The 53,834-nt window shown below is 63.6% G+C and carries 60 protein-coding genes and 3 pseudogenes (1 of these 63 running past the window's edge); 29 read left to right on the top strand and 34 right to left on the bottom strand.

Features of this window, described 5'->3' with window-relative positions:
* A pseudogene (locus tag NKI72_RS14035) lies at positions 1 to 31 on the bottom strand (pseudouridine synthase) (its annotated part extends 167 nt beyond the left edge of the window); the annotation flags it as partial.
* Between the two features lie 133 nt (positions 32 to 164).
* Here NKI72_RS14035 and NKI72_RS14030 point away from each other — a divergent pair.
* From NKI72_RS14030 to NKI72_RS14020, 3 genes are read left to right on the top strand one after another with little or no spacing between them, the layout of a single operon-like run.
* Entirely contained in the window at positions 165 to 674 is a 510-nt protein-coding gene (locus tag NKI72_RS14030) for a hypothetical protein (RefSeq protein WP_352834098.1), read from the top strand.
* Positions 664 to 1,992, top strand: a complete 1,329-nt coding sequence (locus NKI72_RS14025) for a tetratricopeptide repeat protein (protein ID WP_352834100.1) — start codon at positions 664 to 666, stop codon at positions 1,990 to 1,992. The genes NKI72_RS14030 and NKI72_RS14025 overlap by 11 nt, the downstream gene beginning before the upstream one ends.
* Before the next feature lie 10 nt (positions 1,993 to 2,002).
* Positions 2,003 to 2,722, top strand: a complete 720-nt coding sequence (locus tag NKI72_RS14020; RefSeq protein WP_352834103.1) for a hypothetical protein — start codon at positions 2,003 to 2,005, stop codon at positions 2,720 to 2,722.
* 154 nt (positions 2,723 to 2,876) lie between these two features.
* On the opposite strand, the gene NKI72_RS14015 is transcribed toward NKI72_RS14020, so the two are convergent.
* Positions 2,877 to 3,641, bottom strand: coding sequence for a pseudouridine synthase (locus NKI72_RS14015; RefSeq protein ID WP_352834106.1), 765 nt, complete (start codon positions 3,639 to 3,641; stop codon positions 2,877 to 2,879).
* Between the two features lie 115 nt (positions 3,642 to 3,756).
* Between NKI72_RS14015 and NKI72_RS14010 the strand changes: the two genes are divergently transcribed.
* Positions 3,757 to 4,347: a DUF922 domain-containing Zn-dependent protease gene (locus NKI72_RS14010; RefSeq protein WP_352834109.1), complete on the top strand. Its 591-nt coding sequence runs from the start codon at positions 3,757 to 3,759 to the stop codon at positions 4,345 to 4,347.
* A 46-nt stretch (positions 4,348 to 4,393) separates the two neighbouring features.
* Here NKI72_RS14010 and NKI72_RS14005 read toward each other — a convergent pair whose 3' ends face one another.
* A complete protein-coding gene (locus tag NKI72_RS14005) occupies positions 4,394 to 5,137 on the bottom strand; it encodes an SDR family oxidoreductase (RefSeq protein WP_352834112.1) in 744 nt (247 codons plus the stop codon).
* A 283-nt stretch (positions 5,138 to 5,420) separates the two neighbouring features.
* Between NKI72_RS14005 and NKI72_RS14000 the strand changes: the two genes are divergently transcribed.
* The 8 genes and pseudogenes from NKI72_RS14000 (at position 5,421) to NKI72_RS13965 (ending at position 12,722) form a co-directional block, all read left to right on the top strand.
* A complete protein-coding gene (locus tag NKI72_RS14000) occupies positions 5,421 to 6,044 on the top strand; it encodes an NAD(P)H-dependent oxidoreductase (protein ID WP_352472165.1) in 624 nt (207 codons plus the stop codon).
* A 134-nt stretch (positions 6,045 to 6,178) separates the two neighbouring features.
* On the top strand, positions 6,179 to 8,188 hold the full coding sequence (locus NKI72_RS13995) for a tetratricopeptide repeat protein (protein WP_352850230.1): 2,010 nt from the start codon (positions 6,179 to 6,181) through the stop codon (positions 8,186 to 8,188).
* A 99-nt stretch (positions 8,189 to 8,287) separates the two neighbouring features.
* Positions 8,288 to 8,620, top strand: a complete 333-nt coding sequence (locus NKI72_RS13990) for an ArsR/SmtB family transcription factor (RefSeq protein ID WP_352457336.1) — start codon at positions 8,288 to 8,290, stop codon at positions 8,618 to 8,620.
* Positions 8,621 to 8,624: 4 nt separating this feature from the next.
* A pseudogene (locus NKI72_RS13985) lies at positions 8,625 to 9,255 on the top strand (aquaporin).
* Positions 9,252 to 9,674 carry an arsenate reductase (glutaredoxin) gene (gene arsC / locus NKI72_RS13980; protein WP_352834119.1) on the top strand — a complete coding sequence of 141 codons (423 nt, stop codon included), beginning with the start codon at positions 9,252 to 9,254 and terminating at the stop codon, positions 9,672 to 9,674. Before NKI72_RS13985 ends, arsC begins: the two are co-directional and overlap by 4 nt.
* Positions 9,675 to 9,743: 69 nt before the next feature.
* On the top strand, positions 9,744 to 10,076 hold the full coding sequence (locus NKI72_RS13975) for an ArsR/SmtB family transcription factor (protein ID WP_352490030.1): 333 nt from the start codon (positions 9,744 to 9,746) through the stop codon (positions 10,074 to 10,076).
* A 50-nt stretch (positions 10,077 to 10,126) separates the two neighbouring features.
* Positions 10,127 to 11,503: an NAD(P)-binding domain-containing protein gene (locus tag NKI72_RS13970; RefSeq protein ID WP_502898588.1), complete on the top strand. Its 1,377-nt coding sequence runs from the start codon at positions 10,127 to 10,129 to the stop codon at positions 11,501 to 11,503.
* Positions 11,500 to 12,722, top strand: a pseudogene (locus NKI72_RS13965) (MFS transporter). Before NKI72_RS13970 ends, NKI72_RS13965 begins: the two are co-directional and overlap by 4 nt.
* A 24-nt stretch (positions 12,723 to 12,746) precedes the next feature.
* On the opposite strand, the gene NKI72_RS13960 reads toward NKI72_RS13965, so the two are convergent.
* Both NKI72_RS13960 and NKI72_RS13955 read right to left on the bottom strand, forming a co-directional pair.
* A complete protein-coding gene (locus NKI72_RS13960) occupies positions 12,747 to 12,971 on the bottom strand; it encodes a hypothetical protein (protein WP_031213090.1) in 225 nt (74 codons plus the stop codon).
* Positions 12,972 to 13,201: 230 nt separating this feature from the next.
* On the bottom strand, positions 13,202 to 13,567 hold the full coding sequence (locus tag NKI72_RS13955) for a VOC family protein (protein ID WP_352472157.1): 366 nt from the start codon (positions 13,565 to 13,567) through the stop codon (positions 13,202 to 13,204).
* A 144-nt stretch (positions 13,568 to 13,711) separates the two neighbouring features.
* Between NKI72_RS13955 and NKI72_RS13950 the strand changes: the two genes are divergently transcribed.
* Positions 13,712 to 14,023 carry a hypothetical protein gene (locus NKI72_RS13950; protein WP_352834127.1) on the top strand — a complete coding sequence of 104 codons (312 nt, stop codon included), beginning with the start codon at positions 13,712 to 13,714 and terminating at the stop codon, positions 14,021 to 14,023.
* A 44-nt stretch (positions 14,024 to 14,067) separates the two neighbouring features.
* A complete protein-coding gene (locus NKI72_RS13945) occupies positions 14,068 to 14,943 on the top strand; it encodes a sigma-70 family RNA polymerase sigma factor (RefSeq protein WP_352834129.1) in 876 nt (291 codons plus the stop codon).
* A 188-nt stretch (positions 14,944 to 15,131) separates the two neighbouring features.
* Here the strand turns inward: NKI72_RS13945 and NKI72_RS13940 are convergent, their stop codons facing one another.
* The 6 genes from NKI72_RS13940 to NKI72_RS13915 all read right to left on the bottom strand — a co-directional run bounded on the left by NKI72_RS13940 (position 15,132) and on the right by NKI72_RS13915 (position 20,603).
* Positions 15,132 to 16,289, bottom strand: coding sequence for a sulfite oxidase (locus NKI72_RS13940; RefSeq protein WP_352472151.1), 1,158 nt, complete (start codon positions 16,287 to 16,289; stop codon positions 15,132 to 15,134).
* A gap of 591 nt (positions 16,290 to 16,880) precedes the next feature.
* Positions 16,881 to 17,525 carry a hypothetical protein gene (locus NKI72_RS13935; protein WP_352453494.1) on the bottom strand — a complete coding sequence of 215 codons (645 nt, stop codon included), beginning with the start codon at positions 17,523 to 17,525 and terminating at the stop codon, positions 16,881 to 16,883.
* 168 nt (positions 17,526 to 17,693) lie between these two features.
* Complete coding sequence (dinB, locus tag NKI72_RS13930) at positions 17,694 to 18,935, bottom strand: DNA polymerase IV (RefSeq protein ID WP_352834132.1); 1,242 nt, start codon at positions 18,933 to 18,935, stop codon at positions 17,694 to 17,696.
* A 131-nt stretch (positions 18,936 to 19,066) separates the two neighbouring features.
* Positions 19,067 to 19,615, bottom strand: coding sequence for a riboflavin biosynthesis intermediates N-glycosidase (gene ybiA / locus NKI72_RS13925; protein ID WP_352834135.1), 549 nt, complete (start codon positions 19,613 to 19,615; stop codon positions 19,067 to 19,069).
* Positions 19,616 to 19,713: 98 nt separating this feature from the next.
* Positions 19,714 to 20,172, bottom strand: a complete 459-nt coding sequence (locus NKI72_RS13920; RefSeq protein ID WP_352472143.1) for a GNAT family N-acetyltransferase — start codon at positions 20,170 to 20,172, stop codon at positions 19,714 to 19,716.
* A gap of 68 nt (positions 20,173 to 20,240) precedes the next feature.
* Positions 20,241 to 20,603, bottom strand: a complete 363-nt coding sequence (locus NKI72_RS13915) for a hypothetical protein (protein ID WP_352834138.1) — start codon at positions 20,601 to 20,603, stop codon at positions 20,241 to 20,243.
* 194 nt (positions 20,604 to 20,797) lie between these two features.
* On the opposite strand from NKI72_RS13915, the gene NKI72_RS13910 reads away from it, so the two are divergent.
* Complete coding sequence (locus tag NKI72_RS13910) at positions 20,798 to 21,097, top strand: hypothetical protein (protein WP_352638087.1); 300 nt, start codon at positions 20,798 to 20,800, stop codon at positions 21,095 to 21,097.
* Positions 21,098 to 21,318: 221 nt separating this feature from the next.
* Here the strand turns inward: NKI72_RS13910 and NKI72_RS13905 are convergent, their stop codons facing one another.
* Positions 21,319 to 22,014 carry an XRE family transcriptional regulator gene (locus NKI72_RS13905; RefSeq protein ID WP_352457320.1) on the bottom strand — a complete coding sequence of 232 codons (696 nt, stop codon included), beginning with the start codon at positions 22,012 to 22,014 and terminating at the stop codon, positions 21,319 to 21,321.
* Positions 22,015 to 22,251: 237 nt separating this feature from the next.
* Between NKI72_RS13905 and NKI72_RS13900 the strand changes: the two genes are divergently transcribed.
* On the top strand, positions 22,252 to 22,512 hold the full coding sequence (locus NKI72_RS13900) for a hypothetical protein (RefSeq protein WP_352834141.1): 261 nt from the start codon (positions 22,252 to 22,254) through the stop codon (positions 22,510 to 22,512).
* Between the two features lie 63 nt (positions 22,513 to 22,575).
* On the opposite strand, the gene NKI72_RS13895 is transcribed toward NKI72_RS13900, so the two are convergent.
* Positions 22,576 to 22,731, bottom strand: coding sequence for a hypothetical protein (locus NKI72_RS13895; protein ID WP_352850228.1), 156 nt, complete (start codon positions 22,729 to 22,731; stop codon positions 22,576 to 22,578).
* A gap of 87 nt (positions 22,732 to 22,818) precedes the next feature.
* Complete coding sequence (locus NKI72_RS13890) at positions 22,819 to 23,106, bottom strand: hypothetical protein (RefSeq protein ID WP_352850227.1); 288 nt, start codon at positions 23,104 to 23,106, stop codon at positions 22,819 to 22,821.
* Between the two features lie 158 nt (positions 23,107 to 23,264).
* Between NKI72_RS13890 and NKI72_RS13885 the strand changes: the two genes are divergently transcribed.
* Complete coding sequence (locus NKI72_RS13885) at positions 23,265 to 23,870, top strand: DUF6456 domain-containing protein (RefSeq protein ID WP_352834145.1); 606 nt, start codon at positions 23,265 to 23,267, stop codon at positions 23,868 to 23,870.
* 44 nt (positions 23,871 to 23,914) lie between these two features.
* Here NKI72_RS13885 and NKI72_RS13880 read toward each other — a convergent pair whose 3' ends face one another.
* Positions 23,915 to 24,226 (bottom strand): hypothetical protein, encoded by a 312-nt coding sequence (locus NKI72_RS13880; RefSeq protein WP_352467934.1) that lies wholly within the window; start codon positions 24,224 to 24,226, stop codon positions 23,915 to 23,917.
* Positions 24,227 to 24,449: 223 nt separating this feature from the next.
* Entirely contained in the window at positions 24,450 to 24,767 is a 318-nt protein-coding gene (locus NKI72_RS13875) for a hypothetical protein (protein ID WP_352501222.1), read from the bottom strand.
* A 220-nt stretch (positions 24,768 to 24,987) separates the two neighbouring features.
* On the opposite strand from NKI72_RS13875, the gene NKI72_RS13870 reads away from it, so the two are divergent.
* Entirely contained in the window at positions 24,988 to 25,266 is a 279-nt protein-coding gene (locus NKI72_RS13870) for a hypothetical protein (protein WP_352457314.1), read from the top strand.
* Positions 25,267 to 25,493: 227 nt separating this feature from the next.
* On the opposite strand, the gene NKI72_RS13865 is transcribed toward NKI72_RS13870, so the two are convergent.
* The 3 genes from NKI72_RS13865 to NKI72_RS13855 form a co-directional block, all read right to left on the bottom strand.
* Complete coding sequence (locus NKI72_RS13865; RefSeq protein ID WP_352501221.1) at positions 25,494 to 27,464, bottom strand: acyltransferase family protein; 1,971 nt, start codon at positions 27,462 to 27,464, stop codon at positions 25,494 to 25,496.
* Between the two features lie 192 nt (positions 27,465 to 27,656).
* A complete protein-coding gene (locus NKI72_RS13860; protein ID WP_023675660.1) occupies positions 27,657 to 27,878 on the bottom strand; it encodes an alkylphosphonate utilization protein in 222 nt (73 codons plus the stop codon).
* A 317-nt stretch (positions 27,879 to 28,195) separates the two neighbouring features.
* Complete coding sequence (locus NKI72_RS13855) at positions 28,196 to 28,483, bottom strand: hypothetical protein (RefSeq protein WP_352501220.1); 288 nt, start codon at positions 28,481 to 28,483, stop codon at positions 28,196 to 28,198.
* A gap of 260 nt (positions 28,484 to 28,743) precedes the next feature.
* Between NKI72_RS13855 and NKI72_RS13850 the strand changes: the two genes are divergently transcribed.
* Entirely contained in the window at positions 28,744 to 30,741 is a 1,998-nt protein-coding gene (locus NKI72_RS13850) for an AI-2E family transporter (RefSeq protein WP_352834148.1), read from the top strand.
* A gap of 124 nt (positions 30,742 to 30,865) precedes the next feature.
* On the opposite strand, the gene NKI72_RS13845 is transcribed toward NKI72_RS13850, so the two are convergent.
* The 9 genes from NKI72_RS13845 to NKI72_RS13805 form a co-directional block, all read right to left on the bottom strand.
* On the bottom strand, positions 30,866 to 31,801 hold the full coding sequence (locus NKI72_RS13845; RefSeq protein ID WP_023675663.1) for a phosphatidate cytidylyltransferase: 936 nt from the start codon (positions 31,799 to 31,801) through the stop codon (positions 30,866 to 30,868).
* Positions 31,802 to 31,823: 22 nt separating this feature from the next.
* Positions 31,824 to 32,486 carry a lysophospholipid acyltransferase family protein gene (locus NKI72_RS13840; protein WP_352775642.1) on the bottom strand — a complete coding sequence of 221 codons (663 nt, stop codon included), beginning with the start codon at positions 32,484 to 32,486 and terminating at the stop codon, positions 31,824 to 31,826.
* A gap of 8 nt (positions 32,487 to 32,494) precedes the next feature.
* On the bottom strand, positions 32,495 to 32,923 hold the full coding sequence (locus tag NKI72_RS13835) for a hypothetical protein (protein ID WP_352541170.1): 429 nt from the start codon (positions 32,921 to 32,923) through the stop codon (positions 32,495 to 32,497).
* Positions 32,920 to 34,263, bottom strand: a complete 1,344-nt coding sequence (locus NKI72_RS13830; RefSeq protein WP_352834151.1) for a phosphatase PAP2/dual specificity phosphatase family protein — start codon at positions 34,261 to 34,263, stop codon at positions 32,920 to 32,922. Before NKI72_RS13830 ends, NKI72_RS13835 begins: the two co-directional genes overlap by 4 nt.
* Positions 34,264 to 34,265: 2 nt before the next feature.
* Positions 34,266 to 36,053, bottom strand: coding sequence for a bifunctional alpha/beta hydrolase/class I SAM-dependent methyltransferase (locus NKI72_RS13825; protein WP_352850224.1), 1,788 nt, complete (start codon positions 36,051 to 36,053; stop codon positions 34,266 to 34,268).
* 26 nt (positions 36,054 to 36,079) lie between these two features.
* A complete protein-coding gene (locus NKI72_RS13820; protein WP_352850222.1) occupies positions 36,080 to 36,682 on the bottom strand; it encodes a CDP-alcohol phosphatidyltransferase family protein in 603 nt (200 codons plus the stop codon).
* 109 nt (positions 36,683 to 36,791) lie between these two features.
* A complete protein-coding gene (locus NKI72_RS13815; protein ID WP_352775650.1) occupies positions 36,792 to 37,469 on the bottom strand; it encodes a hypothetical protein in 678 nt (225 codons plus the stop codon).
* Positions 37,470 to 37,532: 63 nt separating this feature from the next.
* Positions 37,533 to 38,054 (bottom strand): Hsp20/alpha crystallin family protein, encoded by a 522-nt coding sequence (locus NKI72_RS13810; protein ID WP_352541166.1) that lies wholly within the window; start codon positions 38,052 to 38,054, stop codon positions 37,533 to 37,535.
* A gap of 29 nt (positions 38,055 to 38,083) precedes the next feature.
* Complete coding sequence (locus NKI72_RS13805; RefSeq protein ID WP_352834163.1) at positions 38,084 to 38,560, bottom strand: Hsp20 family protein; 477 nt, start codon at positions 38,558 to 38,560, stop codon at positions 38,084 to 38,086.
* Between the two features lie 345 nt (positions 38,561 to 38,905).
* Between NKI72_RS13805 and NKI72_RS13800 the strand changes: the two genes are divergently transcribed.
* Together NKI72_RS13800 and NKI72_RS13795 are read left to right on the top strand one after the other, a co-directional pair.
* Positions 38,906 to 39,118, top strand: a complete 213-nt coding sequence (locus NKI72_RS13800; RefSeq protein ID WP_245274651.1) for a hypothetical protein — start codon at positions 38,906 to 38,908, stop codon at positions 39,116 to 39,118.
* A gap of 137 nt (positions 39,119 to 39,255) precedes the next feature.
* Entirely contained in the window at positions 39,256 to 39,519 is a 264-nt protein-coding gene (locus NKI72_RS13795) for a DUF982 domain-containing protein (RefSeq protein ID WP_352501214.1), read from the top strand.
* A 114-nt stretch (positions 39,520 to 39,633) separates the two neighbouring features.
* On the opposite strand, the gene NKI72_RS13790 is transcribed toward NKI72_RS13795, so the two are convergent.
* Positions 39,634 to 39,903 carry an usg protein gene (locus tag NKI72_RS13790; protein ID WP_352457304.1) on the bottom strand — a complete coding sequence of 90 codons (270 nt, stop codon included), beginning with the start codon at positions 39,901 to 39,903 and terminating at the stop codon, positions 39,634 to 39,636.
* Between the two features lie 339 nt (positions 39,904 to 40,242).
* On the opposite strand from NKI72_RS13790, the gene NKI72_RS13785 reads away from it, so the two are divergent.
* The 4 genes from NKI72_RS13785 (at position 40,243) to NKI72_RS35455 (ending at position 43,191) form a co-directional block, all read left to right on the top strand.
* On the top strand, positions 40,243 to 40,557 hold the full coding sequence (locus NKI72_RS13785; RefSeq protein WP_352457303.1) for a co-chaperone GroES: 315 nt from the start codon (positions 40,243 to 40,245) through the stop codon (positions 40,555 to 40,557).
* Positions 40,558 to 40,614: 57 nt separating this feature from the next.
* A complete protein-coding gene (groL, locus tag NKI72_RS13780; protein WP_352472117.1) occupies positions 40,615 to 42,246 on the top strand; it encodes a chaperonin GroEL in 1,632 nt (543 codons plus the stop codon).
* A gap of 103 nt (positions 42,247 to 42,349) precedes the next feature.
* Positions 42,350 to 42,565 (top strand): hypothetical protein, encoded by a 216-nt coding sequence (locus NKI72_RS13775; RefSeq protein WP_254819654.1) that lies wholly within the window; start codon positions 42,350 to 42,352, stop codon positions 42,563 to 42,565.
* Positions 42,562 to 43,191 carry a DUF982 domain-containing protein gene (locus NKI72_RS35455; RefSeq protein ID WP_502898586.1) on the top strand — a complete coding sequence of 210 codons (630 nt, stop codon included), beginning with the start codon at positions 42,562 to 42,564 and terminating at the stop codon, positions 43,189 to 43,191. Before NKI72_RS13775 ends, NKI72_RS35455 begins: the two co-directional genes overlap by 4 nt.
* A gap of 207 nt (positions 43,192 to 43,398) precedes the next feature.
* Here the strand turns inward: NKI72_RS35455 and NKI72_RS13765 are convergent, their stop codons facing one another.
* The 5 genes from NKI72_RS13765 to NKI72_RS13745 all read right to left on the bottom strand — a co-directional run bounded on the left by NKI72_RS13765 (position 43,399) and on the right by NKI72_RS13745 (position 48,359).
* The gene (locus tag NKI72_RS13765; protein WP_352834166.1) at positions 43,399 to 43,896 is read right to left on the bottom strand and encodes a GNAT family N-acetyltransferase; all 498 of its coding nucleotides are present in this window, start codon (positions 43,894 to 43,896) and stop codon (positions 43,399 to 43,401) included.
* A gap of 90 nt (positions 43,897 to 43,986) precedes the next feature.
* On the bottom strand, positions 43,987 to 44,355 hold the full coding sequence (locus tag NKI72_RS13760; protein WP_352834169.1) for an endonuclease domain-containing protein: 369 nt from the start codon (positions 44,353 to 44,355) through the stop codon (positions 43,987 to 43,989).
* A gap of 241 nt (positions 44,356 to 44,596) precedes the next feature.
* Complete coding sequence (locus NKI72_RS13755) at positions 44,597 to 45,613, bottom strand: ABC transporter permease (RefSeq protein ID WP_352834172.1); 1,017 nt, start codon at positions 45,611 to 45,613, stop codon at positions 44,597 to 44,599.
* Positions 45,610 to 47,178 carry a sugar ABC transporter ATP-binding protein gene (locus NKI72_RS13750; protein WP_352850220.1) on the bottom strand — a complete coding sequence of 523 codons (1,569 nt, stop codon included), beginning with the start codon at positions 47,176 to 47,178 and terminating at the stop codon, positions 45,610 to 45,612. Before NKI72_RS13750 ends, NKI72_RS13755 begins: the two co-directional genes overlap by 4 nt.
* A gap of 230 nt (positions 47,179 to 47,408) precedes the next feature.
* Positions 47,409 to 48,359, bottom strand: coding sequence for a substrate-binding domain-containing protein (locus tag NKI72_RS13745; protein WP_352472200.1), 951 nt, complete (start codon positions 48,357 to 48,359; stop codon positions 47,409 to 47,411).
* A gap of 317 nt (positions 48,360 to 48,676) precedes the next feature.
* On the opposite strand from NKI72_RS13745, the gene NKI72_RS13740 reads away from it, so the two are divergent.
* The 4 genes from NKI72_RS13740 (at position 48,677) to NKI72_RS13725 (ending at position 53,710) form a co-directional block, all read left to right on the top strand.
* Complete coding sequence (locus tag NKI72_RS13740; protein ID WP_352472112.1) at positions 48,677 to 48,901, top strand: hypothetical protein; 225 nt, start codon at positions 48,677 to 48,679, stop codon at positions 48,899 to 48,901.
* Positions 48,902 to 48,988: 87 nt separating this feature from the next.
* Positions 48,989 to 51,487, top strand: a complete 2,499-nt coding sequence (gene ligD, locus NKI72_RS13735; protein ID WP_352834178.1) for a DNA ligase D — start codon at positions 48,989 to 48,991, stop codon at positions 51,485 to 51,487.
* 217 nt (positions 51,488 to 51,704) lie between these two features.
* Positions 51,705 to 52,619, top strand: a complete 915-nt coding sequence (gene ku / locus NKI72_RS13730) for a non-homologous end joining protein Ku (protein WP_352834181.1) — start codon at positions 51,705 to 51,707, stop codon at positions 52,617 to 52,619.
* Entirely contained in the window at positions 52,616 to 53,710 is a 1,095-nt protein-coding gene (locus tag NKI72_RS13725; RefSeq protein WP_352820026.1) for a tetratricopeptide repeat protein, read from the top strand. Before ku ends, NKI72_RS13725 begins: the two co-directional genes overlap by 4 nt.
* The last annotated feature ends 124 nt before the right edge of the window (positions 53,711 to 53,834 follow it).

The raw sequence follows: 53,834 nt of genomic DNA, 5'->3' as shown, positions 1-53,834 counted from the left end.
CGATCTCCAGCCAGGCGGTGCTGGTGCCGCTTCCACTCGATCGAAAATCAATCGCCTGAATTGCTACAGCGCCCTGTCGCCGGTAATGCCACGGGACAATTTGTTTTGTATAGTCCTGATGCCACGTGGCCGACGATGGTTCGATGACTTGGGAAGGGAAGATCATGCGAAGCGGATTGGCGAAATTCGTCGTGGCGGGTTGCGTCGCCGCTCAGGTCGTCCTGCAAGCGGCGCAGCCGGCGTTTGCCGCGCCGTGCGGCTGGACGGCGAAACTGGAGGAAGAGGAGGGCGGCAAAGTGCTGATGGCGTCGGTCTGCGGCGGATCGAATGGCGGCGCCCAGCTGACGCTGGCCTGTTTCGGCAAGCCGACGCTGAGCTATGATTTGGGCGACAGCGGTCCGCAACTGGAACCCGGCATCGCTTCGTTCGCGTTCAAGGCCGGCGGCAAGGCGGTGACCAAGACGCTTCAACTCGAAGAAATGTACAACACCTTCACCGTGGAATTGAGCAGCACCGACCCGCTGTTGGCCCTGCTGCGCTCCAAGGGCGAGGTCACGGTCGCCTCGGGCAAATATGGCGAGAACAGCTTTCCGCTTGCCGGCTCATCCGCCGCCATCGGCAAGGTGCTGGCCCAGTGCGGCAAAGCCAAGGCTTCTGCCGACAATGACAACTGATGAACCCCTTACATTTCAATTTGAATCGCGCGAGACGTTGGTTGCGAAGATAGAGCGTGATCCCGCTAACCTCGATCCCTGGACAGGGCTTGTCGAACTGGAGGCCGAGGAAAGCAGCCTGGACACCGCGGTGTCGGTTCTCTTGCGGGCAATTGATGCTGTATCCGACAGGGAACAGCTTTGGCGATTTGTCGACAATTTTGTCTGGTTTTGCGGAGTTGCCGAAGGGCCGACTATGGCTTTGAGCGAAGCGAGCGTCCATGCCTTCTACGAGCGGTGGAAAATCGATACGCACCGTAGCGCGCAGACGAGCCTTTTCTTCGCTCAGCAGTTCAAGAAGCTCAATCTCCCTGACTTATGTGCCGAGAACGTTACGCGCGCAGAGGGCGAGGTGCACACCGGGCGGGACTATATCCTGCTTGCCTTGTTCCTGCGCGACAAAATGGAAACGCCGCAGCTGGCTTTGGCCGCCTTGCAACGGGGAATAGCCGCGCACCCGCGCAACGCGATCATCTGGGATTGCGTCGCCGACACGCATCGCATTGGTAACTCGGCGCGCGAGATAGCGGAATCCAGCTATCAGTCATTCAAGCAATGCCGCCTCGATGCAACCACAGAAGATGCCTGCCTCGCCTGGGCATCGTTTGGGCTAATGCTCGATGAAATCGGCAACTATTTGTCGGCTGAAAAGGCCTATCGCCGGGCAATAGAAATCGATCCACGCTACCGCTGGGCGACAGGGAAATTGTCGGGACTGCTCCGTCGCCGGTTCGCCCGCTACCATGAAGCTGAGAAACTTGCGCTGCGGTGCGTTGAAATCGATCCGGAGCACGCATGGTCGTGGTTCAATCTCGGCTTTGTTTATCATCATCATCTGGCCCGTTTCGCCGACGCCAAAACGGCGTATCAGCGCGCGATCAAACTCAAGCCGGACTATGTTAAGGTGTGGGAGAATTTGGCCGCTCTGATGGCGTTCGAAACAGACGCGCCCATAGAGGCTCAAAAGGTGTTCGACAAGGTGTTCGGACTCTCGGGTGTTTCAGCTTGGACCTATAATCAATACGGTATTTTTCTTCGCGAATTGACAGACCGGTACGACGAGTCAGAAAAGGCCTTGTTGCACGCAATTGAAATGGAGCCAGCAGACTGGTGCCATCGGTTGGCGTTGGCGGTTCTGTATGAGAAGCGCTTGCTGAGGTTCGAGGAGGCTCGCAAATTTCTGCTCGAAGCAAAGGAGCGTGGCGCTCCGATCGACAATATCGACTATCGCCTGGCCTTGATTGCACAACGCCGTCGCCCTCTGAAGGTAGTCAAGTAAAGGAACGGCCGTGAAACGTTCGGCGTGCTCGATTTTTGCAATCCTATTTGCCACATGGGCGCACGCCCATGTTCCGCCAACAGGCCCGGCTTATGCGAAGGATTTGTTCGCCAAGTTCGATGAACTTTTGCAGCAGCGCCGGATTGAAGGCAAATTGCCAAATCTTGAAGATCCAACGGACTGGGATCTACTGCACAAGATTTGGGACGGCGAGGCTTTGATAGGTTCGCCGCCATACGATGAGGGCGACCTGGAAGCACTGTCTTTCGTAATGGACAGAAGTGGGTCGCTACTCGCGCTCTATAGCCAAAATAGCCCATTGCCTCTGCAGGATGAAGCTACGCAGACATTCGCGCTTTTGATTCGGGCTGCTGCCGCTTCGCAGATAGCTTTCAATGATTTCCTAGCGCACCAACCTAACGCTGCCGAAATGTTGCGCGCCAACGGAGCCAAAGCTCGAGGAGGCATAGAGAAAATGTTTCGTGGCGCCTCAATCTTTCTGGCTGACCCGGCTCTGAAGGAGGGAAACAAGATAGTTCTTGTTGAATCGCTGAGAGCAGATGGTCCCTATCTCGCGCAGAGCATCTCTCCAGACCATCGCCGGGCTCTGATCGATTTGTTTGTTCCGTCGGTTGGCCAGCTTCCCATGCCTGCCCAAGAATCGCTCAAGATATTTATGCAGGAAATCAATGTCGCCGGCTGCGATCTGTTGTGTGCTGACGGAATGTAATACCGACAGAGATTGATATCGGTCGAACCGGTGTGAGCGGTCAGTTAGGAATATCCGCCAGGAGTCGAAAGCGACCCTTGTCCGCGCGCGCCGCTTGCTGCGTCACGTGGGCTTCGACTGGCAGTTGGCTGACTGTCGAGTCGCCGCCAGCAGTTCAGGCCTGAAGCAGCGCCTGCTCTTCCGCGCTCAGATGGCGTGCCTTGCCTTTGGCAAGGTCGCCGAGTTGCAGAGATCCGATCGCGATCCGTACCAGGCGCAGCACCTCGATATCGTGGGCGGCGAGCAGCCGGCGGATATGGCGGTTGCGGCCCTCGTCGAGCACGATCTCCAGCCAGGCGGTGCTGGTGCCGCCGCGCAGCAGCTCGATCGAGCGGGCTGTCAGCAATTCGCCGTCGACGGTCGCGCCGGCGCGCAACCGCGCCAGCATGGCCTCGTCGGGCAGCGCACCGATCTGCACGTGATAGGTCTTGGCGACGTGCGAGGCGGGGTCGAGCAGGCGCTGCGCGAAGCGCGTGTCGTTGGTCATCAACAGCAGGCCTTCGCTCGCCTTGTCGAGCCGGCCGACCGGCGAGACGAAAGGCAGGTCGAGGCCTGCCAGGCAGTCGTAGACGGTGCCGCGGTCCTGCGGGTCGTCGCGGGTGGTGACCAGCCCGCGCGGCTTGTTGAGCATCAGATAGACCTTGCGCTCGGCGGCGACGCGGCGGCCGTCGACCTCGATGCGATCGCGGCCTGGATCGACGCGCATCGAGCCGTTGCGCACGATCTTGCCGGCGACCCGCACACGCCCCTCGGCAACCAGAAGCTCGGCCTGCTTGCGCGAGCACAGGCCAAGCTTCGACAGCGCGCGACAGAGGCTGACGCCGGGAGGATTGGCTGCGGGGGCAGGGCGTTGCCGGGCAAGGTTCGGTCGTGGCGACATGGCGTTGTCTGTGGATTCTTGTATACGAGCATCCCACTATAGCCGGCCGCCGGCTATGTCCACGGAAGGGAACTGCATATCGTTTGCGTCGTGCGCAGCGGCTGCGAGGACTTGCATGAAAACAGCCGTTCGCCTTTGCCTGCTGCTCGCCTTCCTGCCGACATCGCCGGCGCATGCCGGCTGGCAGGCGGTCGAGAAGGTCGAGACCTATGCCATCTCAGGGCAATCCGGGCCGGAGCTCTATGCCTCGATCGGCGGGCGCGGGCCGCTGCTCGGCGAGCGCCGCGTCATCGCGCATACCAATTTCAAGCTGACCTGGGTGAGGGACTACCAGCCGCAAGGCGACGCCTGCGTGCTGGTGTCGGCGCGACCGAAGCTGATCATCACCTACACCTTGCCGAAGCCGGCCGCGCGGCTGCCGGGCGCAATCCAGAAGAACTGGGAGGTTTTCGCAGCCGGCCTCGCCGCCCACGAGAAGGTGCACGGCGCCAGCATCGTCGACATGGTGCACAAGATCGAGGCGGCCACCATTGGCCTGACCGTCGCCGATGACCGTGGCTGCAGCAAGATCAGGATCGAAGTGACGAGACGGCTCGCCGGAATCTCGCAGGCACAACGGCAGGCGAGCCGCGATTTCGACCGGGTCGACTTCGGCCCGGGCGGCAAGTTGCGGCAGCTTGTGTTCACGCTGATGACCGGCGGATGACGCTGCAGGGCTGCGGGGGCGGCGCAGGGTACCACCTTTGCGGCCCTCACGCCTGCTCGGTCGGATAGAGCGTCAGGATGTTGACGTTGACCCGTGGCGGCTGGCTCACCGCATACAGGATGGCGGCGGCGATATCCTCGCTTTCCAGCTGCTCCATGTCGTCCAGCCTTTGCTCGACCGCCTGGCGCACATCGGCACGCATATTCTGGGTGAACTCGGTCTTGACGGCGCCAGGCTCGATGCAGGTGACGCGGATGCCATCCTTGCCGATCTCGCGGCGCAGCGATTCCGCCATCGCGCTCACCGCGTGCTTGGTGCCGGAATAGACCACCGAAGGGTGGATGTAACGGCCGGTGCCGGACGAGACCACGACGATGTGGCCGGCGCCTTGCCGCTGCATCGACGGCAGTGCCGCATGGATCGGATAAAGCAGGCCCAGGATGTTGACGTCGACCATCCGGCGGTATTCTTCCGGCGTCGTGTTGCGGAACGGCGCGGCGACGCCGACCCCGGCAACCGCAAGCAGCATGTCGAGCCGGCCGTACTCCTGCTGGACCCGCTCGACCATCGCCGTGGCTTGCGCTTCGTCGGCGACGTCGACGGCAATCGGCAGTGCCGCGCTGCCGGTCTCACGGATCCGCTTCGCCAGATCGTCCAGCCGCTCGGCGCGCCGCGCGGCAATCGCCAGCGTGGCGCCCTCGGCCGCCAGCGCCAGGGCGGTGGCCTCGCCGATGCCGGAGGAGGCGCCAGTCACCAAGGCGATCTTGCCGCTCAGTTTTCCTGTCTGCATCTTTTTCTCCTGACGCTTTGGACCCGCCGTGAAGCTAGGGCGCCGGCTTTCTGGAACAATGCTGATCGAAAAACCGAATCCACCGTTAGGGTTTTGGCCCCAGCAAGCCCACGTCTGCGCACGAACGGGCCTTGACGCGACCGGAGGTGTTGCGTCTTGATATGGGGGCTGCGGGGCTTCGCATGAAAACAGCTGATCGACTACGTCTGCGGGTGGCTTGTTTGCATGCGACGCTTGCATGCACCTCCGCGATCCTCTCGCGACCGACAGGTCTGAGCGCCAGATGAAGGTCCTCGTCGTCCATTGCCATCCCTGCGCCGACAGCTTCAACGGCGCCGTGCGCGACACAGTGCTGGAGACGCTTGCCGAAAGCGGCCACCAGGTCCACCTGCTCGACCTCTATGCGGCCGGCTTCGATCCGGTCATGCGCACGCAGGAATGGCGCGGTTACCACGACAAGGCGGCGAACCTGCAACCGGTGCACGAACATGCGCAGGAGCTGCTCTGGGCGGAGGCGGTCGTCTTCATCTATCCGACCTGGTGGTATGGCCTTCCGGCGATGCTGAAAGGCTGGCTGGAGCGTGTGCTGGTGCCGGGCTTCGCTTTCGAGATGCCGACGGCACGACGCGGCCCGCGGCCCAAATTGCGGCACATACGCCGGGTGATGGCAATGACCACATGTGGCGCCACGCCGCTGATGTCGTGGATCATGGGACAGCCCGGCCGGCGGACCCTGCTGCGCGGCTTCCGCTCCGTCTGCCATCCGCTGTGCCGGACCAAATTCCTGGCGCTCTACCGGATGGACAGCGTCTCGGCCGCCGGACGTCAGGCGCATCTGCAGCGGGTCAGAAAAGCGGTTGCCGGCCTTGGTCGCGCTGATGCGGTCGCCGCCACAGTGCCTGGCTGATTTGGACCAGGCGAGCCGCCGCTGTCTCCGCCGAATGTCACGGGCGGGTGTCGGTTTGGCAAAGGTCAAAAAAATCAAGTCTCACCTTGACCCAAGAATGGTTGCAGTGTTGGGTTGCAAAGATCAAGGCCTTCTTGATCAAGCGCACTGCGATGCAAATAAACGACATGATCCGTGAGCCGATGATTCGAAAATGGCATAGGTCTTTTTGTCGGTCGCTGCTGCGTGGGCTCGTGGTCTTGTTTGCCCTGAGCGGCCCAGCTTTGGCTGCCAGCAGCGATTGTGTCGGGGACGACGAGGCCGATACGGCTCGGCGAATTGCCGCTTGTACACTCATGATAGAGGATGTGACGGAGCCCGCCAGCAGCCGTTTGACGGCCTATTTCAAGCGCGGCGTCGCCTGGGCGAGGCAGAATGATTATGATCGCGCTATTGCCGATTTCGATAAGGCGATCAGCCTCGATCCGGAAGATGCCAGTGCTTATTACTACCGAGGCATCACCTGGGCACTCAAGAGCGACGCTGATCGCGCTATCGCCGATTTCGACCAGGCGATCAGCCTCGACCCGAAGAGCGATGCATACCGCATCCGAGGCTCTGCCTGGCTCGACAAAGGCGACAACGACCGAGCTATTGTCGACTACGATCAGGCCATCAGTCTCGAGCCCCGGAATGCCGGAGCTTATGGCGACCGGGGCCTGGCCTGGGCACGCAAGGGCGACAACGACCGCGCTATCGCCGATTTCGGCCAAGCGATCAGCCTCGATCCCCGCGATGGCCGAACTTATAACAACCGAGGTCTCGTGTGGAAAAGGAAGCGGGACTACGACCGTGCCATCGCCGATTATGACCAGGCGATCAGCCTCGATCCGAAGGAAACCAGCGCCTACGACAATCGGGGCATGGCCTGGCTACTCAAGGGCGACTATGACCATGCCATTTCCGATTTCGGACAGGCGATCAGCCTCGATCCGAATGTCGCCGGAGTCCATCATCATCGAGGCATGGCCTGGTCACTCAGAGGCGATTCTGATTATGCCATTGCCGACTACGATCAGGAAATCAGCCTCAATCCGAAGAACGCCCGTGCCTACCTCGATAGAGGCCTGACTTGGACAATCAAAGGCGATTACAATCGTGCGATCGCCGACTACGACCAAGCGATAAGCCTCGACCCGAAAGACGCCAGTGCCTATGGCAATCGAAGCCGGGCCTGGAAATATAAGGGCGACTACGACCGCGCCATCGCCGACGCCGACCAGGCGATCAGTCTCGATCCGGAACGCGCCAGTGCCTTCTACAACAGAGGCAACGTTTGGGCTGACAAAGGCGACTATGACCGCGCCATCGCCGACTTTGACCAGGCGATCGGCCTCGATTCGAAAGACCCCAATGCTTACGACGATCGAGGTACGGCTTGGGCACACAAAGGCGATGACGACCGCGCGATTGCCGACTTCGATCAGGCAATCCTGCTCGACCCGAAACACGCCAGTGCCTACAGGAAGCGCGGCTGGATATGGGACAAGAATGGCGAATACGACCGCGCCCTCGAGGACTATGGCAAAGCAATTGGGCTCGATCCGAAATATGCCCATGCTTATCTCAGCAGAGGTCTCGTCTGGTCGATAAAAGGCGAATACGTACGTGCAACGGCAGATTACGACCAGGCAATCAGCCTCGATCCGACGATTGTCTACGCCTATTTGGGCCGGGGTATCGTCCATTTCTACTCCGGTGCGATGGAGAAAGCCCAAGCCGATTTCGCGCAAGCCGCCACAGTCAAACCAGAGGATGCGTATGTTGCGATCTGGCTCGATTTTGCCGAGCGTCGCAATGGCGCAGCAGGGCATTTGCAGGAAGCGACCAAGAAGCTCGACATGACGCGATGGCCGGCGCCGGCTGTTCGAATGCTGCTTGGCGAGCAGACTCTCGCCGCGACAATTGCAGAAGCCGACGACCCTGATGCGATAAAGAAACGCGGAAACCTGTGCGAGACAAATATGTTCAGCGCCGAGCTGAGCCGACTGCAGGGGCACAGCGATGAAGCTTTGCGGCTCTATCGGCTCGCCGCCAGCGATTGCCCCAAAAACTCCTACGAATTTGTTGCCGCCAACGCAGCCCTGCGCGAGCTGTCGCCTTAGCTGCCGCCGCTACGGACTTCCCCGCCTTCGGTGAGATTTCGTTGCTCAACACAGTCTTCGCGCGTTGACTCTATTCCCCATTTCTGGAAATCTGGAAACATGGACAAGACGCTCGCCCTTTCGGCACTTGCCGCGCTCGGCCAGGAGACCCGGCTGGACGTTTTTCGCCTTTTGGTGCGGGCCGGCGCCGAGGGCGTGGCTGCGGGCGAGATCGCCTCACGGCTCGCCGCGTTCCCGAATACGATGTCGGCCCATCTCAAGATCCTGTCGCATGCCGGCCTGGTGCGGACCGAACGAGAGGGCCGCAGCGTGCGCTACTTCGCCGACATGACCAGGTTTCGCGATCTGCTGGCCTATCTCATGGAGGATTGCTGCAATGGCGCGCCGGAACTTTGCCAGCCTGTCATCCAGGCTGTGACCTGCAACTGCTAGCCAGATGAGCTCCGGCAATCTTCCCCGCCGCCTTGTTGCCGAAGCCCTCGGCACGGCTCTTCTGGTCGCCACCGTGGTCGGTTCCGGTATCATGGCCGATAAGCTGACCAACGAGGTCGCACTCACCTTGCTCGGCAACACCTTGCCGACCGGGGCGATCCTGGTCGTGCTCATCACCATATTCGGGCCGATATCCGGAGCGCACTTCAACCCGGCGGTGACGCTGGTATTCGCGCTTCGACGCGAGATCGAAACGAACGCAGCGCTGGCTTACGTCGCCGCCCAGATTGCCGGCGGCATCGCTGGAACATTCCTGGCGCATGCAATGTTCGAATTGCCGATCCTGCAAGTGTCGGCGACGGTGCGGACCGGAAGCGGGCAATGGATTGCGGAGCTGTTCGCCGCCTTCGGGCTGGTCTTCACCATCCTCGCCGGCCTGCGTTCCCGTCCGGATTCGATCCCCTGGCTGGTCGGGCTCTATATCACCGCCGCCTACTGGTTCACCGCATCGACATCCTTCGCCAATCCGGCCGTCGCCATCGCCCGTGCGTTCTCCAACACTTTTGCCGGGATCCTTGGCAGGGTGGCTGCTCGCCCAACCGAAACCAGCCGGACAGATGAAGGCCGCGCAATGACGGTCACCATCTACCACAACCCCGATTGCGGCACCTCGCGCAACACGCTGGCCATCATCAGGCAGTCCGGCGAGGAGCCTGAGGTGGTCGAATATCTAAAAAATCCGCCGTCGCGCGAAAAGCTCGTCGAGCTGATCGCAGCGATGGGCATGACGCCGCGCCAATTGCTGCGCGAAAAGGGCACGCCCTATGCCGAACTTGGCCTGGGCGACCCGAAGTGGAGCGACGACGAGATCCTCGATTTCATGCTGGCGCATCCGATCCTGATCAACCGGCCGATCGTGGTGACGCCGCTCGGCACCATGCTCGCCCGACCCTCCGAAGCCGTGCTCGATATCCTGCCCAATCCGGATATCGGCCCGTTCACCAAGGAGGACGGCGAGGTGGTCATCGACGCCAGCGGCAAGCGCGTCGGCTAGATATCGTCTTATTTCGATCTTTGTCGAAATTCTCTTGACGTGCAGCGATTCTGGAAATAGCTTATTTCCATGAAACTCGAAAAAGCAGCCTCGCAACTTGAAGCCCTCGGCAGCCCGACGCGGTTGCAGCTCTATCGGACGCTGGTGCGGGCGGGCGATGAGGGGCTGCCGGTCGGGCGTATCCAGGACAGATTGGGCATCGCTGCCTCGACGCTGTCGCATCACCTCAAGCGGCTGGTCGACACCGGCCTGGTGACACAGGAGCGCCAGGCGACCACGCTGATCTGCCGGGCCAACTATCCCGCCATGAACGGGCTCATCGGATACCTCGCGGACGAATGCTGCGCCGATGCCACCTGTGCGCCGGCATCGGCGGAAGCGGCCGCCAAAACGGCGGCATGATTTTTTTGCCATTATAATTCGAAATTACCGGAAGGATGGAAGACATGGAGATGATCGAAAAACTCCCCGTTGCGGTGATCGGCGCCGGGCCGGTCGGTCTGGCGGCAGCGGTCCACCTGATCGCGCGGGGCATTCCTGTCAAAGTCTACGAAGCCGGCAATGCGGTTGCATCCAATCTCAGGGATTGGCGCCATGTCCGTGTGTTCACGCCCTGGCGCTATTGCGTCGATCAGGCGGCCAGAAACCTGCTCGAGGCGCATGGCTGGCGGATGCCTGAGCCCGAGGCATTCCCAACCGCGGACGACCTCGTCGCGGATTATCTCGAGCCGCTTGCAAAGCTTCCGCAATTGTCGCCGTCGATCGAAACCGGCGCCCGGGTCGTCGGCATTTCGCGCTGGGGCGCCGACAAGGTGCTGAGCAAGGGACGCGAGAACCGGCCGTTCATGCTGGCGGTCGAGACTGCCGATGGTACAAGGCGCGACGGCGCACGTGCCGTCATCGATGCTTCGGGAACCTGGCAGATGCCGAACCCGCTCGGCGCCGGCGGAATTCCTGCAGAAGGCGAGGCCGAATTTGCCGACCGCATCGCCTACGGCATCCCCGATATTCTCGGCCGCGACCGCAGCCTTTATGCGGGGAAGACGACGCTGGTCGCCGGCTCCGGCCATTCGGCCGCCAATGCGGTGCTGGATCTCGCCAGGCTGGCAAATGTGGAGGCCGGCACCGCTTTCATCTGGACAACGCGCGGCACCGACCTGGTGCGCATCTACCGTGGCGGTGATGCCGACCAATTGCCGGCACGCGGCGAACTCGGCGCCGAAGTGCGCGAACTGGTGGAAAGCGGCGGCGTCAGGCTGGTGACGGGCTTTGCGGCTGTTTCGATCCGCGATGCCAACGGCCGGCTGGTCGTCGAAGGCCAGACCAGGGACGGTTTGCAGGCGCTTGGCCCGGTCGACCGCATCATCGCCGCGACCGGGCAACGCCCGGATCTGTCGCTGACCCGTGAGCTTCGGCTCGAGCTCGATCCATGGCTGGAAAGCGTCAAGGCACTGGGACCGTTGATCGATCCCAACGAGCACTCCTGCGGCGACGTGCCGCCGCACGGCCACCGTGAGCTCAGCCATCCAGAGCAAGGGTTCTACACAGTCGGCATCAAGAGCTATGGCCGCGCACCGACCTTCCTGCTGCTGACCGGGTATGAGCAGGTCCGCTCGGTCGCGGCGGCGATCGCCGGAGACATGGTGGCGGCCGACAATGTCCAGCTCGTGCTGCCCGAGACCGGCGTCTGCACCGTGCCGCGGATCGGCATTGCCGACAAGGGGTGCTGCGGCGGTCCGGCGCCGGCGGCTTCGAGCGCCTGCTGTGTCGCCGACGCCAAGGCGAAGGCGGTCGGCAAAGGCGGCTGTGGCTGCAGCGTCGCGGCATGAGTCTTTCGCCGCCTTCGCCGGCCATCGTGCGCAGCCGCGGCGCGATCATCACCGCGCTTGGCCTGACGCAGATCATGGCGTGGGGGTCTTCCTACTATCTTCCCGCGGTCATCGCGCCGGCAGTCTCCTCCGATACCGGCTGGCCGCTGGCATGGGTTGTCGGCGGCCTGTCTCTCGGCTTGCTCACGGCAGGATTGATCTCTCCGCGCGTCGGCTCGTCGATCGAGCGGCATGGCGGCCGCAACGTTCTGGCGTTCAGCGCCGGATGCATCGGGCTCGGCCAGATCGGGCTGGCTCTTGCCCCTAATCTTGCGGCCTATATCGCGGCCTGGCTGGTCATCGGCCTGGGCATGGGGGCAGGGCTCTACGATGCCGCTTTCGCGACGCTTGGCCGCCACTACGGCCAGGGCGCGCGCTCCGCCATCACCATGCTGACGCTGTTCGGCGGCCTTGCGAGCACCATCTGCTGGCCGATCTCAGCCTTGCTGCTGGGGGAGGTCGGCTGGCGCGGCACCTGCCTGGTTTACGCCGCCTTTCAGCTGGCAATTGCGCTGCCGCTCTATCTGGTGATCCTGCCCCGGGAGCCGCCGCAACCGGCAGTCAAACCGGGAGTGAAGAAGGCGGCACCCATTCTCGACAACCAAGCCGATCCGTCGATCATGATCGTTCTGGCCGCGACCCTGACACTCGCAGCGGTGATCTCGTCGACACTATCGGTGCATCTGCTCACAATCCTGCAAGGCAGCGGCATGGCGCTTGCCGCAGCCGTCGGGCTCGGCGTGCTGGTTGGTCCATCACAGGTGGCGGCGCGCGCGATCGAGATGATGATCGCGCGCTACCACCATCCGATTTTCACCAAGTTTGCCTCGGTTACGTTTGTGGCGATCGGCGTTTCGACGCTCTGGGCCGGCATGCCGATCATCCCGCTGGCGCTGGGCTTCTACGGCGCAGGGATCGGCCTGGAATCCATCGCGCGGGGGACGTTGCCGCTCGCGCTGGTCGGCTCGAACGGCTATGCGAAACTGATGGGCCGCCTCGCCATGCCGAGCCTGATCGCCCAGGCGCGGCACCCTCGGCCGGCGCATTGCTGCTGGAGCGCTTCGGCCCGCACGGGACGTTGGCCGCGCTTTCCGGCCTGGCGCTGGCCAACGTCATCCTCGCATGCGGCTTGGGCTGGCGGATGCTCCGCCGACGGCAATCGCAGGTTCAAACCCGATAGGATTTCGACCTGCGTTCGGCGCCTTCAACTGGAGAGCGGGAGATCTTCCAAGGGATCGACAAGGAAGGACGCGGCGATCAGATCGTCCGCATCGAGGCGCAGTGAGCCTTTGGCGCCGCCCATAATGGCGGCAACCTTTTGAAACGTCTTGATCTCATGCTCGGTAATCTGGGCACTTTGCATTCTGGATTTGAGGTCAGCGACGCGCAGCCCCAAACTGTGGGACATTCCGATTTTACGGTTCGACATGGTAAGATGCTCCTCCCCGGCCCATGTTTGTTTTGCCACCCGCCCTTATTCGTATTTCCTCCGCCTGCCTAAATATGAGGCATCGCGATACAGCGCCCGAACGCCCGATGCAAGGGAAGGTTCCGGCGCGCAGCGGTCACGAAATAATAATACGTAGGAAGCACGGCCGATGGTCCGGCCGGAGGTAGGACTTAGGTATGACGCCCCGCCGGACAGAGGGCTCCGGTGGCTTAGCGGCTGGCGAGGACCATGCGGTTGCCTTCGCTGTCGCGAAACTCCGCCACCGTGCGGCCCGGCTGCCACGGCGCCTCATGCGGCTCGGTGACGATCTCGACGCCGTCCTTCTTCAGCGCCGCGATCATTGCCCCGACATTTTCGTCGACCAGCACCAATACGGGCTCCGCTCCGGGAGCGTCGTCGGCGCGCCTGACAAAATGCAGGTTCGTCACGGCATGCGGAAATGCCAGCTCGATCCAGCGCCAGCCGCCATCACCCATCTTCTGGTCGGCCATGACCTGGCAGGCGAGATGCCTGGTGTAGAACGCCTTGGCGCGGTCCTGCTCGAACACCGGAAGCTCGGCAAACTGGATATGCATGATCGTCTCTCCTGCTTGATGGCTGCCGCGCAGCCGCCCACGCGGGAAAGACGATGCGGGCAACCGAAAAGATTCTTCGGCAAGGAGAATCTTTTCAGCGCAGCCGGTCGTCCTTCGTTCATACCAACCAGTCAGGAGACGACGATGGACTACGCGCTCATTCGGTACGGTGTGAACCAAGCCGACCTGGCAGATAACCGCGTGCTGGTCGAAAAAGTATTTGAAGCGCTGGGCGAGGCGGCACCGCCGACGGTGCGTTATCTCGTGCTCGAGCTGGACGACGGCTCGTTCGTCCACATCGTCGGCCAGGACGGCGATTCGTCGGCGCTGACCGGGCTTGCCGCCTTCAAGGCATTTGCGGAAAACCACGCCCAGCGCCGTTCGACCCCGGCAATGCGATCGCCTGTCAAAGTCATCGGCAACTATCGTATGCTGGCGGATCAGAAAGCCGGGTAGCGCCCGCCATGCCGCTCGCGCAGAAATGGGAAGCTACGCCGAAAATGAACAGGGCGACTTTGGAGGTGCTGCTCGTCGGGTTGCGGCCAAGGCTGCATCGCTACTGCGCGCGTATGGCCGGCTCGGTGATCGACGGCGAGGACATCGTCCAGGAGGTCCTGATCAAGGCGCTGCAGGCGATCGACGGGGGTGCGATCGTCGAACGGCCCGAGCAATGGCTGTTTCGCATAGCCCACAATGCCGCGCAGGATCATCTGCGGCGGCGCAATCGGGAAAGGTCGCGCATGACCGAGGCCGACATGAGCGTCATCGAGGATCCCTCCGGCAGCGCCGACAGCCGGCTCGCCGCCCAGACCGGCCTGCGCTCCTTCATGCAGCTTTCGGTGCCGCAGCGCAGCGCCGTGATCCTGGTCGACGTGCTCGGCCTCAGCCTGCATGAGACCTGCGAAGTCACCGGCGCGACGCTCGCCGCCACCAAGGCCGCGCTGCATCGCGGGCGGGCGCAGCTCAAGTTGCTGGCGCTGCAGCCCGAACAGGCGCTTGCGCCGAGGCTCGACGCCGATGACGAGCGCCGGCTGCGGCGCTATGTCGACCTGTTCAACGCGCGCGACTTCGACGCGGTCAGGGCACTGATCGCCGAGGACGTGCGGCTCGACGTCGTCAACCGCGTCCGCCTGCGCGGCAAGGCCGAGGTGTCGACCTATTTCGGCAATTATGCCCGTATCAGCGACTGGACATTGTCGCTCGGCTTCGTCGACGACAGGCCGGCGATCCTGATCCGCCACCCGCAAGCGGCCGACGGCGCGGTGCGCGGCTTCATGCTGGTCGAGTGGCGGAACGATCAGGTCATCCAGATCCGCGACTTCCGCTATGCGCCCTGGTGCCTGGTCGACGCGGAGATCAGGGCCGTGGAGGGGTGAGGAGAGCGCTGGAAATGGTGCGAAATGGCGATCAGGCAGCCTCCTGCTGTTTGACCTAAACGCAATTGCCACATGGCAGCACGTTCTTAGAGCGGTTCCGGTTCTCTTAGAACCGGTAACTCGCTCTAACTATCTGTTTTGCCGCATTTATGCGGACGCCACATGACTCCATTTGGCGGCAGAATCCTCTAGCCGATACGCACGCGGCGCGTCACTTGGCCATTGCTTTCCCAGTATGTGTGTTTCTTGGCTATCAAGGGATCGTCCATCGCCGGTTGAATTTGTCCTGTGGTGCTGACCGCGCGCGAGGTCACGGTGTGTTCTCCAGGAGAGGGATTTGCCCAAGCCAGGGACCATATTTTCCAAGCGTGTTCGGCCTCCTCACTGTGGTCAATGGTCGCTGGTGTCCAAGGCCCTTGATCGATTTGCACTTCGACCCGGTCGATCGGCGCCCCCCAGGCTGCCCCAACGATGCGGTAATCTGAATCTTTCCGGGTAACCTTCGCAGGCGCGGACTTTATCAGCGCTCGCCCGACTGACGTCTCGGCCCATACGGTCTCGCCGTTGTGGTCTTCCTCCCGGATGGTGACATAGTCACGGGCCATCAGAAGGCTCATGAACCGCGTATCGCGAACCTCGATGCGCTTTAGCCACTTGACGTTGGCGATCCCGTACCAGCCTGGCGCAATGAGCCGTACCGGGAAGCCATTGGGCGCCGGCAAGGCGGCCCCGTTCATTTCATAGCAGAGGAGATTGTCGGGGTTCATCGCGTCGGCGAGCGACATGCTGCGAGCGAAGTTCTGCTGCATCTTGACGTCGCGTATCGGGATCTCGCCTGTGTCGGTACCGAAAAAGACGACCTCGATGCCCTTCTCCAGAACGCCGGCTTCCTCAAGGATCGGGGCGAGCGGCGTCCCTGCCCAGCGAGCATTGCCGATGCCGCCGGTGAAAAAGGGAAACCCGTGGTTGCCCGAGCATTCCACCGTGAAAACGACCTCCTGCCGCGGTCGCGCCCTGATGTCGGCGAGCGTTAACTCGAGGGGCTTCTTGACCAGGCCTCCGATCTCCATCGACCATGTCTTCTCGTCGATCGTTGGTCGGTTGAAATGCGAGATGCTGAAGAACTTGTCGTTTGGCGTTATCCAGCTATCCAAGTCCTCCCAGACAAGCTGCTTCTGGATACCCACCGGATCGGGATTTTCGGTCGGCTGATCCAGCCATCGAATAACTTCCTCGTTCGGCCGTGTTGGAAAAGCGTAAGCCCGGCGCGAGGTATAGAGAGCAGCAATTGCGGCAAGAGCCGCGCTTCCTTGAACAAGAAGTTCTCTGCGCTGAAAATCAGGCATGTTGTTTACCTCCCAGTTGATCCGGAACGGGCTGCAACGTGCCTTAGCCGTAGCCTGATCACGGATAGGCGACACAATGTGAGGTCTGCCCACCCGGAAGTATCCGGGTAGGTCAGACAATCACCGACGCAAGTCAAGCATGTGAAGCATTGCACGAAACGTTAGCTCGCGTTTCGCACGCTAAGAGTGCGCCTTTGAGAAGGAACTGTCCACAACTTGGACGGGACATGATGATGATTGCAGCATTCCATGCCGATTTCCGGTCCTGCCAAAATCGTTGCTGCTCTGATCGCTGCCGAACGCCCGCTTCTGGGTCATTTCCGGACTTTCGCGGGTTCTCGTCGAACCGGTGTTTCCTGCCGGCCCATGGGTTGGCCGTGCGGCCGGCACCGCCCTGGTCGCTTGGGGCGGCGCAACGCTTTTGGTCTGACGACCAGGGCCGCCTCGAATGTCGCATTTGCAGGAGGAGGCGGGCCCGGGCGGCACATCAGAACCAATCTGCATAACGAGGTGGCCAGCAAGCAGGCCGCCCGGCTCGGGCGCGGCTGAATCAATCACACGTGAACCATTCGCCGACCGAGCGGGGACACCCTAATTGGTGGTGACTTGCGTCACCGCCACGCCGGTTATCCTGCCGTTGCCGGCTGTGTAGGTGAGCGTCTGCGTGACCGTGGCGTCCTTCTGGTCGGGAGACGAAGCAGGATAAGAGGCGGCGAAGCCGAAATGGCCGTAACGATCGGGCTTGGCGGCGCCAAATTTCGCGGCCACGTCGCTCAGCGGCGCTCCGACGCCGGGCGTATCGAGTTCAATAGCTGTCAGGCTGGCAGGCGCGCCGGCGCATCCTTCCGGCACCTTGCCTTCCGGGTTCGGCTGCAGGGCGACGGACAGGACACCATGGTCGGAGCCACCCATCTCGCCGGATACGAACCAGAAGATCGACGGCGATCCGCCGGCGTCGGGGCCGGCATAGCAAAGCCAGTGGCGTGAATCTCCGGCGTCACCTTCATCGTGCATCGCTCCGCCGAAGGCTTTTTCGACATCGGCAAGCGTGGTTTCCTCAAGCTTTATCTCCAGCGGCCCGGCCTTGACCTGCTTGAACAGCGGGCTGGCCAGCGGCGAGTTGATATCGCCCAGGGATGGAATCGCCCGGTCCGGGTTGAGCGGCTTGGCCAGCGTCGTTGCATTGGTCACCAATCCGGCAACGATGAGTGCGAAATATCCGGCGTTCTGTCCCATGCCGATCTCCTGTCGTTCGAAGTGAGGGCGGAAGGATTTGCGAGCGGGTGCTACCCTGTCTGGTTGATACCCAAACCGGTGCACGACGAACTGGTCCCAAGATAAATTCACAACGGCGCAGCCTTCAACGTCATTCCGGCGACTTGGCAACCAAAGTGTAATCGAGGCTCACAATTCCTTTTCGGCCAGCTCGCGAAACGCGTCGGGAACCGACCGCTGTAGCTCGAGCGCGACCGAGGCGTAGCCCACCGCCTCCCAGCCGAAGCGGTCGCGGATCTTGTCGACGGCGCGATCCGCGGTCCAGCGCGCCGCGCCCTTGCTGGTGCCGGGGCGGCGGCGATCGTCGTCGAGCCCGAGCGGCAGTTCCAGTTGCAGGCCGGCATGCTGCTCCAGATGCGATACGGCGATCGCCAGCAGCGAGATTGTCTTTTCGTGCGGATGGTCGATGAGCACCTTGCGCACCAGCGCCTCGGCGATCTCGGCCAGCATGGCGGTCGCCGAAATCGGCTGATCGAGCGTGATCGAGCGCGTCACCGAGCGCAAATCGGCAAAGCGGACGCGAACCGTCACTGTACGGCCGGGCCGGGATTTCGCCCGCAATCTTGTGGCGACCCTGTCGGCCAGATGCAGCAAAGCCGGCACGAAGACCTGCTCCTCGGCCGGTTTTCGGCCAAGCGCCGACTGCGCACCCGCCGAGCGCGCCCGGCGCTGCGTCTCGAGCTTGCGCGGATCGCGGTTCCACGCCAGCGCGTTGAGTTTCTCTCCCGCCGCCGACCCGAGCAGGCGCTCAAGCGCCCCACCATTGGTCTTCGCCAGCTCGCCGATGGTGTTGACGCCGATGCCGGCCAGCCGCTGCCTGGTGACCGGGCCGACGCCCCACATCAGCTCGACCGGCAGGTGGTGCAGGAATTCCAGCTCGTGGCGCGGATCGACCACCACCAGCCCGTCCGGTTTTGCGACCTGTGAGGCGATCTTGGCCAGATGCTTGGTGCGGGCTACGCCGACCGAGATCGGCAGGCCGAGCTCGGCCCGCACGCGGCGGCGGATCTTGCCGGCGATCTCGGCCGGCGAGCCGAACAAATGGGTGCAGCCGGCGACGTCGGCAAAGGCCTCGTCGATCGAAATCCGCTCGACCACCGGCGTGAAATCGCCGAGCACCTTGATTGCCGCATCGCCCAGCCGCTGATAGTCCTTGAAATGGCCGCCGACGAAGACGAGTTGCGGGCAGAGTTCCCGCGCCCGCCGTCCCGGCATACCGCCGCGCACGCCGAACGCCTTGGCTTCATAGGATGCGGCAAGCACTACCCCGCCGCCGACGGCAATCGGCTTGCCGCGCAAGGCCGGGTCGAGCAACTGTTCGACCGAGGCATAGAAGGCATCCAGATCCGCGTGGAGGATGTTGGCTTCCATCCGGCCCGTTCGCCCGCGGCGGTTCGAACGCCGCATTGTCTCGAGTTGTGGTGAGAACATAAAGAGAACATTGTGGGTGGATTGTCAAGCAGCGCGGAGGCTGCCGCAGATGACGAGCGCACGGCAAATGTTCAGCCGCGCAGCCGATCGCGCGCCTGCATCAGCGCGAATCCCAACAGGTTCTCGCCGCGCCACAGCAGCGGGTTCACCGCCCTCTCGTCATCCGCCGCAAGGCCGATACCCCACACCCGGTCGACAGGGCTCGCCTCGACCAGCACCCGGTCATGCGTCGACAACAGATATTCGCGCAGCGCCGCGTTCTGACGGAACTTCTGAAAGCTCCCTTCAGTGACGATGCGATATTTGTCTGCATCCCATTTGGTGCCATCGAAGCCGCTCACCTGGCGGCCAAGCTGCTTTGCCTGCTTGGGGCTCGCCGCCCTGAGGATTTGTGTTGCCGTCGGAGCATCACCGAACAGTCGTGCCTTCTCGGCCATCATCCAGTGTTCGGCAGTCGGATAGCTCAAGCCATCGACGGTAAAAGGCGCATGCCACCACTGGCTGAAGCACGACGTGCTTATTCGGCCGTCCTTAGACGGCTGATGGCCCCAGAAGAACAGGAACTTCTGCCGGGGCTTTGCGCGAAAGGTTTTCTCAAGCCAGGTTCGGTCGTAAATCATGGGCGGATGGAGCAGGGCGAAAGGCCGGCTTGTCAATGCTCCATCCAGAGTGGGTAGCGAAGATGAGCGGTCGGCGCTGAATGCGATGAAATGCTGATCTACAGCGCCATCTTGTAGCCGAGATGACTGGCGGTGAAGCCGAGGCGCTCGTAAAAAGCGTGGGCCTCCCGTCGACCTTTGTCCGTGGTGAGCTGGACGAAGCTGCAATTGCGCGAACGGCATGTTTCAATCGCCCATTCGATCATCAGCTTGCCGACGCCGCGCGAGCGCCATTGCCGCGCGACGCGAACGCCTTCGATCTGGCCGCGCCAGGCGCCTTTTCTCGAAATGCCTGGAAGGAAGCTGAGCTGCAGCGTTCCGACCACTTGCCCGGCGTTGACCGCGACGGCCAGCAACTGGTTGGGATCGGTATCGATTGCGCTGAAGGCATCGAGATAGGATGGCGCAAGCGGCGTGGACGGGTCTTCCCGGTCTGCGCCGAGCACATCGTCCGCAAGCATTGCAACGATCGCCGGCAGGTCGGGCGCCTGCGCGCGACGGAATTCGATCTCGCTCATCGCGCGGAGACATACGGCGCGGTGTCGGCGATCGCAACATCCGTTTTGCAAGGGAGGCCCGCGCGCCTTCAGGTCGCCTCGAGCGCCCAGAGGCGATGGCCGTAGCGGCGGAAGAAGCGGGCGAAGAGGCGTTGCTGCCTGGCGCGGGCGAAGTCGGCGGTGCGCCTTTCCTGTCGCCAGCGCGGCATGTTGCGGAACATCGACAGGAAGCGGGCGGCGTCCTCGATCGCCTCCTCGGCCGACTGCGCCGGGCGGATCGCCGCCAGGAACAAAGCGCGGCTCGGCTTCATCCGGTCGATCGCCGACTTGCGCTGGCCATGGCCCTGGCGCGCCGTGCGGATGCCGTCCTGGCGGATGGCTGCGAAGGCAGCAAGCATGGCCGGGCTGTGGCCGGCATAACCGCAGGCCTGGGCGAACTGGGCGAGGTCCATCGTCACTCCCTTGCTTGCCGGCCGACGGAGCGGCCGCGGTTCTGTTGCTCGCGCCGATTTCCAGCCCTGCACGAGATAGAAGCATAACTCAAGTACCTGAACAAGTGAAACTTTCACGTTGGTGCAAGCGGAACCGACTCGACTCCGCCCCGAAAACCGATAATGATGTGAACAAAGCAGGAACAATGATGGGGATGGCTATGGCATTAGCGGGCAGGGAAGCGACGATCGCGGATGTTGTCTCGATTGCCGTCGAGTGCATCGATTGCGGCCGCAACAGGTGGTGGAAACCGGCCGAACTCAAGCGGCATGGGGTGAGGCCGGAGACACCGCTGGCCGCACTTTCGGGGCGCCTGATCTGCAAGGCCTGCCGGGCCGACGGCCTGCCGGGCGCCGCCGTCTCGATCCAGGCCGCCTTCATCGACGACCGGCAGCGGACCCGCGCCGAGGCGCGCCTGCTCAACGGTCGAGAGCTGCAGTCGAGGCGGGCTTGAGGGGGCGGGCGTGCTGCTCTTCCCTTCTCCCCTTGTGGGAGAAGGTGGCCGAGCGAAGCTCGGTCGGATGAGGGGTGTTGGACGGATCGCTACCTTGATGGCGTAAGTGCTTAAAAATCGCTTCTACATTTCCTCCGCCGCGTTCCTTCCAGCACCCCTCATCCGGCTCGGCGCTGTGCGCCGATCCACCTTCTCCCACAAGGGGAGAAGGCAACAAGCCCTCAATACCCCAGCAGTTCCTTGAGCGGGATGACGCGGAAGACGTTCTTGATGGCGTAGCGGTTGAAGGACAGCGTCTTGGGCGGGTTGTACTGTTCGACGATCAGCTCGGCGGCGGTGCGCTTGACCAGCTTCTTGATGAAGGCCTTGCCGTTTTGCTCGTTCTCCTCGGGCAGGGTCTCGATCACCACATGGTCGCCGGGCAACGCTTCGCGGCCGCCGCAATAGATCATCTCGCCGGGCTCGTAGCGCGGCACCATCGAATCGCTCAGCACGTGCAGCGCAAACACATTGCGCAGATGCCGGATCCCCGGCGGCCGCTGGACATAGCCGGCCGGCTGGCCGTTGAAGGTGAAGTCGCCATCGTCGCCGCCGACGGCGGTACCGAGAAGCTGGATGTCCATCGGCCCGGCGGGCAGGGGGCCGGGATCGGTGACGATCTCGGCATCGGCGACCGGTCCGGCATCTTCGAGGAAAACGACCTCGCCCTTGCCGAGCGCCACCGGGTCGACGCGCAGGAAAGCGGCGGTCTTCAAAAGGTTCTCGGTCTTGGGCAGGTTGCGCCCGGTCTCCCAATTGCCGACGGCAGCGACGTCGGTGTCGTTGTGCTCGGCAATGTGACGCATCACCAGGCCGCGCTGCTTGCGCGCCCGGCGGATCGCCGCTCCGACCTTGATCGACAGTGCAGTTTTCGCCATGGCTCCATCTGAGGCATAAGATTCGGTTCGTCTATGCAAGAATCGCTTGCATTATGATTTGAGTTATGCTCTTATGTAGGCATGCACAAGTCGCTTCGCCAGCTTTCGGTCCTTGAATCCGCCGTTCAGCGCGCCGGCAGCGCTCGCCTGGAGGCGGTAGCGCAACCGATCGCCGGGGCCATGCATGTGCCAACCCTTTCCCCTTCGTCGCGGCTGTCCTCCTCCCCGGCCGGGACGATGCCCGAGGCTCGCGCCTCGGATCCGGCAGCGCAAGCGGCCGGAACGGCCGGAGCCGTTCCCCTCACGGCTCCGGCCACGAATTGCCTGCCGGCCGGCAATGCGGAAGCCGCGGTTTCCTGCATCCGCACCGAAGACGGCACGGTCATCGCCTTCGACAAGCGGACGGGCAAGGCAGCGTCCGGCGCAACAAGGCAGGGCGGCCGAGATGAAGCTCGATCGCAGCAGACCACGCGAAGGCTGACCGGCTTTCGAGCCTGAGGCCGGCAAAGCCGGCGCCGCACACAGCCATTTTTGCAGGGAATGAAACATCATGGCCGCCCGCTATTCCGCCTTGGAACTGGAACAAATCGAGAACTGGCTGACGAGCGGACTGTCGGCCGCGAAGATCGCCACCCGGTTGACCGCGCTGCGCGGCCGCCCGGCCTCGCGTGCAGCCATCATCGGCATCGTCCACCGCACCGCCCGTTTGCGCATCATCGGCCTTGCCAGATCGAAGGGCTGGTGTGGTGGACGCTCTGGCGGCCGGCTCGGAAATTCGGCGCCTGAGCCATCCAGCACTGCTGATCAGGCGGAGTCGGCTCCGAAGGCCGAGCCACGCTGCCGCCCGGCAAGGCTGTCGGCCCGGCTGGCGCCGCCGGCCTGGCAGCCGGGTCCGGCTCGGATCACCGGGACCGATGGCGCACCGCTCGAAATGCCGGCGCCGCGCCCGATCGCCGCCAGCGGCCGCCAGCCGCATTTCGCCGCCATGCGCTTCATCGATTGCCTGTTCGAGCGCTGCCGCGCGCCGCTCGACACGACGCCGCAGGAGGATGCGGAAAACGACGCTCCCGGCAGCCGGCCAGGTTTGGACATGCTGTGCTGCGGAATGCGCACGAACCCATCGAAAGCTACTGCGCCTATCACGCTGCGCGCTTCCTGCGCACGCTGCCGGCCGAAGCGATTTGAGCCCGCTGCAATGAGGCTGGAAGTTAGCCAGAGCCCGACGACCAAAACCCAGGAGGACCGAGCCGATGAGCACCAAAACCGCCCAAAAGGTCAAAGCCAGGCCACCGAGATTGCCGAAAGGCGAGGCCGAGCAGGTGCGCATCCGCAAGGAGATCGGCCATGATTTCGCACTGAAGGACGATCGGTTCGGCCGCAAGCGGCTGGCGAAGGGGACGCAGGAAGGAGCGCGCCTCTATGAGGTCTCCAATGACGGCCACACAGCGGCCGGCGGCATCGTGCGGGTGCGCAACGTCGACCCGCTGAGCGGCCTCACCTCGCTGTCGCGCCAGCAGCGCGAGGCGGGCATGCGCTACCGCCAGGATTTCCGCAACTCGTCCGAGGCAACCGCCAAGCCGATGGCCTGGGCCGAGCGCGTCGACGGCGGCCGCACCGGCAGCGGCGTCGCCGAACACATCCTGTCCGCCGGCCGCGACCATGCCGAGGCCACCAGGGCGCTTGCCCACTGGGAGATCGCCGGCATCGTGCAAAAGGTCTGCTGTGCCGACGCAACGGTCAAGAGCCTGGCCGAACAGGCCGGCGAGCCGCGCGACGTGGTGGTGAAACTACTCAAGATCGGGCTCGACATATTGGCCGTGCATTACGGCATGATGCTGATGCGCAAGCCGAGGTGAGAAGCCCCGCCGATCCGGCCGGCACTACCGGCCGGATCGATCCGTCAACGACGGCAGACACGGATTCTTTCGATAATCCGGTGGTGATGACGCCAGTGCCTGATGACTTCGGTGTGGCAGCGCCGGTGGTACCGGTACCGGTAGCGCGGCGCGTAGTCCTCGTTATAGACATCATAGCGGTAACGGGGGACGTACTCATCGTCGTAATCGGAATACCGATGGTGGCGATAGTAATAGTCGTCGTCGTCATAGCCGTTGCCGATGCCGATTGTGACGCTGCCGCCGGCATTCGCCGGGCCGATCACGGAAGCCGCCGATGCGATGGCGATCACCGAGGCAAGCAGGAGCTTCTTCATAGCTACCTCCTTCTTTAACGTCCCTCTAATAGAAAAACCCCCGAGGGGCAGCCTCGTTCCATAGATTGGCAAGATGTAACGAACGGACGAGCCCGAAGTTTAGCGCCTGCTGGCGCGAAAACGCCGCTGGCTGCGCCGGGGTCGGATCGTCGACGCAGCGTGGCCGCTCCTCTCATCAAACAGCGGCAATCGCGCGTCAGTCCCGTTTTTTGCCGACGTCTGCCTACAGAACATGGCCCAATTCAAGCAAAACGAACGCGGTCGCACCCAGCACAGCGAGGGCGTAGGCCGCATAAAGAACAAGCAGCATTACCTCAAAGTCCCGGACGAAGCTTGCGGCAATCCTGGTCTCCTTAGGTTCCGTTTTCTCGATGCGGTCGGTTTCCAGCTCCTCCGTTGCCACGACGAGGCAAACAATTCTGTCGTTGTCGGCCGCCTGTAATATCCGTTCCGTCAAATCGACTGCAATCACTGGATCATCGGCCAACTGATCCCGCGATAGCCGGCTTTCAGTGACGGTCTGGATTTCACGCTTTCTCACGCACGCATAATTGCGTCGACTAAATTAGGTTCCACTAAAATAGATAGATTGCCTCGACCCGATCACGACGTGGTGAGGCGTGAGCCCAGCTGGGCGGGGAACTCCGCCTGAGGCCCCCATTTGCCGACCGTCGAGGCGAATCTCGATCGGCGCATCCTCCGATCAAACGGCGCGGGCTTCTTTATAGGCTGCTACGGTGCGCCATTGCTGGTAGGTCGCAATGCCAAAGCAGCCAAACTCTCATATCGCGAACGCAGCGCCGACGTCTTCGGTGCCGACCGGTTATGACGAAGATCGCATGCTTACTTATATCCGGCTGCTCGACGCGTCGGCTGAAGGGACTGATTGGCGTGAGGTCGCCCGCATCGTTCTGCACATTGATCCGGAGCAGGAGCCGGACAGGGCTTTCCGGGCGTGGGCGACACATCTGGCGCGTGCACGATGGATGACCAGGAAGCGGAACGAGCTTCGCCAATTGCATGATGAGTGGTGGGGATGAGCACCATCTAAGCGGAACTGCCGTCAGGTCTGGCCGTTGAGGGAGGAGGCCAATATGGAAAAGCGCCCAATGACTTCTTGGCCAGCCAATACTTTCGAGCTGTGCTGCCTTCTTGCAGTTCCGCTGTCGCTTATCCTTACCGTTTTACTGGCTGGTCTCATCCTTAGCTGACCCCGCATGGTTCCTTGCCGAGGGGCTGGGTCGTGATCCGATAAGATCCGGAACCGTTACTTTACAGCCGCCGCCATCACATCCGAAAACAGCGCCCGCTCCACCGCCGGTTCCAGCGTTTCGGCGAAGGGCGTCGCCAGGTGGTGGCGGTCGCGGAAGGCTAGTTTGCCGTCGATGAAGACGTGGCAGGTGGTCTGGTCGCAAAAGCGGTCGGTCATGTCGATGTAAGCAGCGTTCGGTGTCGAGCGCACGATATCGCGCTCGATGGTGGCGATGTCGTCGTTTGCCGCCATGATCCTCGGCGTGTCGCATGTCGCGGGCGTCTGGCCCCGCCACAGCGCCCGCGCCACGCACTTGTCGGCGTAGCTTGCATTGTAGGGAACGTCCCTGATGACCGCGACCTTGATGCCGGCCTGGCTGAAGGCCTGAAGCGTCCAGGTGAGGCCCGTCCGCCACTGCGCTTGCCAATCGGCGTGCCTCAACTCCTCGGGCGATTCCTTCATCACATTGCCGATCGAGAACTCCGAGATCACCACCAGTTGGGGGTGGAGCGCGATGATGTCCTTGACCGACTGCTCGCGCCATTGGTCGCATTCGGTGTAGTCGCGCTTCAGCCGCCAGTTCCAGGTCGTCACCCGCGAAGCCCGGCAGGAGGATTTGAGAAAGGTGACGACGCGAAAATTGTTCTTCTCGGCCGCCTTGATCAGCGGCGTCGACCAATGGTCGGCATGCGAGTCGCCGAACAGCACGACCGAGCGCTGGGCATCCTTGCGGCCGAACATGCAGGGTTTTGGCTTGACGGTCTCGAAATCGAGCACGCAGCCGCCATTGCTCGCGCGCACAGTGGAGAGCTGCGCGGCGCTGTCGGCGATGACGTGCTGTTCGGGGCTGAGATTGTGCTCGGCAAAGCGCGCATTGCCATAGGCCGCGACCACGCCGGCGCCGGTCAGCGCGACGGCGGGCACCAGCGCCCGCGCTGCTCCGGCCATCAGCCAGCCGTTGCGGCGGATCGGGTTCTCGATGAAATGATAGGTGAACATCGACAGAAACAGCGTCAGCGCCGCGCAGGCAAGGCGGTCCAGGATGGACAGGCTGGGAACCACCATCGCCGCATAGACGATGACCGGCCAGTGCCAGAGATAAAGCGAATAGGACAGCCGGCCCAACCATTGCATGGGCGGCAGCGCCAGCAGGGCGCTCGGCAGATTGCGGCCGCCGCTGCCGCTGAGCAGCAGCAGCACGGTGCCGACAACAGGCGCCAGCGCATTCACCCCGGGAAATGGCGAGTCTTCGTCCAGCATCAGATAGGCCCAGGCGATCAGCGCCAGACCGAGGCATGCCTGGAGCGTGGCCAGCAGCGGCCGGTCGCGCCAGATCTTTGCCGGCGCCATGGTCGCGAGGCCGCCGGCGGCGAATTCCCAGGCCCTGAGCGGCGAGAAATAGAAGGCCCAGGGCTGCGACACTTCCGTCAGCCAGGCGCAGGCGGCGAAGGAGGCCGCGCCGGCGACGCCGATGACGATTATAGCGGCGCGCTTGCCGGGACGCAGCCAGGCGGCGGCAAGAAGCAGCGCCGGCCATGCCAAATAGAACTGTTCCTCGACCGAGAGCGACCAGAAGTGGATGAACGGGTTGTTGGTGGCGTCGGCGGCGAAATAGTCGAACGACCAGCGGATCAGCCAAAGGTTGATCATGTAGGCGGAGGCGAACATGGCGCCTTTCGAATAAAGCGCCTGTTCCTCCGGCGACAGGATGAAGTAACCCGCGAACAGCGTGGCGAGGATGACGAACAGTGCCGCCGGCAACAGGCGCCGGGCGCGCCGGGCGTAGAAGCGCCAGAGGTTCAGCCGCCCGGTCTCGGTAATTTCCGTAACCAGGTGGCGGGTGATCAGATAGCCGGAGATGACGAAGAAGATGTCGACGCCGGCAAAGCCGCCGGGCAGGCCGGACAGACCAAAATGGAAGGCGATGACACCCGCCACCGCCAGCGCGCGCAGCCCTTCGATGTCAGGCCGAAATGATGCCGACACAATCACCTCATGCAAGGAATGCCCACCTCGCAGAGGCTCGACCCGATGCGACGATATTGCAATGCAACAAATCTAACGCAGTGCAACATAGGGGGAGGGCGCGGCTCCTCCAGTTCCTCGCGTGGGCGGTTCACTCACACGAGCGATTCGAGAGCCACTGATATGGAAGCGAAGCGAAGGGTGCCGAGGCGATCACGCCTTTTTCAAAAACTCGGTCTTCAGCACCAGGCCCTTCACCTGCCTGGTGCTGCATTCGATCTCGCCGGGATTGCCGGTGAGGCGAATATTCTTCACCAGCGTGCCGCGCTTGATCGTCTCCGACGTGCCTTTGACCTTGAGATCCTTGATCAGGGTCACGGAGTCGCCCTCGTGCAGCGCCGTGCCATTGCTGTCTCTTATGATCGCGTCGGTCATGGCAGGTCTTTCGTGGGACTCCGGTGGGAGGTGGTCGGGCCAGTCTCCGGCCTATCCCACGCTCGGCGACAAGGTCAAGCGTCAAGCGGGGTCAAGCGTCAAGCGGGCCGTCCGCCAATACTATGCGGGAACGGCCGACCGGAAAACCCAGGTTGCAAGCAGACGGTGCCCCTGGACCATAATGTCATTGCCGCTCCGGCCGGCGTCGCGATTTCAAATGGCTAGGCACCCGCCGGTATGAGTGCGGACTGGAAGGTCGCGAAAGGGCCGCCCGCCCTTTCGCTTGGCCCCCATTTCGCTTGGCAAGAAGCCGACGGTTACTTGTTGAGCTGCTTGGCCATCTTGCAGAAGTCGGCATGCATCTTGGCAATGCCTGCGTCGCTGCATTCCTTCAACATCATGGCCCGGTCGCTCGTGGACATGGCCATCCATGCCGCCTTGAATTCGGCTTCCGACTTCATGGTCTTCATGCCGGCGTCGGTGAAGAAGGGCGTCATTTTCTGCGGATCGTCGAGCGCCGAAGTGCCAGTGGCACCGGCGGCAAGCGCTGCGCCGGTCATCATCGAAAGGGCCATCGCGCCCATGCAAAGCGTCTTGAAGTTCATGATCATTCCTCCTGAGCTGCTGCTTTGAGGTTGTCCATCAGCGATCTACGAAGGAACGGTGTTTTGACCCAAAAGTTCCACGTTCTGGCGCAGACATGGAACAGGATTGCCCGTGACGTCATTAATGCAAAAAATTCTACCATGACTGAATTTGCCGCGCTGCCGACCAGGGCAATCGGCGTCCGGCTGGGTGAGACGCTGCGAAGTTGCAGGCCGGCTCAATATGCCCGATCATGGCGACGGCGGAGCGGAGGTATCAAGTGGCGGCAAATCGTCGAAACGACGCGCACCTGTCGGAGCCCCGGCGGGCGGGCATCGTTTCCGCGGCCAGGGCGCTTCCGCGCACATCGTTGCCCAGCGTAGCGTCGGTCGTGACGGCCGTCGCGGCGCTCTATTTCGGGCGCGAGGTCTTTCTGCCGATCGCAATCGCGCTGCTGCTTACCTTTGCGCTCGTGCCCATGGTGTCGGCACTCAAGCGAGCCGGCATTCCGCGTCTTCCGGCCGTGATCGCCAGTGTGCTCGGCGCATTCACGGTGCTGGCGCTGTTCTCCTTCATCGTCGCCACGCAGGTCAGTGAACTGGCGCAGAACATTCCGCTCTACCAGGCGAATATCCTGACCAAGGTCCGGTCGCTCAAGGAAACCGGCGTCGGCGGCGGCATCGTTTCCAGATTGAGCCGGGTGATCGAACGCGTCGGCCAGGAACTCGACAGACCCGAGCCCGTACAACCCGCCGCCGATCAGCCTCCGCGGGAACCGATCCCGGTCGAAATCGTCGCGCGCGAACGACCGCTCGAGGTCCTCCAGAATCTGATCGGCCCGCTGCTGAGCCCGCTGGCATCGGCCGGACTGATCGTCGTGGTCGTCATATTCATGCTGCTCGAGCGGGAGGACCTGCGCGATCGCTTCATACGCCTCGTCGGCTATGGCGATCTGCATCGAACCACCGAGGCGCTGCAGGATGCCGGCAAGCGCGTCGGCCGCTATCTGCTCATGCAACTGGTCGTGAACATCGTCTATGCCGTCCCGATTGCAATTGGACTTTGGCTGCTGGGCATACCCAATCCATTGCTGTGGGGTTTGCTGGCGCTGGCGCTGCGCTTCGTTCCCTATATCGGCCCGGTCATCGCGACGCTGTTGCCTCTGTTCCTGGCGCTTGCCGTGGCGCCCGGCTGGTCGCTCGTGCTCTGGACCGCAGGGCTTTTCGTCGTGGTCGAACTGATCACCGGCAACGTGATCGAACCCTGGCTCTACGGCTCGCGCACCGGGCTGTCGCCATTGGCCATCATCGTTGCGGCGATCTTCTGGACCTGGCTCTGGGGGCCATTGGGCCTGGTTCTGTCGACGCCGCTCACGGTCTGTCTCGTCGTGCTCGGCCGCCATGTGCCGCAGTTCGAATTCCTCGACGTTCTGTTCGGCAACGAACCCGTGCTCGAACCGCACGCCCGGCTTTACCAGCGGCTGTTGGCCGGCGATCCCGAGGAAGCGACGGACCATGCCGAGGAGATGCTGGACGAAGAATATCTGGTCGAGTTCTACGACAAGGTCGCGATTCCCGCACTTCTGCTCGGCGAGCAGGACCGGGTGCGTGGTGTGCTGAGCGACGAGCAAAGACAGCAGGTCGCGGGCAGCGCGCTGACGATGGTGGCGAACCTCGACGACAGCGCGCAGGAGGAGGCGGAAGCGGACGACACGGCCGCGGCCGAGGACAACGGCTCACGCGAGGACAGGCACGTTCAGGGGGAGGTTCAGGGCGAGGAGTACACCGAACTGCCGGATGGCACGGGCATGTCGGTGCTGTGCGCCGGCGGGCGCGGCGAACTCGACGACGCGGCGGCCGCCATGCTGGCCCAGGTGCTCGAAGTCCAGGGCGCTACGGTGTTGAGAGCGAGCTTCGCCGAGATGGAACCGGGGAGCATTCGCCGCCTTGAGCTCGACGCCGTCGATAGTGTCGTCATCGGATTTTTGAACCGGGATTCCGTCAAGCACGGGCGGTTCCTGGTCCGTCGGCTGAAACGCACCAAACCAAGGTTGCGAGTGGGCATCGTGTTGTGGTCGGAAGCCGACAGCGACAACCAGGAGGCAGATGCCAGATTGGCCAACGAGATCAACGCCGATTTCGTCGCACGTGGCATGGTAGGCGCGGTGCTCGGTGCGTTGTCCAGCGCTCCGCCGGTGGCGCTGAAGACCACCGCCAAACGCCGCATGCGTCGCCTGACGCCGGCGCGCAAGAAAGAGCCGCTCGCCGCGGCAAAATGAGCGCGGCGAAGACCGCGGCAGGTTGGGTTATTACCGCTTTCGCGAAAGTGGTAATAACGAAACGGCTCAGGTCATCTTCGCAAGGTCGCCCTGAACCGTCCGCCGCGGCAAACGGCGCCAACCTTCATACAGTCCAGAAATAGCGCACCGTATGGAAGAAGACCGGAGCGGCGAAGACCAGGCTGTCGGCACGGTCCATCATGCCACCATGGCCTTCGATCAGATGGCCCCAGTCCTTGACGCCCTGATCGCGCTTGATGGCCGAGGCGACCAGCCCGCCAAGGAAGCCCATCAGGCAGGCGATGAAGGCGACGCCGGCTGCCTGCAGCGGCGAGAACGGCGTCAGGAACGACAGCAGCGCGCCGAGCAGGCTCGACGCCGCCAGCCCGCCGACCAGCCCCTCCCAGGTCTTCGACGGCGAGACCGTCGGCGCCAGGAGATGCCGGCCGAACAGCTTGCCGAAAATATATTGCAGCACGTCGCTGCCTTGCACGGTGATGATCAGGAAAGCGATCAGCAACAGGTTGCGGCCTTCGAAGCCTGGCACCTCGAGCGTCAGCAGCGCCGGCACGTGGCTGACGCAGTAGACCGAAATCATCACCGCCCATTGCTGCGCCGAGACGCGCTCGAGAAAGCGCTCGGTGTCGCCGTGCAGCGCGGTGATCGCCGGCATCAGCAGGAAGCAGTAGACCGGGATGAAGATGGTGAACAGGCCGTACCAGGCGGTCCACACCAGCCAGTACTGGAACGGGATGACGATGCCGAACATGCCGAGCAGCACCCAGTGGTCGCTGCGGCGGCTGTGCGTCAGCGTCACGAATTCGCGCAACGCGGCGAACGAAATCAGCGCGAACAGGATGGTCATGCCGGGGCGGCCGAAGAAGAAGGCAACGGTGATCGCCACCACCATCACCCACCAGGCATTGATGCGCTGGGTGAGGTTGACCAGCGTCGGCGACAACGGCTTTGGCGCGCGCCATGACAAGACGCCGGCGACGACGCTGGCGCTGATCAGCACCGCCAGCAGGCCGACAATCAGAATGAGGGTTTCGTGCATCATCGGCAGCATTTTGCCTTGGTCCTCAATCGTCTCGCTGCGGCCGGGGGTTCAGCGCCAGCAGCGTTTCGCGGGCGCGGTCGAGAAAGGCGCGGCGTTCCTCACCCGGTTGAATGGCGATCGGGGCGCCGAAGACGACGCGGCAAAGCAGCGGCACCGGCACGAATTGGCCCTTGGGCAGCACCCGCGACATGTTCTCGATCCAGCACGGGATGAGCTCGACATCGGGCCGCGCCATCGACAGATTGTAGAGGCCGGAGCGGAACGGCAGCAGCGGTTCGTCGGTCATGTTGCGCGTGCCTTCGGGAAACAGGATCAGCGAGTGGCCCTGGTCGAGCACCGACAGCATGATCGAGATCGGGTGCTGCGTTTCATCCGTCCACTGCCGGTGGATCAGCACGGAAGACAGCATGTCCTCGGCAATGAAACGGCGCAGCCGCGACTTGCTCCAATAATCGGCGGCCGCCACCGCATGGGTACGGGCGCGCTCCTTCTCGCTGAGGCAGGCCGACAGCAGGATGAAATCGCCGTGGCTGGCATGGTTGGCGAAGTAGATGCGCTGCCGGTCCGACGGCTGGCTGCCGTTCCAGATCGGCCGCACGCCGGTGACCACCCAGGCCAGTGCCGACAGGCCGACCGAGGTCACCGTCTGCAGCAGGGTATAGGTGCTGACGCGAAGCTTTGTCATGGACGGGCTCAAAAGAATGCCGCGACGACCGAGGCCGCCGCGAACAGGCTGAAGGCGATACGCTGCTTGGCGAGCAGACGGCGCGTGCCGGCCATCCGCTGGTCGAGCGAGCGGCCACCGGCCGCCGTGGGTTTCAGCCGCATGCGCGCCAGCACGTCGTCGATCGCCGCACCGCCGCCTGCTTCGCTGGCGTGGCTGGCCATCAGCCGGAACAGCAGCGCGTCGAACAAAAGCAGGGCCGAGAGAATAATTGTGGCTATGGCACCCGCGGCGGCGATCAGCCAGGCCGCCGCGGACAGCGACGATGTTTGCGGCGCAGTCGCCAGGCCGATGACCGGCGCCGCCAGCAAGGCAGCAGCAATCAACAGCAGCGGCCACGCCACCTGCACCATCAGTCCGGCGGCGAACGTCTCGGCCTTATCTCGAAAAGCAGTCATGTCGCCGCGTCCATGCCAAGATGCACAGGCCGGCCGGCGGCAGCGAGCTGGCCTCGCGCCTGATCCGACGTGGCGGCCCGGCCGCTGGCGACCAGCCATTCGGCGACGACGGCGGCGCTGCGCTGGAAGCCGAGCGCACAGCAGACCAGCACCGTGCCCTGGCTCCGCGCCGTCTCGATCGCCGCCACCGCTTGCGCACGCGCCTCGCGAGACGGCGGCAAAAGGTCGACCATGGGCAGGCTCAACCATCGGATCGAGGCGCCACGCGGCCGTTCCAATTCGCCGGCAAGGTCGATCACCGTGCCGAAGGCGTCGGCCTCGGCGGCGGTCGGAAAACGGCCAAGGGAAACACCGTCGGCGATGACGATCTGCGCCGGGAGCTTTCGCGTCCATGCCCACACATTGACCTTGGCGGCAACCCGGTAGGGCCACAGCAGAAGACGGCTGGCCAGCGACACGCGGCCATCGGCTGTTTTCTGGAACACCTTGGCGCCGGCGCCGGCATAGGCGAAAGCGATTATGGCCAGCGCCAGTGCCGGCCACAACAGGATGAGCCACAGCGCCGAGACCAATGCGCCGGCGGCAGCGCCGGCCAGCGCAAAGGCTGCGCCAAGCGCATAGAACAGCGCCAGAAGCCGCGCTTTCGGGTCCGCGGTCAGGCGGAAGCCGGCGAAAGGCAAGGCGCCGTCGCGCGGAAACAGCCACAGCGCGAAAAGGCCGAGCAGCGCGCCGGTCGGTATGTCGATGAAATGGTGCTGCCACGTCGTCAGCACCGAGGCGCCGATCAGGAAACACCAGACATGCCAGGCGACGCCGGCGATGCCGGCCAATCTGTGACGGCAATGGTCCCAGATGATGACCAGCAGCGCGATATGCAGCGACGGCGCCTGGTTGAAGGGTTTGTCGAAGCCGCCGAGTACGGCGAACATGAAGCCGGGCAGACCGCTCGTCTGCGGGCGCACGAACGTGGCAGTCAGCGGGAACAGGATGAAGCAGGCGACGGCGACGATCTGTGCCGTCAGATAGCGGCCGGCGAGGCGGTCGACGCCGCTCTTCGAATTGTTCAACACCAGCGACAAGCCGTAGAACAGGTTGATCGACCAGTAGGGCACGATCGTCCAGGCAAGGAACGGGATGCCATGCTCCCAGCCAAAGACGATGCTGCCGACGTCGTCGCGCCGCGACGCCAGCCAGTTGGCGAAGCCGTAGGTGGCGTAGAAGAACGGCGCCAGAAATGCCAGCCACAATGCGGCGCGCAGGACGATCCCGGGATACGGCTCGCGCGGCAAGGCCGGAAGGGCAGCGGCATCGCGAGGTGAGGCACAGGCAGGCAGGTCCATGCTCAGACGCGCCGCGCGACCGAAACGGTGAAGATGCCCCACTGGTCGATGCGCTGGTCGAGCTTCTCGAAGCCGGCGGCCGCCACCAGCTGGTCCATCTCGGCCTGCGTGCGGCGGCGCATCACCCAGGCCTGGCCGCCGCGGTGCGAGGTCAGGCTGCGCGCGATCATCTCGAGCTGCGGATGCCAGGGCTGGTTGGTGTAGACCAGCAGGCTTCCGGGCTGCATGGCGCTGGCCAGTCCACCGAGCGAGCGGGCGATCATGGCATTATCGGAAAACAATTCGTAGAGCCCCGAGACGATGGCGAGATCCGGCGCCGGGTCGAGCCCGGCCAGCAGCGTGGCGTCGAAGGCGTCACTTCGATGGAACGAGACGGTCGCCGGCAGATGGCGCTCGGCGATCAGCTTGCGGCCGAGCGAGACGTTGAGCTCGGAGAAATCCTGCAGCCGCACGCTTGCCGGCGGCGCGGCGCCTTTCTGCACGGCATCGAGCACATAGCGGCCATGGCCGGCGGCGATATCGACGATATGGACCGGCCGACCGGCGGCCTTCAGCGTCTCAACGGCGCTGCCTATCAGCTCCTCCAGATGCAGCTTGCGCTGGCGGATGCCGCGCCAGCCGATGGCATCGAGAAAGGTGCGGTCGATCATGCGGCCGATGGGGCTGATGCCGCGCGCCTCGTTCTCATAGACATAGTCGAGCGTCGAGCCGGAATCGAAGCCGGTGGCAATCCCCGTCTTCATGCCGGACGACAGCCAGGCGCCCATGCGGATCGAGGCGCGGCTCATTGCCCAGTAGAGCCCCCTGGGAGACAGCAGCGGCAGCGGCGAGGCCAGCCGGTCGGCCTCGTCGCGTGTGTAGCCGGCGCGGTCGGCCCAGGTCAGGTCGACCGGCTCTTCCGGCGCCGCGAACTGCTTTTCGAGGAAGGGCCTGATCAGGTCGAGTGCCTTGTGGCGGTCGCGCTCGCCCAGCGTGTCGTGGAAAAAGCCGGGCAGCACGTGCCGCTTCTTGGCCGGGCTCGCCAGATTGACGAAGAATTCGTGCTGCGGTCCATGGCGCACCACCCAGTCGCTGCCGGAGATCAGAAGCTGTGTCGGCACGGTGATGGCGCGGGCATCGGCGACGATGCGCGCGGCATGATCGTAGAGCTCGACCAGGATGTTGGAGGCGATCGGCCGGGTGATCAGCGGGTCGGCGTCGAAGGAGGCGATGCGCTCGGGATCATGCGTCAGGAATTTCGCCTTGACGTAGGAATTGACGAAGAAGCGGCCCTTCAGCTTCTGCCACAACGCAATGCCTTGCTTGGCGAAGGGCACGTAGAGCTTGACCGAGAAGGCCGGCGAGGCCAGCACCAGGGCGCGAATGTCGGGCGCGTAATCATGCACCCAGGCGGCGGCAAGCACGGCGCCGAAGGATTGCGCGATCAGCGCGATATCGCGCCGGGCAAAGCCGTCGCTGCCGATCTCGCGCACAAAACACTCGATGTCGCGCACCAGTGCCGCAAACGATGGCGCATAGCCGCGTTCGCCGGCGGAGCGGCCATTGCCGCGCGCGTCCCAGGCATAGAAGGCGTGGTCGGGCATCTGCAGCTCGTCGACCAGATGCGCCATGCGGCCGCCATGCTCGTGGCCGCGATGGAACAGCAGGATGGCACCCTTGCGGTTTTCCGACAGCGCCGGCCAATAGCGATAGAAGACCTCGGTGCCGTCATGGCTCTTGAAGCTGCGCTCCTGCGCCACCCGCTCGATATTGGCTGAAGCCACTGCGGCAACCGTCTGTTGGTGAAGCATGTTGTTCTCCCTGGCGAGACCGGAATTCAGCTGCTGCTCCCGTTAAGGCCGCTGCGTATCCGGTTGATGGCGGTCGCCAGCGAGAGTGTAGCCATGGCCGGAAACACGAGCGGCGTGAGCGCTGGGACCCACAGGCCGGACGCGATAAGCACGGCGAGGATGCCAAGCGCCAGCGCCCGGTCGCTTTTGCCGAACGGGCCGGCATAGTTGCGCCCGGTTCCGGCGGCGATGCCGAGCACGCCGGCGAACTCCGTGATCATAGCCGCGATCGCGAATGCAACGAGGCCCCAGGCAGGAAAAATGACGGCAAAGGCCAGGATCAAAGCGAGATCGGAGACGACATCACAAAGCTCGTTGAGATACATGCCGAGCTTCGAGGCCTGGCCATGTTCCCTTGCGAGCATGCCGTCGATCGCATTCAGCGCCATTCGCGCAAACAGCACGAGCGGCATCAGCAGAAAGACCGCGCGATGGCCTGCAAGGACTGCCACCGCAAGGCCGGCGGCGAGCGAGAGGGCAGCGGCCAGCAGTGTGATCTGGTTGGCGGTGACGCCGGCCCTGGCCAGGCCATCGGCAAGCGGCCGCAGCCTGGCCTGGAAGGCCGGTTTCAGCGCATAAAGCGTCGGCATGTGCGAACCCCCCGGCCGCGGTGCAAATGATGTTGGCGAGGATGGTCAATTGGCGCGCAAGACGCAAGGGCGGCGCCCTGCCACTTTTCGACATCCGGATATGTCGGCGCTAGCTTTCCCTGCCATTGTCGCCCGGGAACCGTGCGGGCAAGCTTTCTTCGGCCGCCGCCCAGGCGCGACTATGATAGCGCCGCAGGATGAGAATGCATGTCGCGAAGACCGCCAGCCCGCAAATCACGCCGGGCGACATGCCCCCGCCGAAAGCGGACTTAACAACGATGCCGGTGAAGACGCCGGCAATGGCGCCGTTGATCGTGCCCACCATCCCCGCGGTGGTCATGAAATATTGCAGCGGCGAGGGTCTGAGGCCCTTGTCGACCAGCACCGCCGAGGGGTCGTCATGCGTGGAATTGACAAGGTATCTTTGCAGGACCGGCGCCAGTTCGACGAAATAGTGGCGGATCCTGGCCATGCCGCGGGCATGCACCATGTCCTCGATGGCAACCTGCACCGCGCGCACAAAGGTGACCAGTCCGATGAAGAAAAGGCAAGGCAGCAAGATCAGGCTGAACAACACGAACGGCCTGCCCATCTCCGTGACCTGCGCGACGAAGGACAAGGCAATCGTTGCGCTTGAGACCGAGGTCAGGAACAGATCGGCTCTCTGGTTCGCTTCCTGAATGGTCGCGGCGCGAGCGTTTTGCAGCACGAAATGCTCGGTCGTCAGGCACTGCAGGGCGTGCTGCGCCTGGTCAGGCGGAACCGGAGCGTCGGGAGAACGGGTCATCGACATTTGCCCGCTTCTGCCCGCCGGAACCGACAGGCAGAAGGGACGTCGTCCTACGAGCCGTCAGGACTTGCCGTCGCCGCCGGTGATGGCGATACGCTTGGCCTTTGCCTGGGCGCGCTCCGTCTTGGGCAGCGTCACGCTGAGCACACCGTTCCGGAACGCGGCGTTCACCTTGTCTTCGTCGACTTCGTAGCCGAGCGGGATACGCCGCTCGAAACGGCCATAGAAGCGTTCGGAGAACTGCCTGTCCTTGTCCTCGGTCTCTTCGCGCTTCTCGCCGCGCAGCGTCAGCACACCGTCATCGAGCAGCAACTCGACGTCTTTCTCGTCCATGCCGGGGATCTCGGCGGTGACGCGGATCTCCTTTTCGCTATCGGAGATTTCGACACTCGGCCAGCTGGCGCGGGCAGCGGAGAAGCCACCGAGCGACGGCAGCCTCGTGTCGAAGCCGCGGAACGCCTCGTCGAACAGGCGGTTCATTTCGCGATGCAGCGTCAGGAAGGGATCGCCGTCGCCGTTGCGGAACAGGCTGGGGGGCTGATTGTTCTCCCGGCCCCACGGAATGAGATCACGAATAGCCATTGCATAGTCTCCTTTCTCGACTGGTGCATTCAGGCAGCCTGCTTGTTTGCTTCGCCCTGCGCGACCTTCGACCCGATCTTCGGCGAGGCGACATCGGTCGCGATGGCGATGCGCCGAGGCTTCATCTCCTCTGGCACCTCACGTACCAGATCGATGCTGAGCAGGCCGTTGTCGAGCGAGGCGCCTGCGACCTTGACGTGATCGGCAAGCTCGAAACGGCGGGTAAAGGGCCGTGTGGCGAGGCCATGATGCAGATACTCCGCGTTGTCCGGCTCCTTGTGCTGGCCGGAGACAATGAGGAGGTTGGGTTCATGAGTGATTTCGAGGTCGTCCTCGGAAAACCCGGCTACGGCGATGGTGACGCGGTAGTTGTTCTCGCCGCTGCGCGCGATGTCATAGGGCGGCCAGGCGTCGAAGGCCTGCGGAGCATTTTCCAGCAGGTTGAAGACGCGGTCGAAGCCGATGCTCGACCGATAGAGCGGGGAAAAGTCGAATGCGGTTCTCATAGCTACATCCTCCATCGAGCAACATAGATACGAGGGGCGCCAAAGAGCTGGCGCTCCCTGGTTCCGCCGGCCCCATTTCGGCGACCGGTGCCTTCGATCTGGTTATTGTCCGCCGCAAGTCAAGACCCCGGTGGCTCTCGCGTTGCCGGTTTTTGGGCCGGTTTTCGGTCGGTTCGGCGGGGCTGCCAATCTCGCCACAAGTGGGGAGATGTCCGGCACGAGATTGCCTGTCTGGTTTCAATTGCCAACGCTGACTTCCCCGGCCGGTTATTGTCTGCAGCAGGTCAAGACCCAGATTTCTTGTGTTGCCGGGCCCGTTCCCGGCACTCGCAGATGGAGCTGACCATGACACGCGACGAGATCATTTCTGTGCTGGGCCCGGTCGACGAAGCCGTGATCGCCGACATTGCGGCGACGGACGGGACGGTCCAGGAATTGCGCGAGGCCCTGGCCTGGATCGCCGCCGACGAGGCGCTGGTGAACGAGGGCCGACCGCTGCCGACGGCAAGGGTAGCGACGCTGATCGAACTGCTGCAAGGGCCGGACGAGGAGGAATAACCGGCTGTTGCCGCGATGCTCTTGAACCGCGCAAAGGGACGAACCATGTCCTTCAGCGGCGCCGGCCGGCCGCCGGTGCCGCCAGCGTAACGTTGCTTGCTCAAACAAGAAGACGATCAGAAAACAAGGAGGAAGTGATGGACGACGTCCGCTTCGCCGAGCCGATCACGTTGAAATTCCAATCGAGCGAGCGCAAGGTCGCCAGCAGTTGGGAAGCCATCGAATGCATGCGCCAGCAGTGGCCGGACCGTGCACGCGGCCGGAGCTGGCGCGCCGCCTATCGGACCTGCCGCGACGCGCTCGACGGCTGGCGCACCGCGCGTGATGCGCGCAAGGCCTTCGTCAGGGCGGCGCGCAAGGCTGGATTGCTCGCCCGCAAGCCTGTCGACCACGCCGGCTAGTCCGGACGCCCTCCGATATTGTGAGATCCAAAACAAGTGGGGGAGAGTCAGCTACCTCTTTCCCCCGCTTCGGAGGCACTTTGTTTGCTGTCTGGCGGCAGATCGGCTTGCTCCTCAGTGGACGGTGATAATGCCGTTTACGGCCCGCCATTCGGACGGTTGGATCAGACGGTGATGAGCCACGCGCACCGAATGTAGCGGGCCTTCGATCTCGCGCTCCCAGAAATCGAGGAAATGCTTCAGCGTCGGGAAATCAGGGGCGATATCGTATTCCTGCCAGATATAGAGCTGAAGCAGGCTTCGATGATCGGGCAGACGGTAGTGGATCTCCGCCGTGGTGAGGCCAAACCCTTGCATCTGGAGCTGAAAGTCCCTGCTGGTCATGCAATCCTTCCTTTCCCAATGAACCTCGGTCTGCAAAACGCCTCGCCTTCCACATAGGTTCCAGCCGCCGGCAAGCGGCTCAGGAGACGGACAGATTTGGAAATCCGGCCGGGTCATCGCGCCGGAAACGGCGAATGTGCGAACAATTACAGCGTATTGGCACTCTCAGGTGTCGAGTGCTAAAATTTTTGCATGATCCTCTTGAAAGCTGAAAAAAGCGCGACTAGTTCGTATGCGCGCGATGCCTGAAGAAGAGATCGCGCACCCCGTGCCGGGCCGATATTGCCGGTCCGGTCAGGAGGATGTTCGAAAATCTGTTTGTCCCGAGAGGAGAACGACATGGCGTTCCGTCCATTGCATGACCGCATCCTGGTCCGCCGCATCGAGGTCGACGAAAAGACCGCGGGCGGCATCATCATCCCCGACACCGCCAAGGAGAAGCCGCAGGAGGGCGAGGTCATTGCCGCCGGTCCGGGCGCGCGCGACGACAGCGGCCAATTGCAGCCGCTCGACGTCAAGGTCGGCGACCGCATTTTGTTCGGCAAATGGTCCGGCACCGAGATCAAGCTCAATGGCGAGGATCTGCTCATCATGAAAGAGAGCGACGTGCTGGGCGTGATCGAAGCCACGGGCGAGATGAAGAAGGCTGCCTGAGCGGGGCCTGAACAAGCATTCCAGTCAACGAAAAGCTGCCTATCGAGGAGTGTTCCAATGGCTGCCAAAGATGTGAAATTTCATACCGAAGCCCGCGAGAAGATGTTACGCGGTGTCGATATGCTTGCCAATGCGGTGAAGGTGACGCTTGGTCCCAAGGGCCGCAACGTTGTCTTCGACAAATCGTTCGGCGCGCCGCGCATCACCAAGGACGGCGTGACGGTGGCAAAAGAGATCGAGCTCGAGGACAAGTTCGAGAACATGGGCGCTCAGATGGTCCGCGAAGTTGCTTCGAAGACCAGCGACACCGCAGGCGATGGCACCACGACCGCGACGATTCTTGCTCAGGCCATTGTCAGGGAAGGGGCCAAGGCGGTCGCTGCCGGCATGAACCCGATGGATTTGAAGCGCGGCATCGACAAGGCGGTCGACGCCGTGGTCGCCGACCTGAAATCCAATGCCCGCAAGGTGACCAGGAACGACGAAATCGCTCAGGTCGGCGCCATCTCTGCCAATGGCGATGCCGAGATCGGCCGCTTCCTCGCAGAGGCGATGGAAAAGGTTGGCAATGAGGGTGTCATCACTGTCGAGGAAGCGAAGACCGCTGAGACCGAGTTGGAAGTGGTCGAAGGCATGCAGTTCGACCGTGGCTACCTCTCGCCCTATTTCATCACCAATCAGGATAAGATGCGCGTCGAACTCGAAGAACCCTATGTGCTGATCCACGAGAAGAAGCTGTCCAACCTGCAGGCCATGCTTCCTGTGCTCGAAGCCGCCGTGCAATCCGGCAAGCCGCTGTTGATCATCGCCGAGGACGTCGAGGGCGAGGCGCTGGCGACGCTGGTCGTCAACAAGCTGCGCGGCGGCCTGAAGGTCGCGGCCGTCAAGGCACCGGGCTTCGGCGATCGCCGCAAGGCCATGCTGGAGGATATTGCCATCCTGACCGGCGGCACGGCGATCTCGGAGGACCTCGGCATCAAGCTCGAGAACGTCACACTGGAGATGCTCGGCCGCGCCAAGAAGGTGCTGATCGAGAAGGAGAACACCACCATCGTCGACGGCGCCGGCCGCAAGGATGAAATCCATGCGCGCATCAGCCAGATCAAGGCGCAGATCGAGGAAACCACCTCCGACTACGACCGCGAAAAGCTGCAGGAGCGGTTGGCCAAGCTCGCCGGCGGCGTCGCCGTCATCCGTGTCGGCGGCTCGACCGAGATCGAGGTCAAGGAGCGCAAGGATCGCGTCGACGACGCCATGCACGCCACACGCGCGGCGGTTGAGGAGGGCATCCTGCCCGGCGGCGGCGTGGCGCTGTTGAGAGCGGCGAAGGCGCTCGATAATGTCGTCGTCGACAATCCCGATCAGAAGACCGGTGTCGACATCGTGCGTCGCGCCATCGAAGCGCCGGTGCGCCAGATCGCCGAGAATGCCGGCGCCGAAGGTTCGATCATCGTCGGCAAGCTGCGCGAGACGGGCGAGTTCGGCTATGGCTGGAACGCGCAGACCAACGAGTTCGGCGACCTCTACAGTCAAGGCGTCATCGACCCGGCCAAGGTCGTGCGCACTGCCCTGCAGGGTGCCGCCTCTGTTGCCGGCCTGCTGGTGACGACCGAGGCGATGGTGGCCGAGAAGCCGAAGAAGGAAGCTGCCGCGCCGGCCATGCCCGGCGGTGGCGGCATGGACTTCTAAGGCCAGGCTTCCAAAGCGCGACTTCGAAACGGCAGATGGACCGTGTCCGCCAAAAGCGGGCACGGTCTTGCCGGTCCGGGACTAATGCTGAGCAGGTGTTGCCATGGATATGATGGACAGTTTTGGAAAGATCGCGGCGCCGACCCGCCCGAAAAACGATTTCAACTATGAAGCCGACTGCAGGGCGGCGCTGGCGCCTTTGGTCGACGGCTTGCTGGATATGGCCGAGTCGGCCGGCTGGGACCGCCGCAAGGCGGCCTACACGCTGATGTTTCTGTCGGCTCAACGCGTGGGGGCCGGCACGGAGGAGCGCAAATGATCGCGGCGCGGATGCGCGAATGCCTGCGCCTGCTGCGTTGGTCGGAAACCGATTTCGCCGAAGAGGCGGGATACCCGCTCGCCAAGGCAAAGGCGTGGCTCTACGGGCGCGAACATCCGCCGCTGGGCGTGGCGGCCTGGCTCGAGGCGCTGGTCAAGGTGCATCGGCTGCTGCCGCGGCCGGGCATGCAAGCCGTATTGCATTCGCCGATCGACGCCGTCCTGCAGGCGGATCGAAGCGCCCGCGCGGTTGAGTTCCGCAAGGAGCCGATTGAGCCAGGAAAGGAGAGTGTCATCGATCGTGCTTCGTTCGACAAGCCGGTTACCATCCTCACCGGCCTCGGTACGCCGACGAAGATAGAAAGCGCGGCTGAGGCTTATGCACTTTTGGCTGAGTGGCCGGCAACGAGCCGGACGGCCGCGCATGACATCGCCGCAAAAGCGTGCCGTGCAGCACTGGAAGGAGAGATCGACGCCGAGACGGCGCGCGCCACCTTCGTTGCCTTCGCCCGCCGCAACGGCCTGCTTGCGCCGCAGACGAACGGGATGGTTGCCGGCGAGAGCGTTGCTGGCGCGACGGTTGCCGATTGGGCAACGCGCGCACAGCGCGTCAACGCCCCAGCCTGAGCGGTTGGAGAAGTCGCCAATCTCCCCCCTTGAGGGTCCCTTGAGGGGGAGATGTCGCCGAAGGCGACAGAGGGGGTCGGTACGTCCTGGCGCGACGCCATGTTGGACGAAAGAGAAAGTTGGCGCCTCACGCGCGGCTACCCCCTCTGGCCTGCCGGCCATCTCCCCCTCGAGGGGGGAGATTACGCGCTCAGCCGCTTTCGCCTACTAAGCCATCGGTAGCAGCCGGCGCATGATCAGCGAGGCATGGCCGCCCACCCCGTGTGCAGCCGGCCGGCGCTCGACGACCTCGAAGCCGTGCGTGCGATAGAAGGCGATTGCGCGGTCGTTGCCCCCGATCACTTCCAGGGCGATGCTGGGAATACCCGCATGCGCGGCAAGAACGGCATGCAGCAGGTCGGCGGCAAGGCCGGTGCCGTACTCGCTTTTGTCTATATGGAGCCGCTCGAGCATGACCTCGCCTTTGTCGTCCATCGCGGCCATCGCATAACCGGCGAGCGAGCCGTCAGCCCGCTCAGCGACGAAGGACATCTTGCTGTCGTCCCTGAGCTCGGCCGCCAACCGCTCCGGCGCGTGCCTCTCATCCGACAGCCGAGCCGTGGTCTCGGCACCCAGGATCGGCGAATAGGTGTGTCGCCAGGACCCTCCAAGCAGCCGCGACACCGCCGGAACGTCCTGTTCGGTCATGGTTCTTATTTGGGTCATTGGCACCTCGCCTCAGAAACCTGCCCCTTTTGAGCGGAGATGTCCGGCAAGACAGAGAGGTGCTGTCCCGCCGGCCCTGCACGGCTGAGTTCAGCGCACATCCGCGCCGGCCACCATGACTATGTGCTGGCAGACATTGTCGATATCGCGAATGACGTCGTCGTTCCAGAACCGCAGGATAGTCCAGCCCAGCGCTTCAAGCCGTGCGCTTCTGGTAGCGTCCGATATTGAGGCATCGGCCCGGGCATGCTGGGAGCCATCCAGTTCGACAATCAGCTTTTTGTCCGGGCAGGCAAAATCGACAATATGGCCTGCAATTGGCATCTGCCGCCGAAATGCCAGCCCCATGAGTCGATGCGCCCTGACCTCATTCCAGAGCTTCAGCTCGGCATCCGTCATGGCCTTGCGCATCTTGTGCGCATTGCCGCGGTTACGGGGAGGTACGGGATAGTGATTCACTACTTCTATTCCTCAGCGCGAACCTTGCCCATCTTCTCTATGCTGCGCTTGAACACCCCCCTCTGTCCTGCCGGACATCTCCCCCTCAAGGGGGGAGATTGGCAGCTTCGCCGAAAATTCTCCCTTCTTTAGAGATTGGCGAAAGCTGGAGCGACGTCCAATCTCCCCCCTTGAGGGGGAGATGGCCGGCAGGACAGAGGGGGGTGCTGACCCGCCGACCTGGATAGGCATGGCACCTGTATCACCGCCTTACCCGCGATTTCAGCCAGCGGTCGAAGGCCACGGCGAGGATGAGGATCAGGCCGATGACGATGCTTTGCGTGTAGGACGAGACGTTGTTGAACTGCAGCCCGTTCTGCAAGACGCCGATCAGTCCTGCACCGACCACCGTGCCGCCGACGCTGCCGATGCCGCCGAACAGCGAGGTGCCGCCGATGACGACCGCCGAGATCACCGTCAGCTCGTAGCCGATGCCGGCGACGGCTTCGGAGGAGTTGAGCCGCGCCGACAAAACGAAGGCGGCAAGGCCGGCGAAGAAGCCGACGATGATGTAGACCGAGATCAGGATGCGGTCGACACGCAGGCCGGAGAGTCGTGCCGCCTCGGCATTGCCGCCGACGGCATAGACCGCGCGGCCGTAACGTGTGTAGCGCAGCACGATATGGCAAAGGATCGCGGCAATCGCGAAGATGATCGCCGGCACCGGAACCGGGCCGATCAGGCCGGTACCGAACCAGCGCATCGAGGCGTCGAAGCCGGAGATCGGGCCGCCATTGGAAATCGTCAAGGTCAGGCCGCGAAACACGGTGAGGCCGCCAAGCGTGACGACGAAGGGCGGCACTTTCAGCCTGGTGATGGCAAAGCCCTGGACGCCGCCGGCCATGGCACCGACGACGACGGCGGCGAGAAGGGCGGCGAACCAGCCATAGCCCTGCGTGCCCGTTGTCGACAGCGACAGCGTGTTGGCGGTGCCGCCCTTGGCCACCACCGCCGCGACCATGCCGCAGAAGGCGAGCAGCGAGCCGACCGACAGGTCGATCCCGGCGGTGAGGATGACGAAGGTCATGCCGAGCGCGATCAGGCCGGTGATCGAGATCTGGCGCATGATGTTGAACAGGTTGATCGGGTCGATGAAGCTCGGCTTCAGCACGGTGAAGACGACGATCAGCAACGCCAGGAACATCAGTGGGCCGAAACTCATCAGCAGCCGCGCAATATTGACACCGCCGCGCTGGCTCCGTTCGGTCGTGCTGGTCATTGCGTTGCTTCCTGCTTCTGGTCGAGCGCCATCAGTTCCATCAATTTCTCCTCGGTCGCCTCGACGCCGGGCATCTCGCCGGTAATGCGCCCGCGCCGCATGGTGACGATCCTGTCCGACACCGCAAGCACTTCGGGCAGCTCGGACGAGATCATCATGATGGCGATGCCGCGCGCGGCGAGCTCCACCAGGATCTGGTGCACTTCCGCCTTGGCGCCGACATCGACGCCGCGCGTCGGTTCATCGACGATCAGTACCTTGGGATCGCGCGCCAGCCAGCGGGCAAGGATCACCTTCTGCTGGTTGCCGCCGGACAGGCCCTCGATCGCCTGCTCGGGCGAAGCCATGCGGATCGACAGCATCTTCCTGTAGTTCGCCAGCGCCTCGCGTTCGCGCCGCTCGGCCATGAAGCCGACACTGGAGTAGCGGTCGAGCGCGGCGATCGAGAAATTGGTGAGGATGGCGAGTGCTGCGAAGATTGCCTGGTGCTTGCGGTCCTCCGGCACCAGGCCGATGCCGAGCTCGATGGCGTCGGCGGGTGAGGCGGGCGCGATCGGCTTGCCGTCGAGCGTGATGGTGCCGGCGGCAATGCGGTCGGCGCCGAAGATGGCGCGGGCGAGCTCGGTGGGGCCGGAGCCGACGAGCCCGGCGACGCCGAGGATTTCGCCCGCCTTGAGGTCGAGATCGACGCCTTCGAGCACGATGGCGTGCGGCGCCTGCGGATCGCGCACCGTGCGCAGGCCGCGCACCGAGAGCCGGACGTCGCCGGCGACGTCGCGCTGCGTCGGCCTGGCATAGAGCTCGGAAGCGGCGCGGCCGACCATCTTCTCGATGATCTTCGGCAGTTTGATCGGCCCGCCTTCGCGGTCGAGATGGCCGGCCAGCCTGCCGTCGCGCAGCACCGTCATGCGGTCGCAGATCGCCGAGGCCTCCTCCAGCCGGTGGGTGACGAACATGATGGCGACGCCATCCTTGCGCAGCCGGTCCATGATCGACATCAGCCTGTGCACTTCGGTTTCGGTCAGCGCCGAGGTCGGCTCGTCCATGATGATCAAGCGGCTCTTCAGCGACAGCGCGCGGGCGATCTCGACCAGCTGCTGCTCGGCCACCGACAGCGCCGACACCGGCGTCGCCGGGTCGAGGTCGAGGCCGACGCGAGCGATGATCGCGCGCGAATCTTCCTCCATCTTCCGCCAGCTGACCAGCCCGAACCGGCCGAGCGGCGCGCGACCGATGAAGATATTCTCCGCCACGGTCAGCGTCGGGATCAGGCTCAGTTCCTGGTAGATTGTTACGATGCCGTGGCGCTTGGCATCCTGCGGATTGTGCGGGCTGAATTCGACCCCATCGAAGACGATGCGGCCGCTGGACGGCGGCATCACGCCGGACAGGATCTTGAGCAGCGTCGATTTGCCGGCTCCGTTCTCGCCGAGCAGGCCGAGAATCTCGCCGGGGCGGACTTCGAGCGAAACGTCGTTCAGCGCGGTGACGCCGGCAAAGCGCTTGGTCACGCCCTCGACGGTGAGCAGGGCGGGAGAGGGCGCGATGGCGGCTGCCTTGGGCAAAGTTTGCTCCTGGATTGCGATTGTCGGCGGGACAGCGCCCCCCTCTGTCCTGCCTGACATCTCCCCCACGAGGGGGGAGATTGGATGTCTTTCGCCAACCTTCCTGCGTTGCAGAAAAGGCGCCATCGGCGAAGCTTCCGATCTCCCCCCAAGTGGGGGAGATGCCCGGCAGGGCAGAGGGGGGGCGCGACAGAATGCTACTTTTGCCGCTGCGCGCCCTTTGTGCAACCTTACTTCGTCTCGCCCAGCCTCTCCGCCTTGTCGAGATTGTCCTTGCCGATGACGATCGGCGTCAAAAGCACCAGCTTTTCCTTCGGCTCGGTCTTGTCCCTGGCATAGGCGACCGCGATCTGCACCGCAGTGCGCGATTGTTCGCCGGGGAATTGCTCGACCGTTCCGGCCAGCTTGCCGTCGCGCACTGCGACCAGCGCTTCGGGAAGCGCGTCGAAGCCGTAGATCTTGACGTCGGTGAAGTTGCGCGCCGCGCAGGCTTCAACCGCGCCAAGCGCCATGTCGTCATTGGCGCAGATGATCGCGTCGGGCTTGCCGTTGGCGGCAAGGCCGGCCTCGGTGACGGACAGCGCCTCGGCGCGGGCGAAGTTGGCGGTCTGCTCGAAGATGATCTGGTACTTGTCCTTCATCGGATCGAGGACGTTGTGCACACCCTTGTTGCGGTCGATCGCCGGGCCGGCACCGGGCTGGCCCTGCAGATGGAAGATCTTGGCGCCGTTCGGGAATGCCGCCACCATGGCCTTCGCTTCGGCCTCGCCGCCCTTGACGTTGTCCGCGCCGACATGGGCAAGGATGCCCTCGACGCCTTCGACACGGCGGTCGATGGTGACGACGGGAACGCCGGCCTTGACCGCTTCCTCGATGGCTGGGGCCAGCGCATTGACGTCGAGCGGCGAGATGACGATGGCGTTGACCTTCTGCACGAGCGCCGCTTCGATATCGGCGGTCTGCTTGGGCGCCGAGTTCTGGCCGTCGCTTTCGACCAGGTTGACGCCCTGGGCCTGGGCTTCCGCCTTGATCTGGTTCAGCATGTGCACGAAGAACGGAAAGCCGAGGCTCGGCACCGAACCCAGGATGGTCAGCTTGTCCTGGGCAAAAGCCAGTTGCGGAGCGGCCAGCGCCAAAGCGCCCATCGCCGCGGTCGACAGCAGGAATTCACGTCTGTTGATCAATTTAGTCTCCTCCCAGATGAGCGCACGACCCCGAAACCGGAATGGGTTTTCCGGAAGGTTCCTTGCGTCGATTCAAAAATGGAGTGTCCTTCGAGCGCCCAACTCGTGTTTGAAGGGACGCAACGGCGCTCCAGCCGGTCCACCGCGACGTTCTCCTCCGCTCGGTGCCTGCCGGCGGATGCTAGCCAAGGCCGGAGCTTTGCGCAAGAACGCGCTACCGCGCGCGGCTCGCAGCGACCGCCAAATTGACAGCCGACACGCTCTCGGCCATCCTTAAGGCACGCCGCCTTGCGGCTTGTGCGTGAGTAACCAGCATGGCCAGTTCCGTCGCCAGTCAGAAATCCAAGCGCGCCGCGGTGCGGAACGCGCTCGACCGCCACAAGGTGTACATCACCGCGCAGCGTTTTTCGGCCGGCAGCTACAGCGCGCGGGTGCTGGTCAACGGCGAGGCCTATTGGGTCGACGAATTCCGGCTCAGCCAGCTGCAGCAGGGCCTGTCGCCGGCCGAGCTCGAATTGACGCCGGCCACCGACGATTGAGCGGCATGACGCCGACCTGCCGCATGCTGACAAAATGATTCAAGACATGCGCATCAAGCCGTTGTTTTTGCGCAAGAGCATGTGGCCGTGACCGCCCCGCCAAAGCTCAAGGCCTATCGCGCCAAGCGCGAGTTCACGAGGACGCCGGAACCCGCCGGCGGGCTGGTTGCCGGGGAAGGCAACCGCTTCGTCGTTCACAAGCACCACGCCACCGCCGACCACTACGACCTTCGCCTGCAGGTCGGCGACGTGCTGAAGAGCTGGGCGGTGCCGCGCGGCCCGTCGCTCAACCCCGCCGACAAACGGCTGGCGGTCGAGACCGAGGACCATCCGCTCGAGTATATCGACTTCGAAGGTGTCATTCCCGAAGGCGAATATGGCGGCGGGCCGATGATCGTCTGGGACACCGGCGTCTGGGCGCCGATGGACGATGTCGAGAAGAGCCTGCGCACCGGTTCCTTCAAGTTCCGCCTCGCCGGCGAAAAGCTGAATGGCGGCTGGATGCTGACGCGGCTGAAACCGAAGCCCGGCGAGGATGCGGGCAAGAAGAACTGGCTGCTGTTCAAGGAGCGCGATCTCGCCGCCGACGCCAAGCTCGACATACTGGAAGCCCGGCCGGAAAGCGTCAAATCCGGACGCCGCATCGAGGAACTGGCGGCAACGCCGAAGCCGGCCGCCAAGCCTGCCAGGCCGGTGGTGCTGAAGCCAGGTGCTTTGCCGGGCGCCGTCAAGGCGCCGCTGCCCACCCGCATCGAGCCGCAACTGGCGACGCAGGTTTCGAAACCGCCGGGCGGCGATGACCCAGCGGCCCGAACGGGCGAAGTCTGGCTGCACGAGATCAAATTCGATGGCTACCGCACCATGGCGCATCTCGCTAACGGCGCAGTCAGGCTGATCACCCGCGCCGGCCTCGACTGGACGAAGCGCTATGGCGACCTGCCCCTTGCCTTCGCCAGGCTGCCGTGCCGCGAGGCGATCATCGACGGCGAGGTCGTCGCGCTCGACGCCAAGGGCATCAGCCGCTTTGCCCTTTTGCAGAATGCGCTGGCCGAAGGCGCCGGCAACAAGCTCCACTTCTACGCCTTCGATCTTCTGTATCTCGACGGCTGGGACCTGAGACAAGCGCCGCTCCGCCGGCGCAAGGCGCTGCTTTCGCAATTGCTGTCCGGTCTCGGCGCCAATTCGGCCATCCAGCTCAGCGATCATGTCGAAGGAGACGGCCAGGCACTTTATGACCAGGCGTCCGAGATGGGGCTCGAGGGTGTCGTCTCCAAGCGCGCCACGGCAATCTACCAGAGCGGCCGTACCAAGACCTGGACCAAGACCAAGGCGCTTCAGACCGGCGACTTCGTCATCGCCGGCTACACAGTCTCCGATGCGGCCGAGGGGCTGGCCGCACTCGGCCTCGGCGAATTCGAGGATGGCGAATTGCACTATCGCGGCAAGGTCGGCACCGGCTTCGACGCCGCCACCGCCGGCGAGTTGCTGGCGCGGCTGGAGCCGTTGCGCGCCGGGGCGTCCGCGCCGGAAGGCGTTCCGCGCGAAATCATGCGCGAGATGAAATGGGTGCGGCCGCTGCTTTCGGCGCACATCCACTACGCCAACCGGACCACCGACAATGCGCTGCGCCATGCCGTGTTCCGCGGCCTGCGCGACGTCGGCCTGTCGACGCCGGTTTCGGCCAAGCGCAAGCGGCTGATCGCCGAGGCCGACCTCGCCACCATCTGGGTGACCAACCCGACGCGACGGCTGTTCGGCAAGACCGGCCCGACCAAGCTCGACATTGCCGTCTATTATGCGCTGGTCGGCGATTTCATGCTGCCGCACATTCTCGGCCGGCCGGTGTCGCTGGTGCGCTGCCCGACCGGCAGGCCGCAGGACTGTTTCTTCCAGCGCCACGCCTTCACCGGCATGCCGTCATCCGTGGCGACTTTCGAAGCGACCAATTCGGAGGGCGAGACCAAATCCTATCTCTCGGTGGAAGACGCCAAGGGCTATCTGGCGCTGGCGCAGTTCGGTGTCGTCGAGTTCCACACCTGGGGCACCCATCGCACGCGGCTCGACAAGCCGGACCTGATCGTTTTCGACCTCGACCCGGGCGAGGGGATCGCCTGGCGCGAGGTGGTTGAGGCGGCGGTGCACATTAAGGGCGAGCTGGAAGCGCTAGGGCTGGTGCCGTTCGCCAAGACGTCCGGCGGCCACGGCATCCACGTATCAGTGCCGGTGACGCAAAAGCAGAACTGGAAGAAACTGCACCAGGCGACCAGCGCCATCTCGACGCATCTTGCCGCCACCGCGCCCGACACTTTCACCACCACCATGGGCAAGGATAACCGCAAGCGGCGCATCTTCATCGATTATCACCGCAATGCGCGCGGCCACACCTCGGCGGCTCCCTATTCGCTGCGCGCCCGCACCAATTTGCCGGCCTCGACGCCGGTGAGCTGGAGCGACCTGGCGACCATCGACGCCCCGCAGGATCTGAATTATTCGTCATTGCCGGGCCTGCTGGCGACGTCAGGCGACCCTTGGGCCGACATGGAAGATTTCGCCCGGGATTTGCCGGTGATAGGCACCGCGAGGTAGTCGTGCCGGCGCGGCCCCAGACTCCATCGACGCTCCGGAAAATTTGAATTATTCTTCGCCACGGACCTCTTACCTGCAGGGGCTCCGGCGGAGGAAGATTTCGCTAGGGATTTGCCGGCATTGTAAGGGCAATGTAGGATTTCGGCAGCCGCATTCGTCCTCGGGACGAATGAACGCTGCGAACAGTTCGACAGCACAAGGCCGCGTAGGAGTATTCATGGCGCCCAGGGCAAGTTGGAAAGGTTACCTCAAGCTCAGTCTGGTCAGCTGTCCGGTCCGGCTCTATCCGGCGACGAGCGCGAGTGAACGCATCAGCTTCAACCAGCTGCACAAGAAGACGCACAACCGCATCAACATGAAGCCGGTCGACCCCGAGCTCGGGCTGGTCGAGCGTTCGGACCTGGTCAAGGGCTACGAATACGAGGACAAGCAGTACATCATCATCGAGGACTCCGATCTCGATGCGGTGCGCATCGAATCCAACCATACGATGAACATCGAGGCTTTTGTCGACGAGCATTCGGTCGACGTCATCTATCAGGACGCGCCCTATTACCTGGCGCCGGACGGCGCAATGGCCGAGGAGACCTTCGCCGTGCTGCGCGAAGCCATGCGCAAATCCGGCAAGCTGGCGATCGCCCGCCTGGTGCTGTCCAGCCGCGAGCGCGTGGTGACGATCGGCCCGCGCGAGAACGGCATGTTCGTCTGCACCTTGAGGAATCCGAACGAAGTGCGTGGCACGGCTGAGTATTTCGGCAATATCCCGGCCGGAAACCCCGATCCCGAAATGCTGCAATTGGCCGAGGCGCTGATCAAGCAAAAGGAAACCACCTTCGATCCGAAGAATTACGAGGACCGCTACGAGATCGCGCTGATGGCGATGATCCGCGAGAAGCTGAAGGGCCATAAGCCGATCATCGCGGCGGCCCCCGAGCGCGGCAATGTCATCAATCTCATGGATGCGCTGAAGGCGAGCCTGTCGCAATCGGCCAAACCGCCGGCCAAGTCGAAGAGCAAGGCCGATGAAACGGCCAAGCCCGCGGCGAAATCCGCCAAGGCCGGCGCTGGCGCGGCCAAGGAAAACCCGCTCAAGGCGAACCTTCTCAAAGCCGTCGGCAAGAGCAAGGCGTGACGGCTCTCGCCGGCACGGTCTTCGGCATCGTCGGCGCGCTGGCGGCCTTTCCGCTCAGGCTGGCGGCGCGCGAGGTCGAGCGCCAGCACGGCCAGTTGCGGCGCGGCGTCACTCGGCGCACCACACATGTCGTGTTGGGCCGCAAGTTGCTCGCCAAAGCCGGCGATGGCGAGATCGAGCGTCGGGCTGCTGCGGAGCGCGCGGCCGGGCGCAAGCTGGTCAGCGAGAACGGCTTCCTGCGCCTGCTCGGATTGATGAAGGCGCCGGAGGCTTCTGCGCTGTCGCGGCAGTCGCTGATCGACCAGTCGCGGCTGACCGGCGAGGATCTCGACCTTTTGTCGCTGTTCGATGCCTTCGAGCATGATTGCGAACCGTATTCCTTTCGCGACCTGATCCTCGCCCGCAAATATGCCGGGCTGGTTGCCGGCGGCGCCTCGTGGGGGGCGATTGCGCGCTCGGTGCACCGCTCAGGCCCGGTCGCCTCGCTCACCGCCAAGTCGCTCGCCGTCGGCTCGCAGCACGGGCGGGCCGATGCGATCTATCTCGAAGGCGGCCAGAGCGAACTCGACGGCCAGCTGCTGTTCGATCTGGGAACGCAGGATGACGACACGCTGGAAGAGCTGTTCGCCGATGCCGAGGCGGCGGAAGGGGCTGAAGAGCACGAGCAGGCGGCGGCGCTCTACCAGCGCTGCCTGGCCATCGACCCAAGCGATGCCATCGCCGCCTTCAACCGCGCCAACTGCCTGCGCGCCGCCGGCCAGGCGGCCGAGGCGGCGCACGACTATGCCCGCGCCATAAAGCTCGATCCCGGCTTCGTCGAGGCCTGGTTCAATCTCGCCGGGCTGATGAGCGAGGAGGGGCGGGTAGCCTCGGCGCGCCGCCATTTGCTCAAGGCGATCGCATTGGACGCTGATTATGCCGATGCGGTATTCAACCTTGCGAGGCTGGAGTTCGACGCCGGCAATCTCGCCGAGGCGCGGCGTCGCTGGGTGCGCTATCTCGAGCTCGACGCCAATTCCGAATGGGCGCGCACGGCCGCGCGGGGCATCCAGTTTGTCGATTTGCAGCTGGCGCGGATGTCGGCAGGGTGAGGTAGTAGCGCCTCCTTCTCCCCTTGTGAGATCTTTGCACAGAAGCCGATCAGTGATTCTGTTGTGAGGTTGGAGCAGGGAGATTCGCGATGGTGGATCGTGTTCTGGGTCAGTTGAGTCTGGC

Origin of the sequence: Mesorhizobium sp. M0437 (assembly GCF_040321335.1) — a bacterium.
In the GTDB taxonomy this organism is placed as follows: Bacteria; Pseudomonadota; Alphaproteobacteria; order Rhizobiales; family Rhizobiaceae; genus Mesorhizobium.
This window is presented reverse-complemented; position numbering and strand designations above follow the sequence as displayed.

Excerpts from the sequence above, each read along its gene's own strand:
- NKI72_RS13920 (WP_352472143.1), bottom strand. The coding sequence starts at position 20,172 with ATGAGCGAGATCGAATTCCGTCGCGCGCAGGCGCCCGACCTGCCGGCG.
- arsC (WP_352834119.1), top strand. The coding sequence starts at position 9,252 with ATGACGGTCACCATCTACCACAACCCCGATTGCGGCACCTCGCGCAAC.
- NKI72_RS13905 (WP_352457320.1), bottom strand. The coding sequence starts at position 22,014 with ATGGCGAAAACTGCACTGTCGATCAAGGTCGGAGCGGCGATCCGCCGG.
- NKI72_RS14030 (WP_352834098.1), top strand. The coding sequence starts at position 165 with ATGCGAAGCGGATTGGCGAAATTCGTCGTGGCGGGTTGCGTCGCCGCT.
- NKI72_RS13795 (WP_352501214.1), top strand. The coding sequence starts at position 39,256 with ATGGACGACGTCCGCTTCGCCGAGCCGATCACGTTGAAATTCCAATCG.
- NKI72_RS13755 (WP_352834172.1), bottom strand. The coding sequence starts at position 45,613 with ATGACCAGCACGACCGAACGGAGCCAGCGCGGCGGTGTCAATATTGCG.
- NKI72_RS13915 (WP_352834138.1), bottom strand. The coding sequence starts at position 20,603 with ATGGACCTCGCCCAGTTCGCCCAGGCCTGCGGTTATGCCGGCCACAGC.
- NKI72_RS13860 (WP_023675660.1), bottom strand. The coding sequence starts at position 27,878 with ATGACCGACGCGATCATAAGAGACAGCAATGGCACGGCGCTGCACGAG.
- NKI72_RS13790 (WP_352457304.1), bottom strand. The coding sequence starts at position 39,903 with ATGACCAGCAGGGACTTTCAGCTCCAGATGCAAGGGTTTGGCCTCACC.
- NKI72_RS13800 (WP_245274651.1), top strand. The coding sequence starts at position 38,906 with ATGACACGCGACGAGATCATTTCTGTGCTGGGCCCGGTCGACGAAGCC.
- NKI72_RS13785 (WP_352457303.1), top strand. The coding sequence starts at position 40,243 with ATGGCGTTCCGTCCATTGCATGACCGCATCCTGGTCCGCCGCATCGAG.
- dinB (WP_352834132.1), bottom strand. The coding sequence starts at position 18,935 with ATGGAAGCCAACATCCTCCACGCGGATCTGGATGCCTTCTATGCCTCG.
- NKI72_RS35455 (WP_502898586.1), top strand. The coding sequence starts at position 42,562 with ATGATCGCGGCGCGGATGCGCGAATGCCTGCGCCTGCTGCGTTGGTCG.
- NKI72_RS13940 (WP_352472151.1), bottom strand. The coding sequence starts at position 16,289 with ATGCCTGATTTTCAGCGCAGAGAACTTCTTGTTCAAGGAAGCGCGGCT.
- NKI72_RS13840 (WP_352775642.1), bottom strand. The coding sequence starts at position 32,486 with ATGACAAAGCTTCGCGTCAGCACCTATACCCTGCTGCAGACGGTGACC.
- NKI72_RS13970 (WP_502898588.1), top strand. The coding sequence starts at position 10,127 with ATGATCGAAAAACTCCCCGTTGCGGTGATCGGCGCCGGGCCGGTCGGT.
- NKI72_RS13830 (WP_352834151.1), bottom strand. The coding sequence starts at position 34,263 with ATGGACCTGCCTGCCTGTGCCTCACCTCGCGATGCCGCTGCCCTTCCG.
- NKI72_RS13895 (WP_352850228.1), bottom strand. The coding sequence starts at position 22,731 with ATGATGCGCAAACGGGCGGTGCGGTGGACGATGCCGATGATGGCTGCA.
- NKI72_RS13835 (WP_352541170.1), bottom strand. The coding sequence starts at position 32,923 with ATGACTGCTTTTCGAGATAAGGCCGAGACGTTCGCCGCCGGACTGATG.
- NKI72_RS13825 (WP_352850224.1), bottom strand. The coding sequence starts at position 36,053 with ATGCTTCACCAACAGACGGTTGCCGCAGTGGCTTCAGCCAATATCGAG.
- NKI72_RS13880 (WP_352467934.1), bottom strand. The coding sequence starts at position 24,226 with ATGAAGAAGCTCCTGCTTGCCTCGGTGATCGCCATCGCATCGGCGGCT.
- NKI72_RS13910 (WP_352638087.1), top strand. The coding sequence starts at position 20,798 with ATGGCTATGGCATTAGCGGGCAGGGAAGCGACGATCGCGGATGTTGTC.
- NKI72_RS13890 (WP_352850227.1), bottom strand. The coding sequence starts at position 23,106 with ATGTCCAAACCTGGCCGGCTGCCGGGAGCGTCGTTTTCCGCATCCTCC.
- NKI72_RS14000 (WP_352472165.1), top strand. The coding sequence starts at position 5,421 with ATGAAGGTCCTCGTCGTCCATTGCCATCCCTGCGCCGACAGCTTCAAC.
- groL (WP_352472117.1), top strand. The coding sequence starts at position 40,615 with ATGGCTGCCAAAGATGTGAAATTTCATACCGAAGCCCGCGAGAAGATG.
- ku (WP_352834181.1), top strand. The coding sequence starts at position 51,705 with ATGGCGCCCAGGGCAAGTTGGAAAGGTTACCTCAAGCTCAGTCTGGTC.
- NKI72_RS13815 (WP_352775650.1), bottom strand. The coding sequence starts at position 37,469 with ATGACCCGTTCTCCCGACGCTCCGGTTCCGCCTGACCAGGCGCAGCAC.
- NKI72_RS14015 (WP_352834106.1), bottom strand. The coding sequence starts at position 3,641 with ATGTCGCCACGACCGAACCTTGCCCGGCAACGCCCTGCCCCCGCAGCC.
- NKI72_RS14010 (WP_352834109.1), top strand. The coding sequence starts at position 3,757 with ATGAAAACAGCCGTTCGCCTTTGCCTGCTGCTCGCCTTCCTGCCGACA.
- NKI72_RS13960 (WP_031213090.1), bottom strand. The coding sequence starts at position 12,971 with ATGTCGAACCGTAAAATCGGAATGTCCCACAGTTTGGGGCTGCGCGTC.
- NKI72_RS13955 (WP_352472157.1), bottom strand. The coding sequence starts at position 13,567 with ATGCATATCCAGTTTGCCGAGCTTCCGGTGTTCGAGCAGGACCGCGCC.
- NKI72_RS13845 (WP_023675663.1), bottom strand. The coding sequence starts at position 31,801 with ATGATGCACGAAACCCTCATTCTGATTGTCGGCCTGCTGGCGGTGCTG.
- NKI72_RS13975 (WP_352490030.1), top strand. The coding sequence starts at position 9,744 with ATGAAACTCGAAAAAGCAGCCTCGCAACTTGAAGCCCTCGGCAGCCCG.
- NKI72_RS14005 (WP_352834112.1), bottom strand. The coding sequence starts at position 5,137 with ATGCAGACAGGAAAACTGAGCGGCAAGATCGCCTTGGTGACTGGCGCC.
- NKI72_RS13990 (WP_352457336.1), top strand. The coding sequence starts at position 8,288 with ATGGACAAGACGCTCGCCCTTTCGGCACTTGCCGCGCTCGGCCAGGAG.
- NKI72_RS13740 (WP_352472112.1), top strand. The coding sequence starts at position 48,677 with ATGGCCAGTTCCGTCGCCAGTCAGAAATCCAAGCGCGCCGCGGTGCGG.
- NKI72_RS14025 (WP_352834100.1), top strand. The coding sequence starts at position 664 with ATGACAACTGATGAACCCCTTACATTTCAATTTGAATCGCGCGAGACG.
- NKI72_RS13945 (WP_352834129.1), top strand. The coding sequence starts at position 14,068 with ATGAACAGGGCGACTTTGGAGGTGCTGCTCGTCGGGTTGCGGCCAAGG.
- NKI72_RS13870 (WP_352457314.1), top strand. The coding sequence starts at position 24,988 with ATGCCAAAGCAGCCAAACTCTCATATCGCGAACGCAGCGCCGACGTCT.
- NKI72_RS13810 (WP_352541166.1), bottom strand. The coding sequence starts at position 38,054 with ATGGCTATTCGTGATCTCATTCCGTGGGGCCGGGAGAACAATCAGCCC.
- ybiA (WP_352834135.1), bottom strand. The coding sequence starts at position 19,615 with ATGATTTACGACCGAACCTGGCTTGAGAAAACCTTTCGCGCAAAGCCC.
- NKI72_RS13820 (WP_352850222.1), bottom strand. The coding sequence starts at position 36,682 with ATGCCGACGCTTTATGCGCTGAAACCGGCCTTCCAGGCCAGGCTGCGG.
- NKI72_RS13935 (WP_352453494.1), bottom strand. The coding sequence starts at position 17,525 with ATGGGACAGAACGCCGGATATTTCGCACTCATCGTTGCCGGATTGGTG.
- NKI72_RS13765 (WP_352834166.1), bottom strand. The coding sequence starts at position 43,896 with ATGACCCAAATAAGAACCATGACCGAACAGGACGTTCCGGCGGTGTCG.
- NKI72_RS13950 (WP_352834127.1), top strand. The coding sequence starts at position 13,712 with ATGGACTACGCGCTCATTCGGTACGGTGTGAACCAAGCCGACCTGGCA.
- NKI72_RS13855 (WP_352501220.1), bottom strand. The coding sequence starts at position 28,483 with ATGAACTTCAAGACGCTTTGCATGGGCGCGATGGCCCTTTCGATGATG.
- NKI72_RS13805 (WP_352834163.1), bottom strand. The coding sequence starts at position 38,560 with ATGAGAACCGCATTCGACTTTTCCCCGCTCTATCGGTCGAGCATCGGC.
- NKI72_RS13900 (WP_352834141.1), top strand. The coding sequence starts at position 22,252 with ATGCCCGAGGCTCGCGCCTCGGATCCGGCAGCGCAAGCGGCCGGAACG.
- NKI72_RS13885 (WP_352834145.1), top strand. The coding sequence starts at position 23,265 with ATGAGCACCAAAACCGCCCAAAAGGTCAAAGCCAGGCCACCGAGATTG.
- NKI72_RS13775 (WP_254819654.1), top strand. The coding sequence starts at position 42,350 with ATGGATATGATGGACAGTTTTGGAAAGATCGCGGCGCCGACCCGCCCG.